This window comes from Duganella sp. GW821-FHT07G03, assembly GCF_059418605.1.
In genome coordinates this window covers 113,783-166,498 of the sequence record NZ_JBWKQE010000015.1, presented here as the reverse complement: position 1 = coordinate 166,498, position 52,716 = coordinate 113,783, and the positions used below count along the sequence as shown (strand labels likewise).

Annotated in this window: 49 protein-coding genes and 2 riboswitches (1 of these 51 running past the window's edge); of the genes, 24 read left to right on the top strand and 25 right to left on the bottom strand. The window is 63.8% G+C overall.

What is annotated here, in order from left to right; all coding sequences use genetic code 11:
- Positions 1 to 97: 97 nt before the first annotated feature.
- From frr to rpsB, 4 genes are all read right to left on the bottom strand, one after another.
- Complete coding sequence (gene frr, locus AC07OK_RS19585) at positions 98 to 658, bottom strand: ribosome recycling factor (protein WP_008449292.1); 561 nt, start codon at positions 656 to 658, stop codon at positions 98 to 100.
- Between the two features lie 42 nt (positions 659 to 700).
- A complete protein-coding gene (gene pyrH, locus AC07OK_RS19580) occupies positions 701 to 1,417 on the bottom strand; it encodes a UMP kinase (RefSeq protein ID WP_008449294.1) in 717 nt (238 codons plus the stop codon).
- 144 nt (positions 1,418 to 1,561) lie between these two features.
- A complete protein-coding gene (gene tsf / locus AC07OK_RS19575) occupies positions 1,562 to 2,473 on the bottom strand; it encodes a translation elongation factor Ts (RefSeq protein ID WP_116988647.1) in 912 nt (303 codons plus the stop codon).
- Positions 2,474 to 2,590: 117 nt separating this feature from the next.
- Positions 2,591 to 3,343, bottom strand: coding sequence for a 30S ribosomal protein S2 (gene rpsB, locus AC07OK_RS19570; protein ID WP_070271614.1), 753 nt, complete (start codon positions 3,341 to 3,343; stop codon positions 2,591 to 2,593).
- 381 nt (positions 3,344 to 3,724) lie between these two features.
- Here rpsB and AC07OK_RS19565 point away from each other — a divergent pair, with 381 nt between their 5' ends.
- The 8 genes from AC07OK_RS19565 (at position 3,725) to AC07OK_RS19530 (ending at position 15,033) form a co-directional block, all read left to right on the top strand.
- Positions 3,725 to 4,540 (top strand): MHFG family PEP-CTERM protein, encoded by an 816-nt coding sequence (locus AC07OK_RS19565; RefSeq protein ID WP_494691857.1) that lies wholly within the window; start codon positions 3,725 to 3,727, stop codon positions 4,538 to 4,540.
- Between the two features lie 179 nt (positions 4,541 to 4,719).
- Positions 4,720 to 5,559, top strand: coding sequence for a type I methionyl aminopeptidase (map, locus tag AC07OK_RS19560; RefSeq protein WP_494691856.1), 840 nt, complete (start codon positions 4,720 to 4,722; stop codon positions 5,557 to 5,559).
- 7 nt (positions 5,560 to 5,566) lie between these two features.
- Positions 5,567 to 8,149, top strand: a complete 2,583-nt coding sequence (locus AC07OK_RS19555; protein ID WP_494691855.1) for a [protein-PII] uridylyltransferase — start codon at positions 5,567 to 5,569, stop codon at positions 8,147 to 8,149.
- Positions 8,150 to 8,186: 37 nt separating this feature from the next.
- A complete protein-coding gene (locus AC07OK_RS19550; RefSeq protein WP_217940239.1) occupies positions 8,187 to 8,936 on the top strand; it encodes a pseudouridine synthase in 750 nt (249 codons plus the stop codon).
- Positions 8,937 to 9,162: 226 nt separating this feature from the next.
- A complete protein-coding gene (locus AC07OK_RS19545) occupies positions 9,163 to 9,834 on the top strand; it encodes a flagellar brake protein (protein ID WP_494691854.1) in 672 nt (223 codons plus the stop codon).
- 80 nt (positions 9,835 to 9,914) lie between these two features.
- Positions 9,915 to 13,325, top strand: a complete 3,411-nt coding sequence (locus AC07OK_RS19540; RefSeq protein WP_494691853.1) for a hybrid sensor histidine kinase/response regulator — start codon at positions 9,915 to 9,917, stop codon at positions 13,323 to 13,325.
- Positions 13,309 to 14,247, top strand: a complete 939-nt coding sequence (locus AC07OK_RS19535) for a response regulator (protein WP_494691852.1) — start codon at positions 13,309 to 13,311, stop codon at positions 14,245 to 14,247. The genes AC07OK_RS19540 and AC07OK_RS19535 overlap by 17 nt, the downstream gene beginning before the upstream one ends.
- A 96-nt stretch (positions 14,248 to 14,343) precedes the next feature.
- Positions 14,344 to 15,033, top strand: a complete 690-nt coding sequence (locus AC07OK_RS19530) for a PEP-CTERM sorting domain-containing protein (RefSeq protein ID WP_494691851.1) — start codon at positions 14,344 to 14,346, stop codon at positions 15,031 to 15,033.
- Here AC07OK_RS19530 and AC07OK_RS19525 read toward each other — a convergent pair.
- From AC07OK_RS19525 to AC07OK_RS19490, 8 genes are all read right to left on the bottom strand, one after another.
- Positions 15,003 to 15,599, bottom strand: a complete 597-nt coding sequence (locus AC07OK_RS19525) for a trimeric intracellular cation channel family protein (protein ID WP_494691850.1) — start codon at positions 15,597 to 15,599, stop codon at positions 15,003 to 15,005. The two genes, AC07OK_RS19530 and AC07OK_RS19525, sit on opposite strands and share 31 nt — an antisense overlap.
- An 86-nt stretch (positions 15,600 to 15,685) precedes the next feature.
- On the bottom strand, positions 15,686 to 16,528 hold the full coding sequence (locus AC07OK_RS19520; protein ID WP_494691849.1) for a hypothetical protein: 843 nt from the start codon (positions 16,526 to 16,528) through the stop codon (positions 15,686 to 15,688).
- 89 nt (positions 16,529 to 16,617) lie between these two features.
- The gene (gene urtE, locus AC07OK_RS19515; protein ID WP_494691848.1) at positions 16,618 to 17,316 is read right to left on the bottom strand and encodes an urea ABC transporter ATP-binding subunit UrtE; all 699 of its coding nucleotides are present in this window, start codon (positions 17,314 to 17,316) and stop codon (positions 16,618 to 16,620) included.
- A 5-nt stretch (positions 17,317 to 17,321) separates the two neighbouring features.
- Positions 17,322 to 18,131, bottom strand: a complete 810-nt coding sequence (gene urtD, locus AC07OK_RS19510; protein ID WP_494691847.1) for an urea ABC transporter ATP-binding protein UrtD — start codon at positions 18,129 to 18,131, stop codon at positions 17,322 to 17,324.
- Positions 18,128 to 19,210, bottom strand: coding sequence for an urea ABC transporter permease subunit UrtC (gene urtC, locus AC07OK_RS19505; RefSeq protein WP_494691846.1), 1,083 nt, complete (start codon positions 19,208 to 19,210; stop codon positions 18,128 to 18,130). Before urtC ends, urtD begins: the two co-directional genes overlap by 4 nt.
- On the bottom strand, positions 19,207 to 20,781 hold the full coding sequence (urtB, locus tag AC07OK_RS19500; protein WP_494691845.1) for an urea ABC transporter permease subunit UrtB: 1,575 nt from the start codon (positions 20,779 to 20,781) through the stop codon (positions 19,207 to 19,209). The genes urtC and urtB overlap by 4 nt, the downstream gene beginning before the upstream one ends.
- Positions 20,782 to 20,851: 70 nt before the next feature.
- Positions 20,852 to 22,051 carry an urea ABC transporter substrate-binding protein gene (gene urtA, locus AC07OK_RS19495; RefSeq protein ID WP_494691862.1) on the bottom strand — a complete coding sequence of 400 codons (1,200 nt, stop codon included), beginning with the start codon at positions 22,049 to 22,051 and terminating at the stop codon, positions 20,852 to 20,854.
- A gap of 79 nt (positions 22,052 to 22,130) precedes the next feature.
- Positions 22,131 to 23,243 carry a porin gene (locus tag AC07OK_RS19490; RefSeq protein WP_494691844.1) on the bottom strand — a complete coding sequence of 371 codons (1,113 nt, stop codon included), beginning with the start codon at positions 23,241 to 23,243 and terminating at the stop codon, positions 22,131 to 22,133.
- 145 nt (positions 23,244 to 23,388) lie between these two features.
- On the opposite strand from AC07OK_RS19490, the gene AC07OK_RS19485 reads away from it, so the two are divergent.
- Positions 23,389 to 23,616, top strand: coding sequence for a hypothetical protein (locus AC07OK_RS19485; RefSeq protein WP_116988633.1), 228 nt, complete (start codon positions 23,389 to 23,391; stop codon positions 23,614 to 23,616).
- Positions 23,617 to 23,640: 24 nt separating this feature from the next.
- On the opposite strand, the gene AC07OK_RS19480 is transcribed toward AC07OK_RS19485, so the two are convergent.
- Positions 23,641 to 24,666, bottom strand: coding sequence for a hypothetical protein (locus AC07OK_RS19480; RefSeq protein ID WP_494691843.1), 1,026 nt, complete (start codon positions 24,664 to 24,666; stop codon positions 23,641 to 23,643).
- Positions 24,667 to 24,779: 113 nt separating this feature from the next.
- Here AC07OK_RS19480 and AC07OK_RS19475 point away from each other — a divergent pair, with 113 nt between their 5' ends.
- Positions 24,780 to 25,202, top strand: a complete 423-nt coding sequence (locus AC07OK_RS19475) for a hypothetical protein (RefSeq protein WP_494691842.1) — start codon at positions 24,780 to 24,782, stop codon at positions 25,200 to 25,202.
- A 12-nt stretch (positions 25,203 to 25,214) separates the two neighbouring features.
- On the opposite strand, the gene AC07OK_RS19470 is transcribed toward AC07OK_RS19475, so the two are convergent.
- The 7 genes from AC07OK_RS19470 to AC07OK_RS19440 all read right to left on the bottom strand — a co-directional run bounded on the left by AC07OK_RS19470 (position 25,215) and on the right by AC07OK_RS19440 (position 35,390).
- The gene (locus tag AC07OK_RS19470) at positions 25,215 to 26,180 is read right to left on the bottom strand and encodes an ion channel (RefSeq protein ID WP_494691841.1); all 966 of its coding nucleotides are present in this window, start codon (positions 26,178 to 26,180) and stop codon (positions 25,215 to 25,217) included.
- 12 nt (positions 26,181 to 26,192) lie between these two features.
- Positions 26,193 to 26,729, bottom strand: coding sequence for a peptide deformylase (def, locus tag AC07OK_RS19465; protein WP_494691840.1), 537 nt, complete (start codon positions 26,727 to 26,729; stop codon positions 26,193 to 26,195).
- On the bottom strand, positions 26,726 to 27,625 hold the full coding sequence (gene galU, locus AC07OK_RS19460) for a UTP--glucose-1-phosphate uridylyltransferase GalU (protein WP_494691839.1): 900 nt from the start codon (positions 27,623 to 27,625) through the stop codon (positions 26,726 to 26,728). The genes def and galU overlap by 4 nt, the downstream gene beginning before the upstream one ends.
- Positions 27,626 to 27,640: 15 nt before the next feature.
- Positions 27,641 to 29,989 carry an NAD-dependent DNA ligase LigA gene (gene ligA / locus AC07OK_RS19455; protein ID WP_494691838.1) on the bottom strand — a complete coding sequence of 783 codons (2,349 nt, stop codon included), beginning with the start codon at positions 29,987 to 29,989 and terminating at the stop codon, positions 27,641 to 27,643.
- Positions 29,990 to 29,997: 8 nt separating this feature from the next.
- A complete protein-coding gene (locus tag AC07OK_RS19450; RefSeq protein WP_494691837.1) occupies positions 29,998 to 31,143 on the bottom strand; it encodes a cell division protein ZipA C-terminal FtsZ-binding domain-containing protein in 1,146 nt (381 codons plus the stop codon).
- Positions 31,140 to 34,667 (bottom strand): chromosome segregation protein SMC, encoded by a 3,528-nt coding sequence (gene smc, locus AC07OK_RS19445; protein WP_494691836.1) that lies wholly within the window; start codon positions 34,665 to 34,667, stop codon positions 31,140 to 31,142. Before smc ends, AC07OK_RS19450 begins: the two co-directional genes overlap by 4 nt.
- A gap of 93 nt (positions 34,668 to 34,760) precedes the next feature.
- A complete protein-coding gene (locus tag AC07OK_RS19440; protein WP_494691835.1) occupies positions 34,761 to 35,390 on the bottom strand; it encodes a phosphatase PAP2 family protein in 630 nt (209 codons plus the stop codon).
- A gap of 145 nt (positions 35,391 to 35,535) precedes the next feature.
- Here AC07OK_RS19440 and AC07OK_RS19435 point away from each other — a divergent pair, with 145 nt between their 5' ends.
- The 3 genes from AC07OK_RS19435 to AC07OK_RS19425 are packed head-to-tail and all read left to right on the top strand — an operon-like array spanning position 35,536 to position 37,094.
- The gene (locus AC07OK_RS19435; RefSeq protein ID WP_494691834.1) at positions 35,536 to 36,159 is read left to right on the top strand and encodes a glutathione S-transferase family protein; all 624 of its coding nucleotides are present in this window, start codon (positions 35,536 to 35,538) and stop codon (positions 36,157 to 36,159) included.
- A 22-nt stretch (positions 36,160 to 36,181) separates the two neighbouring features.
- Positions 36,182 to 36,838, top strand: coding sequence for a LysE family translocator (locus AC07OK_RS19430; RefSeq protein ID WP_494691833.1), 657 nt, complete (start codon positions 36,182 to 36,184; stop codon positions 36,836 to 36,838).
- Positions 36,839 to 36,869: 31 nt separating this feature from the next.
- Positions 36,870 to 37,094: an addiction module protein gene (locus AC07OK_RS19425; protein ID WP_494691832.1), complete on the top strand. Its 225-nt coding sequence runs from the start codon at positions 36,870 to 36,872 to the stop codon at positions 37,092 to 37,094.
- Between the two features lie 58 nt (positions 37,095 to 37,152).
- Here the strand turns inward: AC07OK_RS19425 and AC07OK_RS19420 are convergent, their stop codons facing one another.
- Positions 37,153 to 39,780, bottom strand: coding sequence for a DUF1631 family protein (locus AC07OK_RS19420; RefSeq protein ID WP_494691831.1), 2,628 nt, complete (start codon positions 39,778 to 39,780; stop codon positions 37,153 to 37,155).
- Between the two features lie 218 nt (positions 39,781 to 39,998).
- On the opposite strand from AC07OK_RS19420, the gene AC07OK_RS19415 reads away from it, so the two are divergent.
- A complete protein-coding gene (locus AC07OK_RS19415; RefSeq protein WP_494691830.1) occupies positions 39,999 to 41,744 on the top strand; it encodes a methyl-accepting chemotaxis protein in 1,746 nt (581 codons plus the stop codon).
- Positions 41,745 to 41,901: 157 nt separating this feature from the next.
- The gene (locus AC07OK_RS19410) at positions 41,902 to 42,105 is read left to right on the top strand and encodes a hypothetical protein (protein WP_494691829.1); all 204 of its coding nucleotides are present in this window, start codon (positions 41,902 to 41,904) and stop codon (positions 42,103 to 42,105) included.
- A 49-nt stretch (positions 42,106 to 42,154) separates the two neighbouring features.
- Here AC07OK_RS19410 and AC07OK_RS19405 read toward each other — a convergent pair whose 3' ends face one another.
- Positions 42,155 to 42,715: an ATP-dependent Clp protease proteolytic subunit gene (locus tag AC07OK_RS19405; RefSeq protein WP_494691828.1), complete on the bottom strand. Its 561-nt coding sequence runs from the start codon at positions 42,713 to 42,715 to the stop codon at positions 42,155 to 42,157.
- Between the two features lie 142 nt (positions 42,716 to 42,857).
- Positions 42,858 to 42,944: riboswitch (glycine riboswitch) on the top strand.
- Between the two features lie 41 nt (positions 42,945 to 42,985).
- A riboswitch (glycine riboswitch) is annotated at positions 42,986 to 43,103 on the top strand.
- 78 nt (positions 43,104 to 43,181) lie between these two features.
- On the opposite strand from AC07OK_RS19405, the gene gcvT reads away from it, so the two are divergent.
- From gcvT to AC07OK_RS19375, 6 genes are all read left to right on the top strand, one after another.
- On the top strand, positions 43,182 to 44,315 hold the full coding sequence (gene gcvT, locus AC07OK_RS19400) for a glycine cleavage system aminomethyltransferase GcvT (RefSeq protein WP_494691827.1): 1,134 nt from the start codon (positions 43,182 to 43,184) through the stop codon (positions 44,313 to 44,315).
- Positions 44,316 to 44,351: 36 nt separating this feature from the next.
- The gene (gene gcvH, locus AC07OK_RS19395; protein ID WP_494691826.1) at positions 44,352 to 44,732 is read left to right on the top strand and encodes a glycine cleavage system protein GcvH; all 381 of its coding nucleotides are present in this window, start codon (positions 44,352 to 44,354) and stop codon (positions 44,730 to 44,732) included.
- A 71-nt stretch (positions 44,733 to 44,803) separates the two neighbouring features.
- Positions 44,804 to 47,698, top strand: a complete 2,895-nt coding sequence (gene gcvP, locus AC07OK_RS19390; protein WP_494691825.1) for an aminomethyl-transferring glycine dehydrogenase — start codon at positions 44,804 to 44,806, stop codon at positions 47,696 to 47,698.
- Positions 47,699 to 47,887: 189 nt separating this feature from the next.
- A complete protein-coding gene (locus AC07OK_RS19385) occupies positions 47,888 to 48,172 on the top strand; it encodes an ArsR/SmtB family transcription factor (protein WP_494691861.1) in 285 nt (94 codons plus the stop codon).
- 11 nt (positions 48,173 to 48,183) lie between these two features.
- The gene (locus AC07OK_RS19380; RefSeq protein ID WP_494691824.1) at positions 48,184 to 48,441 is read left to right on the top strand and encodes a hypothetical protein; all 258 of its coding nucleotides are present in this window, start codon (positions 48,184 to 48,186) and stop codon (positions 48,439 to 48,441) included.
- Positions 48,442 to 48,500: 59 nt separating this feature from the next.
- Positions 48,501 to 48,902: a hypothetical protein gene (locus AC07OK_RS19375; protein WP_494691823.1), complete on the top strand. Its 402-nt coding sequence runs from the start codon at positions 48,501 to 48,503 to the stop codon at positions 48,900 to 48,902.
- A 29-nt stretch (positions 48,903 to 48,931) separates the two neighbouring features.
- Here the strand turns inward: AC07OK_RS19375 and AC07OK_RS19370 are convergent, their stop codons facing one another.
- From AC07OK_RS19370 to AC07OK_RS19360, 3 genes are read right to left on the bottom strand one after another with little or no spacing between them, the layout of a single operon-like run.
- Positions 48,932 to 49,417: a hypothetical protein gene (locus AC07OK_RS19370; protein ID WP_494691822.1), complete on the bottom strand. Its 486-nt coding sequence runs from the start codon at positions 49,415 to 49,417 to the stop codon at positions 48,932 to 48,934.
- Positions 49,414 to 51,042 carry a methyl-accepting chemotaxis protein gene (locus tag AC07OK_RS19365; RefSeq protein ID WP_494691821.1) on the bottom strand — a complete coding sequence of 543 codons (1,629 nt, stop codon included), beginning with the start codon at positions 51,040 to 51,042 and terminating at the stop codon, positions 49,414 to 49,416. Before AC07OK_RS19365 ends, AC07OK_RS19370 begins: the two co-directional genes overlap by 4 nt.
- A 9-nt stretch (positions 51,043 to 51,051) precedes the next feature.
- Entirely contained in the window at positions 51,052 to 51,489 is a 438-nt protein-coding gene (locus AC07OK_RS19360) for a cache domain-containing protein (RefSeq protein ID WP_494691820.1), read from the bottom strand.
- An 88-nt stretch (positions 51,490 to 51,577) separates the two neighbouring features.
- Here AC07OK_RS19360 and AC07OK_RS19355 point away from each other — a divergent pair, with 88 nt between their 5' ends.
- The 3 genes from AC07OK_RS19355 to AC07OK_RS19345 all read left to right on the top strand — a co-directional run.
- A complete protein-coding gene (locus AC07OK_RS19355; protein ID WP_494691819.1) occupies positions 51,578 to 51,907 on the top strand; it encodes a hypothetical protein in 330 nt (109 codons plus the stop codon).
- Between the two features lie 66 nt (positions 51,908 to 51,973).
- Positions 51,974 to 52,384 carry a cupin domain-containing protein gene (locus AC07OK_RS19350; protein ID WP_494691818.1) on the top strand — a complete coding sequence of 137 codons (411 nt, stop codon included), beginning with the start codon at positions 51,974 to 51,976 and terminating at the stop codon, positions 52,382 to 52,384.
- Between the two features lie 66 nt (positions 52,385 to 52,450).
- A protein-coding gene (locus AC07OK_RS19345) for a PA4824 family protein (protein ID WP_494691817.1) crosses the window boundary here: on the top strand, positions 52,451 to 52,716 show its start. It continues 439 nt past the right edge of the window; 266 of the gene's 705 nt are visible here — the first part of the coding sequence; its start codon is at positions 52,451 to 52,453; its stop codon lies beyond the right edge, outside the window.

Genomic DNA, 52,716 nt, shown 5'->3' with positions numbered 1-52,716 from the left:
CACGAGAGTGGAGTGGTCGGAGGCGGCGGGGGGGGAGAAGAAACAGGCCACGCGTGGCACAATGCCGGAACTGACCCCGCACCGGCGCCGGCGGGTTTTAAACCGTCAGAACTTCTTTTTCTTTTTCGGCGACCATCTTGTCGATGTCAACGATGAACTTGTCGGTCAGCTTCTGCACCTCGTCGGTGCCGCGGCGCTCGTCGTCTTCCGAGATCGCCTTGTCCTTGACCAGCTTTTTCATGCCTTCGTTGGCGTCGCGGCGGATGTTGCGGACGGCGATTTTCGCGTCTTCCGCTTCGCTCTTGACCAGCTTGACCATTTCCTTGCGGCGCTCTTCGGTCAGCGGCGGGGTCGGCACGCGGATCATGTCGCCCTGCGACGACGGGTTCAGGCCCAGGTCGGCGTCGCGGATGGCTTTCTCGATGGTGGCGGCCATCTTCTTCTCGAACGGCTGCACACCGATGGTGCGGGCGTCGATCAGGGTCACGTTGGCGACCTGGGTCAGCGCGGTCGGCGAACCGTAGTACTCGACCTGCACATGGTCCAGGATGCCGGTGTGGGCGCGGCCGGTACGAACCTTGGCCAGATCGGCGCGCAAGGTTTCCAGCGATTTGATCATGCGCTCTTGCGCACTTTTTTTAACGTCAGCTACGGACATTGCTGCTCTCCTGTGATCGGAATGTAATATAAACGTAATGCGTTAAACGTGAACCAGTGTACCCTCATCCTCGCCCATGATGACGCGCATCAGCGCGCCCGGCTTGGTGATGGAGAACACTTTGATCGGCAGTTTCTGGTCGCGGCACAGCGCGAAGGCGGTGGCATCCATGACCTGCAGATGCTTGGCGATGGCTTCGTCGAAAGTGATGGAGCTGTACAGCGTGGCGTTAGCATCCTTCTTCGGATCGGCGGTGTAGACACCGTCGACCTTGGTGGCCTTGAGCACGATCTCCGCGCTCATCTCCGAACCGCGCAGCGCGGCGGCGGTGTCGGTGGTGAAGAACGGGTTGCCGGTGCCGGCCGCAAACACCACGACCTTGCCTTCTTCCAGATACTGCAGGGCTTTCGGGCGCACATACGGCTCGACCACCTGCTCGATGCCGATCGCCGACATCACGCGGGCGGTGATGCCGACATGGCGCATCGCGTCGGCCAGGGCCAGCGCGTTCATGACGGTGGCCAACATGCCCATGTAGTCGGCGGTGGCGCGGTCCATCCCTTGCGCGCCGGGGGCGACGCCACGGAAGATGTTGCCGCCGCCGATGACGATCGCCAGTTCCACGCCCAGTTTCGCGACCTCTGCCACGTCGGCGACCATCCGTTCGATCGTGCCGCGGTTGATGCCGTAAGGATCATCGCCCATCAGGGCTTCGCCGGACAATTTGAGGAGGACGCGCTTGTAGGCTGGTTTTGACATGAGACGAGGCTCCTAAGTTGGGTTGATTCGGGTAAGGCTGCCGGCGCCCATGATACCTTGGTCGGCGCCGGGAACGACTGTGTGTTGCGGGCAAAACTTTGGTCGGGCTAAAAAAACGGGCCTCTCGGCCCGTTTTCTTTGGTATTACGCTCCCTGGGAAGCAGCCATCTGTGCGGCCACTTCTGCGGCGAAGTCGTCAACCTTCTTCTCGATGCCCTCGCCGACCACGTACATGGCAAAGGCTTTCACGGTGGTCGATTTTTCTTTCAGCATCTGCTCGATCGATTGCTTGTCGTTTTTCACGAAAGCCTGGTTCAGCAGCGATACTTCTTTCAGGTACTTCTGTACCGAACCTTCCAGGCGCTTGGCCAGGATTTCCGGCGATTGCGCTGGCTTGCCTTCGGCAACAGCTTTGGCTGCGTCTTCTTCAGCTTTCAGTTTTGCAACCGAACGCTCTTTTTCGATCAGTTCCGCTGGAACCTGCTCGGACGACAGCGACACTGGCTTCATGGCAGCGATGTGCATGGCCACGTCTTTACCAACTTGCTCGTCGGCGCCGTCGAAGTCGACGATCACGCCGATGCGCGCGCCGTGCAGGTAGGAAGCCAGCTTGCCGGTGGTTTCGAAACGCTGGAAGCGGCGGATCGACATGTTTTCGCCGATTTTACCGATCAGTGCTGCGCGCACTTCGTCCAGGGTCTTGCCGTCCAGCGGCAGTGCCAGCAGGGCAGCGACGTCGGCCGGGTTGTGCTCGACAACCAGGCGTGCGGCGTTGTTGGCCAGGGCCAGGAAGTCGTCGTTTTTCGCGACGAAGTCGGTTTCGGAGTTGACTTCAACCAGCGCGCCTACGCCGCCGGCGATGAAGGTTGCCACGACGCCTTCGGCGGTGATGCGTGCCGATGCTTTCGATGCCTTGCCGCCCAGCTTGACGCGCAGGATCTCTTCAGCACGACCCATGTCGCCTTCGGCTTCGGTCAGTGCTTTTTTGCATTCCATCATAGGCGCGTCAGTCTTCGCGCGCAGTTCGCCTACCATTGCTGCAGTAATAGCTGCCATGTGATTCTCCTGTATTCGGTGTTCGGGTGGGGTGGTGAGCGCTGCTCAAACCACTTACGTTAAAAAAAAGGGGGAGCTGTTGGCCACCCCTTTTTCCTTACAGCTTGTTACGAGCGATTAAGCCTGCTCGTTAACTTCGACGAATTCGTCGCCAGCTGCAGCTTTAACCATTTCAACTACTTCGTTACCGGCAGCAGCACGGCCTTCCAGGATGGCATCTGCCACGCCGCGGGCGTACAGAGTGATGGCTTTCGACGAGTCATCGTTGCCTGGAATGACGAACTGAACGCCTTCTGGCGAGTGGTTGGTATCGACCACGCCGATAACTGGGATGCCCAGTTTTGCGGCTTCGGTGATGGCGCCTTTATGGTAGCCAACGTCAACGACGAAGATTGCGTCAGGAACGCCGCCCATGTCCTTGATGCCGCCGATCGATTTTTGCAGCTTGATCATTTCGCGTTGGAACATCAGCGCTTCTTTTTTCGACAGCTTCTCAACCGAACCGTCTTCGATCGTCGCTTCCATGTCTTTCAGGCGCTTGATCGAGGTCTTGATGGTCTTGAAGTTGGTCAGCATGCCGCCCAACCAACGCTGGTCGACGAAAGGAACGCCTGCGCGTGCTGCTTCAGCAGCAATGATTTCGCGAGCTTGACGCTTGGTGCCGACCATCAGGATGGTGCCACGGTTCGAAGCGACCTGTTTCACGTGCTTCATCGCTTCTTGATACATACCCATCGTCTTTTCCAAGTTGATGATATGGATCTTGTTGCGGTGACCGAAGATGAAAGGAGCCATCTTTGGGTTCCAGAAACGGGTTTGGTGACCGAAGTGGACACCGGCTTCCAGCATTTCGCGCATAGTTACGGACATATTAAACTCCAGGGTTGGGTCTGGAATCCGATCAGTCACCATATAGGCACCCTTGTCGACCGGATTCGCGTTTATTAATGTGGATTTCCACGGGATTTTTACAACATTGCTCAAAACCGAATTCAAGCAACCCGAGATTCTACCCTGAAAACAGCCACTTAGGCAAGCACTGTACGCCTGCGCGCGCCCCTCGCCCAAGCTTGGCGCACTGCACCACTTTGCCTCACGGCAGCGCTTTTTCCGCACCGCCATGTCTTGTTACAAATAAAAAGGCAACTATTTTGAGCATAAGTAACTATTTTGTAATATCATGGCGAAAACTTTAATTCCATCTTGTTAATAGTTATTTCGCATCCACTACACTGTTGAAGGTTCGCCCCCATGTCCATCCTCTTTGCCGTGACACTAGCCGCAGTTTCCACTGTCCAGCCAAGTTGCTCCTGGGATCGCCCTGGCGTTAATCCTTACACCGGCAAGACTGCCGCCGCCATCGACCGCTACACCGACATCCCGGCCGACGTGCGCAGCACGCTCAAGCGCCGCATGGAAGAAGGCCAGTCCGACGACAAGGTCACCATCACCCGCGACGGCATCAGCGGTAAGAACCAGTACGATCCGGCCATCCGCGACATGCACTTTGGCGCCGCCTCGGTATGTGCGACCGTCACCCGCGCCAAGTGGAGCGAGAAGCGCCAGGAGCCGGGCGCGGTCTACTGCGTCGACCAGCACTGCATTCTGGTGCCCAAGATTTGCGGCAACGTCAGCCGCATCAACCGCGTGCCGGCCGCCGCCAAGGCGCCGGCCGCGGCGGCGCCGGTCGCCGCTAAATTAGGCGACCAGCTCGACGCCAAGGACCTGGGCCTGGCCAACGCCGAACAGCCCGAGCCTGAAGAACCGACCGCGGAGGAATTGGCTGAGCGCGATCTGCAACAGCGCCAGGCGGCCGACAAGGCAGCCAAACACGGCCGACAGGCGGGCGGCATGGACCTCCTCGACATCAACGACGACGACCTGCCCGACCTGCTGACGGACGGAGGCCTGCGCCCGTTTCCAGGGTATTTCCCCAACGACAACGATAGCACCTTGCCAATGGCTACCCCGGTGCCTGAAGCCGACACCTGGGCCATGCTGCTGGCCGGCCTGGGCGTGCTCGGCGTCATCGCGCGCCGCCGGCGCGCCACCTCCCGTCAAGGCTGAAGCGTCCGGCACGCCGTTCCGAGCGTGGCGCCCATGCGTCGCGCCAGGCACCATCCTTGCATTCCCGAGCGGGGCCGCCCCGCGTCGTTTATAATTTCGACATATTTGCACGCCGCGAGCTGATCCCATCCGCTCGCCGCCTGCGTTTTTACCGTTTACTTTGCTGATTGCGATCCATTATGTCTATTTCCATTAAATCCGCCGAAGATATCGCCGGCATGCGCGTGGCCGGCCGCCTGGGTTCCGAGGTGCTGGACTACATCACGCCCTTCGTCAAGCCAGGCGTGACCACCGGCGAACTGGATCGCCTCTGCCACGAATACATGGTCAACGTGCAGGGCACCATCCCGGCGCCGCTGAACTACTGCCCGCCGGGCTACACGCCCTACCCCAAGGCCATCTGCACCTCGGTCAACGACGTCATCTGCCACGGCATCCCGGGCGACAAGGTGCTCAAGAACGGCGACGTGGTCAACCTCGACATCACCGTCATCAAGGACGGCTACCACGGCGACAACAGCCGCATGTTCTTCATCGGCGAGCCCTCGATCCTGGCCAAGCGCCTGTCCGACATCACCTACGAGTGCATGTGGCTGGGCATCGCCAAGGTCAAGGCGGGCGCGCACCTGGGCGACATCGGCCACGTGATCCAGCAGCACGCGGAAAAAGCCGGCTACAGCGTGGTGCGCGAATTCTGCGGCCACGGCATCGGCAAGATCTTCCACGAAGAGCCGCAGGTGCTGCACTACGGCCGTCCCGGCACGCTGGACGAGCTGCAGGCCGGCATGATCTTCACCATCGAGCCGATGATCAACGCCGGCAAGCGCGAGATCCGCGAAATGGGCGACGGCTGGACCATCAAAACCAAGGACCGCAGCCTGTCGGCCCAGTGGGAACACACCATCCTGGTCACCGAGACCGGCTATGAGGTGCTGACGCTGTCGGCCGGCAGCCCGCCGCCGCCGGCTTTCATCACGGGCGCGGCGCCAGGCGCGTCAGCCAGCGCCGTAGCCGCCTAAGCCCCGCATGACGACGGCGGCGATGAAGAAGGAACTGCGCGAACAACTGAAGCGCCAGCTGAAGGCCGACCGCCAGGTCGTCATCGCCGGCTTCCAGGCCGACGGCATGCCCGAAAAGCTGCTGCGCAGCCTGCGCCAGAGCGTCGACGCGGTGCTGACCACGGCCTGGCATGCAGCCCGGCTGCCGGCCAACACCGCGCTGGTCGGCGTCGGCGGCTACGGCCGCGGCGAGCTGTTCCCCTATTCCGACGTCGACCTGCTGATCCTGCTGGAAAAAGCGCCGGACGCCGCCACCACCGGCAAGCTGGAAGAACTGGTGCAACTGCTGTGGGACCTGGGTCTGGAGATCGGCCACAGCATCCGCACGGTGGACGAATGCCTGAGCGAATCGGCGGCCGACATCACGGTGCAAACCAGCTTGCTGGAAGCGCGCCTGATCTGCGGCGACGAGCCGCTGTTCCAGCAGCTGCAGCAGCGCTACCAGGCGGCGATGGACCCGCGCGCCTTCTATCACGCCAAGGTGCTGGAGATGCGTCAGCGCCACGCCAAATACGAAGACACCGCCTTCAGCCTGGAGCCGAACTGCAAGGAAAGCCCGGGCGGCCTGCGCGACCTGCAGATGATCCTGTGGATGGTCAAGGCCGCCGGCCTGGCCAACTCCTGGCGCACCCTGGCCACCAGCGGCCTGATCACGCAGACCGAAGCCAAGCAGCTGATGGAGAAGGAACGCGCCTTCAAGGACATCCGCGTGCGCCTGCACCTGCACGCGGGCCGGCGCGAAGACCGGCTGGTGTTCGACGTCCAGACCGCGATCGCCGAATCGCTGGGCCTGCAGGCCACCGGCAGCGGCGTCAACATGCGCCGCGCCAGCGAATACCTGATGCAGCGCTACTACTGGGCCGCCAAGACCGTTACCCAACTGAACACCATCCTGCTGCAAAACATCGAGGAACGGCTGTTCCCGAAAGCCGGCGTGCCGGTGCGCATCAACGAGCGCTTCAACGACGTCAACGGCCTGATCGACATCAGCGAGGACGACACCTTCGCCACCACGCCGTCGGCGATGCTGGAGATCTTCGTGCTGATGACCGAGCGCCCTTCGCTGCAGGGCATGACCTCGCGCACCATGCGCGCGCTGTGGCACGAGCGCTTCAAGATCGACGCCGCCTTCCGCGCCGATCCGGTCAACCGTTCGCTATTCCTGCGCATCATGCAGGCGCCGGTGGGCATCATCCACGCGCTGCGCCGCATGAACGACCTGTCCATCCTGGGTCGCTACCTGCCCAACTTCCGCAAGATCGTCGGCCAGATGCAGCACGACCTGTTCCACGTCTACACGGTGGACCAGCACATCCTGATGGTGGTGCGCAATATGCGCCGCTTCACGATGGCCGAGCACGCGCACGAGTACCCGTTCTGCAGCCAGCTGATGGCCAACTTCCCGCAGCCGTGGCTGCTGTACCTGGGCGCGCTGTTCCACGACATCGCCAAGGGCCGCGGCGGCGACCACTCCAAGCTGGGCACGGTCGACGCCGAGCAGTTCTGCCTTGAACACGGCGTCAGCGCCGAGGACACCGAGCTGGTGGTGTTCCTGGTCGAGAACCACCTGACCATGTCGCAAGTCGCGCAGAAGCAGGACCTGTCGGACCCGGACGTGATCGCCGCCTTCGCCAAGGTGGCCAAGGACGAGCGCCACCTGACCGCGCTGTACCTGCTGACGGTGGCCGACATCCGCGGCACCAGCCCGAAAGTATGGAACGCCTGGAAGGCCAAGCTGCTGGAAGACCTGTACCGCATCACCTTGCGCGTGCTGGGCGGCGAGCCGCACAGCGCCGACCACGAACTGAAGCACCGCCAGCAGGAAGCGCTGGCCACCTTGCGCCTGTACGGCCTGCCGCCGGACGCGCACGAAGCGTTCTGGAAGCAGCTCGACGTCGCCTACTTCCTGCGCCACGACGCCTCCGACATCGCCTGGCAGACGCGCGCGCTGTACGACCGCTTCACCAGCGACAAGCCGGTGGTCAAGTGCCGGCTGGCGCCGATCGGCGAAGGTTTGCAGATCGCCGTCTACATCAAGGACCAGCCGGACCTGTTCGCGCGCATCTGCAGCTACTTCGACCGCAAGAACTTCAGCATCCTCGACGCCAAGATCCACACCACCCGCCACGGCTACGCGCTCGACACCTTCCTGGTGACCGAGCAGAGCTTCGCCAAGAGCTACCGCGACATCATCAGCCTGATCGAGCACGAGCTGTGCGCGCTGCTGACCAACCTGGAGCCGCTGCCGGCGCCGGGCAAGGGCCGGCTGTCGCGGCTGTCGCGCACCTTCCCGATCCAGCCGACGGTGGACCTGCGCCCGGACGAGCGCGGCCAGTACTACCTGCTGTCGGTGGCGGCCAACGACCGCACCGGCCTGCTGTACTCGATCGCCAACGTGCTCACCAAGTACAAGATCAACCTGCACACCGCCAAGGTGATGACCCTGGGCGAGCGCGTCGAGGACGTGTTCCTGATCGACGGCGCCACGCTGAACAACGCCCGCAGCCAGATCCAGCTTGAAACCGACCTGCTGGACGCGATCAAGGTATAAACTAGTTTCACCCTTTTTAGAAAAAGAAAAACGCATCATGTCCGAAGAATTATTACGCCTGTCCAAACGCATGTCCGAACTGGGCCTGTGCTCGCGCCGCGAGGCTGACGAGTGGATAGCGCGCGGCTGGGTACGGGTCGATGGCCAGGTCATCTCCGAACTCGGCACCAAGATTTATCCCAGCCAGCGCGTCACCGTCGAGCGCCAGGCCGCCGCCGAACAGTCCAAGCGCGTGACCGTGCTGATCAACAAGCCGATGGGCTACGTCAGCGGCCAGGCCGAGGACGGCTACCAGCCGGCCGTGGTGCTGATCAAGCCGGAAAACCGCTGGCCCGACGATCCGTCGCCGGAAATCTTCCACCCGACGCAACTGCGCTCGCTGGTGCCGGCCGGCCGCCTGGACATCGACTCGGTCGGCCTGCTGGTGCTGACCCAGGACGGCCGCGTGGCCAAGCACCTGATCGGCGAAACCACCGACGTCGACAAGGAATACCTGGTGCGCGTCGAGTACACCAAGCCCGGCAAGCTGCCCGACAGCGACCTGAAAAAACTCTGCCACGGCCTGTGGATGGACGGCAAGCCGCTGCTGCCGGCCAAGGTGCGCTGGCAGAACGAGGACCAGCTCAGCATCACGCTGCGCGAAGGCAAGAAGCGCCAGATCCGCCGCATGTGCGACATGGTCGGCCTCAAGGTTGTCGGTTTGAAACGAGTGCGCATCGGCAAGGTCAAGCTGGGCGACCTGCCGGTCGGCCAGTGGCGCTATTTGCGGCCCGAAGAGCAGTTCTGACCAGCCCGGCGTGGACCAGAATGCACAGTGAGCGAAATATTCTTGCCATTTAGCAAGCCAAGCGCGCGAATAAACTGTAAACTGTGCAGATCGACCTCGCATCGTAGAGTCATTATCAAAGAGATATGCCGTCGTGAACGATCCTATACCGAATGAATTTCGCCGCGGTCCTCCCAGCCTAAAAGATGCTGTGGAGCCCATTCCGGCGGGTTCCAAGCCGCACGAGATGACCGATGAACATGACATCGGCGATTCTCTCACCCTGCTCGCCGACAACGGCGATCCGATCTCCATTTATCCGGCCAGCACCACCAACGTGGTGATGGCGCGCATCAAATCGGTCGACCCTGAAAATCCGTTTTTTGTGCTGGAACTGAACGAGGGCGAGTTCCTGCCGCCCGGCGACGCCGTGTTCGTCGCCTGGCTGCGCGCGGCCAAGGTGCAGTTCAAGCTCACTTCGCCGGACTGGGCCTGCACGCCCGGCGAACCGACCATGATCCCGCTGGACTTCCCGACCAAGTGCCAGGTGCTGAACCGCCGCGCCTCGACCCGGCTGGAAACCCCGCTGGGCATCTACTACATGGCCTCGTTTGTCCTGAACGGCAAGCCCTACGAGCTGCAGCTGTACGACTTCTCGGCCGGCGGCGTCGGCATGCGGGCGCCACCGCGCGACTGCGTCGGCCTGTACGTCGGCCGCAAGCTGCAACGCGTGCGGCTGGAGCTGGGCCCGGATTCGGTGATGATCGCCGACCTCGACATCCGCCTGTCGCGCACCTTCCGCTCCTTCCTGCTGGGCGAGCAGGTGCAGATCGGCTGCCAGTTCGCCAACCTGTCGCCGTCGATGCAGGAAGAACTGGCGCGCCTGCTGGACAAGCTCAACCTCAGCAAGCAGCGCTAAACCAGGCGCGGCGACCTTGCCGGGCATGCAACTTGCTTAAAAAAGCAGCTTAGATAGCTGCTTTTTTTTATGGGCCCGGCATGACAAAAATAGAGACCGAACCGGCGCAACGCATCGTCAAGATCCGTCGCGACTACAACACCTGGGTGGCCAACGAAACCATCGAGGACTATGCGCTGCGCTACACGCCGCGCGCGTTCCGCAAATGGTCGGTGTTCCGCGTGTCGAACACGGCTTTCGGCGCGATCTCGTTCCTGGTGCTGGAGGCGATCGGCGGCACCATCACCGTCAACTACGGCTTCATCAACGCGCTGTGGGCCATCATGGCGGTCGGCCTGATCATCTTCATGACCGGGCTGCCGATCAGCTACTACGCCGCCAAGTACGGCGTCGACATGGACCTGCTGACGCGCGGCGCCGGCTTCGGCTACATCGGCTCGACCATCTCGTCCTTCGTCTACGCCTCGTTCACCTTCATCCTGTTCGCGCTGGAAGCGGCCATCATGGCCTACGCGCTGGAGCTGTACTTCCACTTGCCGCTCTACCTGGGCTACATGGTCAGCGCCCTGGTGGTGATCCCGCTGGTGACGCACGGCGTCACGCTGATCAGCCGCATCCAGATGCTGACGCAGCCGGTGTGGCTGGTGCTGATGGCCCTGCCCTTCATCGCCATCCTGCAAAAAAAGCCGGAGCTGCTGCCGCAGCTGCTGCACTACGCCGGCCGCACCGGCGAGAACGGCCACTTCAACGTGCTGATGTTCGGCGCCGCCACGGCGGTCGGCGTGGCCTTGATCACGCAGATCGGCGAGCAGGTCGACTTCCTGCGCTTCATGCCGCAGAAGACCGCCGCCAACGGCTTCCGCTGGCACCTGGGCGTGCTGGTCGCGGGGCCGGGCTGGATCCTGCTCGGCATCGCCAAGATGCTGGGCGGCGCGCTGCTGGCCTTCCTGGCCATCAGCAGCGCGGTGCCGCTGGCGCAGGCGGTCAACCCGACGCAGATGTACCTGGCCGGCTTCGGCCTGGTGTTCGACCATCCGTCGGTGGCGCTGCTGGCGACCGCGCTGCTGGTGGTGATCTCGCAGGTCAAGATCAACATGACCAACGCCTATGCCGGCTCGCTGGCCTGGTCCAACTTCTTCGCGCGGCTCACGCACAGCCATCCGGGGCGCGTGGTGTGGGCCGTGTTCAACGCGCTGATCGCCGTGCTGCTGATGGAGCTCGACGTGTTCCAGGCGCTGGACCAGGTGCTCGGCCTGTACTCCAACGTCGCCATCTCGTGGATCACGGCGGTGGTGGCCGACCTGGTGGTCAACAAGCCGCTGGGCCTGAGCCCGAAAGGCATCGAGTTCCGGCGCGCCTATTTGTACGACATCAATCCGGTCGGCGTCGGCGCCATGCTGCTGGCGTCGGCCCTGTCGGTGGCGGCCTTCATGGGATTGTTCGGCCACCAGGCGCAGGCCTTCTCCGCCTTCATCGCGCTGCTGACGGCGTTCGTGGCGTCGCCGCTGATCGCCGTCGCCACCAGGGGCAAGTACTACATCGCCCGCAAGCCCTCGCCTGTGCACAGCAAGACCTGTGTGATCTGCGAAAAGGAATACGAGTCCGAGGACATGGCGCACTGCCCGGCCTACCAGGGCTCGATCTGCTCCCTGTGCTGCTGCCTGGACGCGCGCTGCAACGACGTCTGCAAGCCGCACGCCAAAGTGTCGTCGCAATGGCAGGCCGCGATGCAGGCGCTGCTGCCCAAATCGCTGTGGCGCTACCTGAGCAGCGGACTGGGACACTACCTGCTGCTGATGATCGTCACGGTGCTGTTCCTGGCCGCCTTGCTGGGGCTGATCTACTACCACGAACAGTCGGTGCTGGCGGCCGGCGACGCCGCCCTGCTGCCGCAGCTGCAGCTGGTGTTCTTCAAGATCTTCGCGGCGCTGCTGCTCACCAGCGGCATCGTCGCCTGGTGGCTGGTGCTGACCAGCGAAAGCCGCCGCGTAGCGCAGGAAGAATCGAACCGCCAGACCGGCTTGCTGACGCGCGAGATCGAACTGCACAGCCAGACCGACGCCCAGCTCCAGCAAGCCAAGAAGACCGCCGACCTGGCCAACCAGGCCAAGAGCCGCTACATCGCCGGCATCAGCCACGAGATCCGGACGCCGTTGAATTCCATCCTCGGCTACGCGCAGCTGCTGGACAACGACCCGTCGATACCGGAGCACCGCCAGCAGGCGATCCGCGTGATCCGCAGCAGCGGCGAACATCTGCTGTCGCTGATCGAGGGGACGCTGGACATCGCCCGCATCGAAGGCGGCAAATTCAACTTCGACATGAAGGAGCTGAACTTCCCCGACTTCATCGGCCAGATCGTGCGCATGTTTGAACTGCAGGCGGCCAACAAGGGACTGGCCTTCCGCTACGAGCTGACCGGCGCGCTGCCGCGCATCGTGCGCGCCGACCGCAAGCGGCTGGGGCAGATCCTCATCAACATCCTCGGCAACGCGGTCAAGTTCACCAGCAACGGCGGCATCGTGCTGCGCCTGCAGTACGCGCGCGAGATGGCCTCGTTCGAGATCGAGGACAGCGGCCCCGGCATCCTGCAGGAAGAGATCGACCACATCTTCGAACCGTTCTCGCGCGGCAGCGCCAGCGCGCACGCCAACGCCAGCGGCACCGGCCTGGGGCTCCCGATCTCCAAGATGCTGACGCAGCTGATGGGCGGCGAACTGAATATCCGCAGCACGCCGCAGCAAGGCAGCGTATTCCACATCCGGCTATTCCTGCCCAGCGTGCACGCCTCGGCCCGCGAGCTGAAGGAACTGGAGCAGCCGGCGGCGCAGCGCACCGGCTATCGCGGCACGCGGCGCCGCATCCTGGTGGTCGACAACGAACGGGTCGACCGCGAGATGCTGCTCAACATCCTGACGCCGCTGGGCTTTGACGTGGCGCTGGCCGAATCCGGCCTTGAGTGCCTGGACCTGCACGCCTCTTTCAAGCCGGACCTGATCCTGATGGACCTGGCCATGCCGGCCATGGACGGCTGGGAAGCCAGCTACATCCTGCGCCGCCGGCAGCTGTCGCAGGTGCCGATCGCCATCGTCTCCGCCAACGCCTTCGACAAGGGCATGGAAAACGCGGCCGGCATCACGGCGGCGGACTTCATCGTCAAGCCGGTCAACGTGGCCGAGCTGCTGGACTGGATAGGCCAGCGCCTGGCGCTGGAATGGATCACGCAGCCGGCTATCAGCATCGAGGTGACGGCGGCGGCGCCGGAACTGGCACAGCTGGTGCTGCCGCCCGCCGCGCAACTGAAGGCGCTCAATGAGCTGGTCCGCATCGGCTACGTACGCGGCATCCAGAACAAGCTCGATGAAATCAGCGCGCTCGACCCACGCTACCTGCACTTCACGCAAACCATGCGCAACTTCGCCGCCCGCTTCCAGCTGGACGCGATGGCCGACTTCCTCCGAAAGAACCAGACCAATGAACTTCAACACTGACCGCAACATCGTGCTGGTGGTGGACGACGTCCCGGAAAACCTGGCCGTGCTGCACGACGCCCTGGACGAATCGGGCTACACCGTGCTGGTGGCGAACAACGGCGCGACGGCCTTGCAGCGCGCCGCCGAGGCGCAGCCGGACATCATCCTGCTGGACGCCGTCATGCCCGGCATGGACGGTTTCGAAACCTGCCGCCATTTGAAAGCCAGCCTGGCCACGCGCCATATCCCGGTCGTGTTCATGACCGGCCTGACGGAAGCGGAGCACGTGGTGGCGGCCTTCGCCGCCGGCGGCAACGACTACGTCACCAAGCCGCTGCGCACCAGCGAGGTGCTGGCGCGGATCACCTCCCACATGCAGACCGCGCGCCTGATGGACCAGGCCCGCAGCGCACTGGACGCCTTCGGCAACGCGGTGATCGCGATGACGCCGCGCGACGGCAAGATCGTCTGGCAAACGCCGCTGGCGCGCACGCTGATGCAGGGCTATGCGGTCGATACCGAATTGACGGCGTGGCTGGCGGCGACGCAGCTGGCGCACAGCCAGGGCCAGTCGCATCCGCCGTTGACGCTGCAGCGGGCCAGCCGCCGCCTGATCTTCTCGGCGGCGGAGTTCAGCGAAAACGAGCAGTGGATGATCGTGCTGCGCGAGGAATCGGACAGCGCGCAGATCGAGAAGCTGATGGCCTCCTTCAAACTGACGCAGCGCGAATCGGAGGTGCTGAACTGGGTCATCAAGGGCAAGACCAACCGCGACATCGGCGACATCCTCGGCACCAGCCCGCGCACCGTGAACAAGCACCTGGAACACGTGTTCGTCAAGCTGGGCGTGGAAACCCGCACCTCCGCCGCCGCGGTCGCGATGGGAAAATTGCATCACAACGCGGCGGATGGCGCGCCGGCGGCATCAAGATCCGCATAGTGCCATTTTTATAAGTATTAATATTATTTCCATAGTATTGATGATAGGATGCAATGAGAAAACCCCTTCATCCCGGACGTCAACCACGAGAACCCCATGAATATCGCAAAAAAAATATTGCTGTCCAGCCTGATGGCGGGCGCCGCGTCGCTGAGCCACGCAGCCGTTGTTGACTTTAATGATTTGCCAACGGGGGTAGCAGGAAGCTTCAAAAGCCGCGGCTTTGATTTCAAGCTGTCGGGCCCTTCCGCGGCGACGGCCTCGAAGCCAGCATGCCAGCCAAGCTGCCCCAGCAACGGCACGACGTTCGTAATGGCGCCATGGGGCAGCTTTGGTCAAGGCTCGCCAGTCGCCAGCCTGACGATGGCCAAGCACGGCGGCGGCGCCTTCGCCCTGAGCGGCTTCGAAGGCACGGCTCCCTTCAATTTTAACGAGTATCATGACCCTGGGGCGATTCCAACCCAAATCAACGTGGTTGGTCAACTGCTCGGCGGGGGTACCGTTGCCCAGTCGTTTGCCATCGACAAGTCGGTGCTGCACGGCCCTTTGCCGTTGGCGAGCTATACCTTCAACGGCAGCTTCACCAATCTGGCATCCGTTACATTCACCAGCAGCGGTAGCAGAGAGGCGAGATGGAACGGTTTCGCCATTGACAATATCAATGTCTCAGCCGTGCCTGAACCGGAGTCGTATGCCATGTTCATGGCCGGCCTCGGCCTGCTTGGCTTCATGACCCGTCGCCGCCGCGGCACGACTCAGAACGACGGAAGCCGCAAGCCCAGTTGAATCGCCAGCAGGCGCACCACCACGATAGACACCAGGCCGGCGCCGAACGCCCAGCGCGGCGGCATGCCGCCCTTTTTCAGCAGGATGTACAGCAGGATGCCGGCGATGGCGGCGGTCGCATAGATATCCTGGCGCAGTATCAGCGGCACCTTGGCGGCCAGGATGTCGCGCACCAGGCCTCCGCCGACGCCGGTCAGTGTGCCCATCAGGATGACGATCAGCGCGCGGCAGCCCTGCGCCTCCGCCACCTTGGCGCCGGACATGGCAAACAGCGCCAACCCCAGCGCGTCGGCGATCAGCAAGGCGTCGGTCGGCACCGGCAGCACCTGCACCCAGACGATGGTGAAGATGGCCGAGGCGACGATCACCAGCAGCGGCTTGGGATCTTCGATCCAGAACACCGGATGGCGGTTCAGCAGCAGGTCGCGCACCGTGCCGCCGCCGATGGCGGTCATCGCGGCCAGCACCATGATCCCCAGCAGATCCAGATGGGAAGCCATCGCCGCCAGCGTGCCGCTGGCGGCAAATACGGCCACGCCGATCAGATCGAGGATATAAAAAAGCAAACGCAACTCCACGGCAAACCTGACAAATAAAAAAGGACCGTTACTTTATCAGCAATCGGCGGTGCGGCCAAATTATGCGGGAATGCTCAGCGCCGTTTTTCCAAGGCGCGCGCCAGCAGCTGCTTGCCCTCGGCGGTCGCGAGCCTGACCTGATCCGGCGACAGTCCCTGCGACATCTTCTGCATAAATTCATCCGGCAGCGGGTTGGGAGAGGCCTTGGTAGCGCCGCCAAGCAGTGCTTCGTAGTGATCGTGCACGGCGGTCGCATAGCGCAACGCCGCCAACGGATGCTGTTTCTGCAGCCCGCTGTCCTCGTTGTACTCGCCCAGCAGGGTAATCATGCTGGGGATGCGGCCCTGCTGCGCCTGCGCCTCCAGATAGCCCAGCGCCTCCGCCCTCCAGGCCAGCACCAGCGGATCGTCGGGGCGGGACTCCAGCGAGGACGGATCGCCGAACGGGCCGGTTTGCAGGAACGCCAGGTCCGCGCTGTCGATGCCGGCCTTGGCCGCCAGCGCCAGATGTTCCAGCCGGGTGGTTCTCATCCGTTCGGTCATGTCCGCACAGAGCAGCTTTTCCGCGGACTTCTCCACTGCGTTCGCGGGCCGCATGAAGTCTCCGTCCGCCACGGCCAAGTCGCCGGTGCGTTGGAAGTCGATACAGGTCTGCACCAACCAGTACGCATCCAGGGCGTCAGCCGGCCTGCCAGTAGCGGCCAGCCGGTCCACCTGCTGCGCCAGCGTATAGCGCGGGTCGGATTTGGGCAGCAGGGTCGAAGACTGGCCTCGACGAGCATCTGCCAGTGCCGCGCGGTTGGATATCTGCTGCCTGGCCGCTTCGGGTTCGCCGGCCGGACGGCTCGACGACCAATACAAGCCCACCAACACGAGCGGCACCAACACAATGACATAAAGCGGTAGTTGCGGTCTCATGATGGCTACAAAGTGGCAATAAAGACAATGTAGCATAGATCCCAACGCGCGAAATGCGCGCTTTGTCACGCAATGCGTCCAACGCCGCCTTATACCGCCAGATGGCGCTTGACGTCAGGCGCGTTCATCGCCGCCTGCGCACCCGAGGCGACCACCTCGCCGCGCGACAGCACGATGAACTGGTCCGCCAGCTCGTGGGCGAAATCGAAGTACTGCTCGCACAGCAGGATCGCCATGTCGCCGCGCTGGCGCAGCAGCCGGATCACGTTGCCGATGTCCTTGATGATGGACGGCTGGATCCCCTCGGTCGGCTCATCGAGGATGATCAGTTTGGGCTCGGCCAGCAGCGCGCGTGCAATCGCCAGCTGCTGTTGCTGGCCGCCGGACAGGTCGCCGCCGCGCCGGTGCAGCATGTCCTTCAGCACCGGGAACAGCTCATACACCTCGCCCTTGATGGTGGACGCCTTCTTGCCGCTGCACGTGGCGAGGCCCATCAGCAGGTTTTCCTCCACCGTCAGCCGCGCAAAGATCTCCCGGCCCTGCGGCACGTAGGCGATGCCCGCGCGCGCGCGCTGGTGCGGCGCCATGCGCGTGATGTCGCGCCCTTCCAGCCGCACCGAGCCGGCCGATACCGGCAGCACGCCCATCAGGCATTTGAGCAGCGTGGTCTTGCCGACGCCGTTGCGGCCCAACAGCGCCATGCACTTGCCCCGTTCCAGTTCCAGCGACACGCCGCGCAGCGTATGCGAGGAACCGTAGTACTGGTTGATTTTTTCCACTTGCAGCATATGCGTCAGCGCCCCAGATAAACTTCAATCACCCGCTCGTCGGACTGCACTTGCGACATCGTGCCCTGCGCCAGCACCGAGCCTTCATGCAGCACCGTCACCATACCCTGCTGCGCAATCTCGGTGACGAACGCCATGTCGTGCTCCACCACCATGATCGAATGCTTGCCGCGCAATTCGTTGAGCAGCTCCGCCGTGCGCGCCGTCTCGGCGTCGGACATGCCGGCCACCGGTTCGTCCAGCAGGATCAGCTGCGGCTCCTGCATCAACAGCATGCCGATCTCCAGCCACTGCTTCTGCCCGTGCGACAGCAATCCCGCCAAGCGCTGCTCGCTGCCGTTCAGCCGTATCAGCTTGAGGATCTCGTCGATCTTGCCGCGCTGTTCGGACGACAGCCGCGCGAACAAGGTAGGCCGCACGCGCTTGTCGGTCTTCATCGCCAGTTCGAGATTTTCAAATACCGTGTGCTGCTCGAAGATGGTCGGCCGCTGGAACTTGCGGCCGATGCCGGCGTGGGCGATCTGGTATTCCGTCATGCGGCTCAGGTCCATGGTCTGGCCGAAGAAAGCGGTGCCGGAAGTCGGCCGCGTCTTGCCGGTGATGACGTCCATCATCGTGGTCTTGCCCGCGCCATTGGGGCCGATGATGCACCGCAGCTCGCCGACAGAAATATCCAGGCTCAGTTTATTCAACGCGCGGAAGCCGTCGAACGACACCGTGATCTCTTCCAGGTACAGGATGGCGCCATGTGTGGTGTCCAGTCCAGGCTCCGCCACGCGGCCCGACGAGATGTTCATATGTTCGTTGGCGCTCATGCCTGCTCCTTGCGCCAGCGCGCCGCCAGTCCTGCTATGCCCTGCGGCAGGTAGCGCGTCACCAGGATGAAGATCAGTCCCAGCGCGAACAGCCATAGATTCGGGAAGGCGCCGGTGAACCAGCTCTTCAAACCGTTGACCGAGAACGCGCCGATGATAGGCCCCAGCAGCGTGCCGCGGCCGCCCACCGCCGCCCAGATCACCATCTCGATCGAGTTCGCCGGCGACATCTCGGATGGGTTGATGATGCCGACCTGCGGCACATACAGCGCGCCCGCAATTCCGCACAACACCGCCGACAAGGTCCACACGAACAGCTTGAACCACAGCGGGTTGTAACCGATGAACATCAACCGCGATTCCGAATCACGCACCGCTTGCAGCACGCGCCCCAGCTTGGACTTGACAATCCAGCGGCACAGCAGCAGCGAGCCGGCCAGCATCGCCAGCGTGACCAGGTACAGCGTGGCCTTGGTGGCGGGCGCGCTGATCGAGTAGCCCAGTATCCGCTTGAAGTCCGTGAAGCCGTTGTTGCCGCCAAAGCCGGTGTTATTACGGAAAAACAGCAGCATGAAGGCATAGGTCATGGCCTGGGTGATGATCGAGAAGTACACGCCCTTGATGCGCGAGCGGAAAGCGAAGTAGCCGAACACGAACGCCAGCACGCCCGGCACCAGCACCACCAACGCCAGGCAGTACCAGAAGCTGTCGGTGGCGGACCAGAACCACGGATAGGTTTTCCAGTCGAGGAAGACCATGAAGTCCGGCAGGTCGCTCTGGTACACGCCCTCCCTGCCGATGGCGCGCATCAGGTACATGCCGTGCGCGTAGGCGCCCAGCGCAAAGAACACGCCATGGCCCAGCGACAGGATGCCGGCATAACCCCACACCATGTCGAGCGCCAGCGCCGCCAACGCGTAGCACATGAATTTTCCGACCAGGCTGACCATGTAGCTGGGCACATGCAGCGGATGGCCGTCCGCAAAGGCCAGGTTCAGCAAGGGAAGCGCGGCCAGCACCAAGCAGCAGGCGGCGATGCCGCTCCACGCCCGGCGCGAAAAGAGAGAAGGTTGATTCATTCCGCGCTCCTGCCTTTCATGGCGAACAGGCCCTGTGGCCGCTTCTGGATGAACATGATGATGAAGACCAGGATGGCGATCTTGGCCAGCACCGCGCCAGCCACCGGCTCCAGGAATTTGTTCGCCTCGCCCAGTCCCAGCGCGGCGATGATGGTGCCCGCCAGTTGGCCGACGCCGCCCAGCACCACCACCATGAAGGAATCGACGATGTAGCTCTGGCCCAGGTCCGGCCCGACGTTACCCAGCTGCGACAAGGCCACGCCGCCCAGCCCCGCGATGCCGGAACCGAGGCCGAAGGTCATCATGTCGATCTTGGCGGTGGAGACGCCGACGCAGCCGGCCATGCGGCGGTTCTGCATCACGGCGCGGACGAACAGGCCAAGCCGGGTCCTGTTCAGTATCAGCCAGACGCCGGCCACCACGAACAACGCGAAGGCGATGATGACGATGCGGTTATAGGCCAGCACCAGCGAGCCTAGCACCGTCACGCCGCCGGACATCCACGACGGATTCGCCACCTCGACGTTCTGCGCGCCGAAGATGGTGCGCACCGCCTGCATCAGTATCAGGCTGATGCCCCAAGTGGCCAGCAGCGTTTCCAGCGGACGGCCGTAGAGCCAGCGGATCACCGTGCGCTCCAGCGCGATGCCGACGGCCGCCGTCACCAGGAAGGCTGCCGGCAGCGCGGCGATCAGGTAGCAGTCCACCGCCGATGGGAAGTAGTTGCGGAAGCCAAGCTGGCACAGGTAGGTGGTGTAGGCGCCTATCATCAGCAATTCGCCATGGGCCATGTTGATGATGCCCATCAGGCCGAAGGTGATGGCCAGGCCCAGGGCCGTCAGCAGCAACACGCTCGCCAGCGAGATGCCGTAGAAGACGTTGCCGATAAATTCGGTGCGCGCCAGGCGGCTGTCCAGCGCCTGCAAGGTGTGGGCGGCGGCCACGCGCACCGCCTGGTCGGGTTCTTTATCGCTCACCATCGCTTGCAGCAGCGGGCGCAGGTTGGCGTTGCTGCTGCCGGCAAGCGCTTCGACAGCGGCCTTGCGCTTCGCCGCATCAGGCGATTGCAGGTTGGCGGTGGCGGCGACCAGTTGCAGCATGGGGCGTATCTCGGCGTCCTGCTCATTCGCCAGCGCTTTTTCGACCAACGGGGCTTGCGCCAGTGTGACGCTTTTTTGCAGCTCGGTGGCTGCTGCCAGCCGCTGCGCGCGGTCCGGGGAGAACAGTTTGAGGGCGGACAGCGCGTCGTCGACGGCGCCGCGCAGGCGGTTGTTGACCATCACGCCGTCCAGGCCTTCGGGCAGCGGGCCGGTTGCGCCGGTGGCCGGGTTGTAGGCTTTGTCGTCGGTGACGATGTAGATGCGGCCGTCCGGCGTGGCGTATAGCGCGTCGCTCTTGAGGGCCGTCAGCAGACGGGTGGCGTCGTCGTTGGCCAGCGCGCCGATCTTGACGATGGCGTCGACGCGGGCGTCGGGATCGTCGCCGGCCAGGGGCGCCAGCAAGCTGCTGTCGATGGCGGCTTGCGCCGCGCAGGACAACAGCAGGCAGGCCAGAAGCAGGAGTTTTTTCAAGGTGGTGTCCTCAGGTGATACTGGTTTGCTGCCGCGCCCCGTCACACCGACCGGGGCGCACCTTCACGGCTTACAGCTTCTGCTTACCCTCGTTACCCGGAATGTATGGGCTCCATGGATTCGCGCGCACCGGGCCAGGCGTCTTCCACACCACGCTGAACTGGCCGTCCGGTCGGATTTCGCCGATGAACACCGGCTTGTGCAGGTGGTGGTTGGTCGGATCCATCGTCAACGTAAATCCAGACGGCGCCTTGAAACTCTGCCCCGCCATCGCCGCGATCACCTTGTCGGTGTCGGTCGACTTGGCCTTCTCCACCGCCTGCGCCCACATATGGATGCCGACGTAGGTCGCCTCCATTGGATCGTTGGTCACGACGGTATTCGCGTTCGGCAGCTTCTTGGCGGCGGCATAGGCCTTCCATTTCTTGATGAACTCCGTATTCACCGGATTCTTCACCGACTCGAAGTAGTTCCACGCCGCCAGGTGGCCCAACAAGGGCTTGGTGTCCACGCCGCGCAATTCCTCCTCGCCCACCGAGAACGCCACCACCGGCACATCGGTCGCCTTCAAGCCAGCGTTGCCCAGCTCTTTGTAGAACGGCACATTGGAATCGCCGTTGATGGTGGAGATCACCGCCGTCTTGCCGCCGGCCGAGAACTTCTTGATGTTGGCGACGATGGTCTGGTAGTCCGAATGACCGAACGGGGTGTACACCTCGTCGATCTCGCTATCCTTCACGCCCTTGCTCTTCAGGTAGGCGCGCAGGATCTTGTTGGTGGTGCGCGGATAGACGTAGTCGGTCCCCAGCAGCACGAAGCGCTTGGCGCCACCGCCCTCCTTGCTCATCAGGTATTCCACCGCAGGTATCGCCTGCTGGTTGGGCGCGGCGCCGGTGTAGAACACGTTCTTCTCCAGCTCCTCGCCCTCGTACTGCACCGGGTAGAACAGCAGGCTATTCAACTCCTTGAACACCGGCAGCACCGACTTGCGCGACACCGACGTCCAGCAGCCAAACACCACGGACACCTTGTCCTGCGCGATCAGGCCGCGCGCCTTCTCGGCGAACAGCGGCCAATTGGAGGCCGGATCGACCACCACCGCCTCCAGCTTCTTGCCCAACACGCCGCCCTTGGCGTTGATTTCGTCGATGGTCATCAACGCCACGTCTTTCAGCGACGTTTCGGAAATCGCCATCGTGCCAGACAGCGAATGCAGGATGCCGACCTTGATCGTGTCGGCGGCGTAGGCTTGTGCGCCGGCGGCCAGCATGGCGGTGGCGGCGGCGATGCGGCTCAGGGATGCGATGAACAGACGACGATTTTGCATGAGATAGCTCCGTGTGGTTGAATTAGAATTGCAGCTGCAAGGTGAGCGAGAACTTGTCCGTATCGGCGGCCTTGGTCATCTTGGTCTTCGAGTACACGGCGCTGAGCTGCGCGTTGTAGCCGTCGATGATGTAGTTCACGCCCGCGTCGTACTGTTTGGTGTCGATGTCGGTATCGGCGGCGAACTTTTGCCAGCGCACGAAGGGCTGGAACTTGCCCCAACCAGCCTTCTCCTCGAAGATCCAGGAAGCTCCGGCCGAATAAGCCTTGCCCTGCTCGGACTTGATGATGTCGTCGGTGTTGTAGTCGTACCAGGCCGCCTCCAGCGCGAAGGCGCCCGAGCCCTTGACCCGCTTCTCCATCAGGAAGTCGACGTTGTAGGAGCTGTACTTGCCGCTCTTGGCGACGGTCAGGATGCCGTCCTTCTGGTAGCGCCCCGCCACGCCGATCGACAGGATGTCGGCGCCACCGAGGTAGTTGCCGGTGCCGTAGTAGCCCGGTTCCGCGTCCCAGAAATCGTATTGCAGGCGGCCGGCGTACATCATCGAGTCGTCGGCCTTGACGCCCGCCGCCTTGGCCTGCGATTGCGTCATCGAGCCGATGCCGAAGGTATGGCCTTCGAACACGCCGAACGAGTAACCCAGCTTGCCCTCGGCCACATCGCCCCAGACCACCACGCCGTCGTCGCGGCCGCGGAAGATGCCGCCGTTGTAGCCGTAGCGCGAGGCCACGCCGGCCCAGTAGCCGCCGCCCAGCGAGTAGTACGGTCCGGCCATGTTGGCGCGGTCGCTCGGCGACAGCAGGCGGCCGGCCCAGATGTTCAACTCGGGCGAGATGGCGAACTGCCCGGCGGCGTCCAGGATGCGGATCTTGTCGCCGTCCCACTCGGTGTTCAGCATGCCCTTGATGTTCTTGTTGAGCGAGGCGCCCAGGAACAGCCGCGCCGAATCCAGATTGAAGTCGCTGGAACGGTCGGTGCCGTTCGGCGCGCCGTCCTTGACGCTGGTGTAGCTCTCGCGCATGCCGAAGCCAACGCTGACCGACTTGTCCTCGCCAAAATTGACCGTGGCGCCGGCATAAGCATTGCCTGCCACCGCAACTGCCGCGGCCAGCAGCATTCCCCGTTTCAAACCCATCTTGTTCCCCTTTTCGGTTTTGGATGCTGCAAGATTAGCCAGCAGACAAGCCGTGAGGAATACGTCGAATGACGTAGTGGTATGGGAGGGACAAGAGGCCTTGAATTAATGGCACAATAGCGGCTTACTTTTTTGGAGCACCATCATGACCATTTTTGCCGCCTCGGTTTTCGACGCTACAGTCATCTACGAAGGCAATGAACTGTTCAAGGGCCAAGGCGCCGCGCGCGGCTGGGCCGAGAAGCTGGCGAAGGAGCTGGAGTGCGAGATCGGCGTCGAGAAGCTTGGCACCGGCTGGGTACTGACCGGCACCGTCGACGGCGAGGCCTGCAAATGGAGCATCGTCGGCCAGCGCCTCAAGCGCATGGACTGAAGCATGCGCTAATGCACAACAGCCTCAACGGCCAGCGACCGGCGGTGACGCCTCGGCGCGCAGGATAATCACGGCGGTGGCGATATCCTCATGGCGATTGCGCGCCGGCGAATTGACCGTCATGTAAACCTTCACCGCCGCCAGCGAAGCGTGGTCGCCGAAAAACGCACCCTCTGCATCGTAGCGCTCCGGGAAGTTCTCGTTATTCAGCGGACAGGCCGGCGATTCATTCTTCCCGCGGTTCGGGCGCTTTTCGCACCGGGTGTAACTGTCGCCGTTGACGGCGGCGGCGATCAGATGGTCGGTGGGCTGATCCAGCATCACAGGAAAACTGAAGCGGCGCGCAACCCCGTCCACCTTCATCTCGAAACTGAGCACGCCCTTGTAGGCAGGCAGGTTTTCCAGTTTGAGTTTTGCGTCCGATATTCTTCCGGGCGGGATAAAGCCATCGCCACCCAAACCGCCACGGAACGTCGCGTCGGTACCGCCGATCTGACGGTACTCCATGCTGCGGTGTATGAATAGCAGATTGTCATAGGCCGATTGCGGAATCGGCTTGTTGGCCGCCATCGCCTGGGCCTGAGCCACTATCGCCAGCATGCGCGCCTGCCGTTCCGCCGGGCCAGGCATAGGCCCGCGGCTGGCCTCCACAGTCAGGCGCACCTTCGACTCCTGGCCGACAAACAAGTGCATATTGTCGCGCCGGCCCCACCACAACTCGCCAACCGGGCCACTGCTGCCGGACTGCTCCCATGCGGCGGGGTCGTAGGTATCTTTGGGCGTCGGATCTTCGCGGCCCAGATCGGGATTGCGAAGGCCTGTCAGCTTACCGTCCTTGCTGAACGCCGCCATCTTGTACGAGCCACCGTAATTGATGGCGCCGACGCCGGCATTGGACGCGTATTGCGAACAGGCGTTCTGGCTAGCGCCAGGGGGCAGCCATGGCTTGACCGTCGGCAGGCAGCGCTCCAGCGTTTCCGGGCCGGCGACGGCGGGCAGCGTCACCCACAGCGCGGCGAACAGCGGCAGCATCGAGTACATATTTTTCATGTGGCGTCAGTTCGAATTAAAAAAATATTATATATACAATAATAATTTGGCGCCGCACAACGTGGGGTTCGGAGTAGAATTTAGCTTCGTACATGCCGCCGAGCCGCTCCATCATGCCTCAAGCACTGCCCTTCCTGATTCGAAAAGAATGCCCGCCCGGCGCCTGCGAATGCGGGCGCGACGAGCTGCTGGAACAGTGGGACAGCACGCCTGACGACACCGACATCCGCATCCTGCGCCTGACGCGTGAGCAGGAAAAGGCGCTGATCGAAAAGATCGAGAACATCGCCAGCTTCGAGGAGCTGGGCCGCATCGAGCAGCGCATGCTGGAGCATCTGGGCATCCGCCTGACCATCACCCCCAGCGCGAACGGCGTGCGCACCGTGATGGGCCTCCAGATACGCCTGGCGGAGCAACCGGGCCTGTGCCGCAAAACCCGCGAGAACGTGCCGGCCGCCGTGCGCCGCTGCTTCAACAAACATCCCGATATCGTCTACGCGCTGCTGAACGCGCGCGACCTGCTGGGCGCCGAATAGCGCCCGTCCGCATCAACCGGGATGCGCCAGCGCGGCGCCAGGCATGTTGCCGCCTTCCGTGCCGTCCGGGTAGATATCGTGGAATTTGCTGTAGTCCAGTATCCGCACATTGCCATTCTGCTTGTCCGACATGATGTCGGCGAAGTGGTGGTTGAAGTAGATGTGCTCCGCCGCGTAGGTCTGGCGCGCGTGGACGAAATCGTTGAGCGTGTCGTCGGTGCCGGAAACGGCCACCGACAGCGTGGCGCCTTCGTTGTGCAGGTCTTCCTGCGACTTGCCCCAGAACGGACTCGATTCGTCGATCTTGTGTAGTATCGTCCACGTCAGCGCGAACACCCCGGAGCGCTCACGCTCCAGCTGCAAATCGTAGAAGCGCGTGAAGATCTGCCCTTCCAGCGTCGTTTCGCGGCGAATCAGCGTGGCCCGCACCGAGGCTTCCAATATCAGGTTGCCCCGCTCATTGCCGGTCCTGAGCATCAGCGTCGGCACGCCGTTGAACGGCGTGACCACGGCGACGTCGGAAAACATGATGCGCGAGGTTGGTCGCGAGAAGCGCGCGAACAGCAGGCCCGTCACCGTCGCCACTTCCACCATGCCGAGCAGGATCTCGGTCGAGGCGACCACGTGGCCGTAAGTCGAACCGGGATTCATGTAGCCGTAGCCAACGGTGGCCAGCGTTTCAATCGAAAAGAAGAAGGTATCGAGGAAGGAATCCGGCCGCGCATTGGCGACCGAACCCGGCACCAGGAAGAACGCCAGTGCGAACGCCAGATTGGTGAACATGTAGATCGCGCCGACCAGCAGGAAGAAGCGCGGCCAGCTCAGGGTCAGCATCCAGTGATAGATGTCGCCCCAGTACCTGCGCCCGAGGCCTATCCGCTTGATCTGCGAAGTCCCCATCTGGAACACGCCGCGCTCATTGCCCACCCTTGGACGGGTGACCTTTTGCGCATGCTTGCGCACCGGACCTTCACTCATCGCCTGGCCGCCTCAATCGTCGTCGTTGGGATCGAGGTCGGGGAACATCACCTCGGTAAAGCCGAACTTGGAGAAGTCCTTGATGCGCATCGGGTACAGCACGCCGAGCAGATGATCCACTTCATGCTGCACCACGCGCGCGTGGAAGCCGTCGACATCGCGCAGGATAGGCTGCTGGAACTGGTCCACGCCTTCGTAGCGCAGGCTGGTGTAGCGCGGCACGCTGCCGCGCAGGCCAGGCACGGACAGGCAGCCTTCGAAGCCCTCTTCCATCTCGTCCGACAGCGGCGTGAGGACGGGATTGATCAATACCGTTTCCGGCACTTGCGGCGCATCGGGATAGCGCGCGTTCTGCTTGAAGCCGAAGATCACCAGCTGCAGGTTGACGCCGATCTGCGGCGCCGCCAGGCCCGCGCCATTGGCGGCGTGCATGGTGTCGAACATGTCGGCGATCAGCTCGCGCATGGCCGGGGTATCGAACTCGGTCACCGGCTCGGCCACGCGCAGCAGGCGCGGATCGCCCATCTTCAGGATTTCGCGCACCGTCATTTGCTGCCTCCGTTGATTTCGCACTGCATATCGCGCAGGAACTGGCAGAATTCGGCGCCGGTTTCCGGATGCTTGAGGCCCATCGCCGTCATCGCCTTGAGGTAGCCCAGCTTGGAGCCGCAGTCGTAGCGCTGGCCGTCGTAGCGGTAGGCCAGCACGCGTTCATCCTTCATCAGCGCGGCGATGCCGTCGGTCAGCTGGATCTCGCCGCCGGTGCCGGTGCCGAGGTTTTCCAGGTACTGGAAAATCCGGCCCGACAGCACGTAGCGGCCCACCACCGCCAGCGTGGACGGCGCCACATCCGGCGACGGTTTCTCGACAATGCCGTGCACCAGTTCCAGCTTTGGCTGGTAGGCCGAGGCGCTGACGATGCCGTATTGGCGCGTGGCTTCACGCGCCACTTCCTGCACCGCCAGGATGCTGCAGCGCTCATAGGCGTGCAGCTCGGTCATCTGCGCCAGCACCGGCTTGATGCCGTCGGCGGTGTCCATGAAGTCGTCCGCCAGCAGCACGGCGAACGGTTCGTCGCCGATCACCGGACGGGCGCACAGCACCGCATGGCCCAGGCCCAGCGGCTCGGACTGGCGGATGTAGATGCAGTTCACGTGCTTCGGAATGACGTTCTGCACCAGTTGCAGCAAGGCCTGCTTGTTGGCAGCTTCCAGTTCAGCTTCCAGTTCGTAGGCCTTGTCGAAGTGGTCCTCGATGGCGCGCTTGTTACGGCCGGTGATGAACACCATTTCCGTGATGCCGGCGGCGACCGCCTCTTCCACCGCGTACTGGATCAGCGGCTTGTCGACGATGGGCAGCATTTCCTTCGGTTGCGCCTTGGTCGCGGGAAGGAAACGGCTGCCTAGGCCGGCCACCGGGAATACTGCTTTTCTGATTTTGGACATGGTCTCTATCTTGCTTTATCTGGCTTCCAGCAGCGCCAGCAGGCCCGCCTCGTCCAGTATGGTCACTTCAAGTTCCTGGGCCTTGGCCAGCTTGCTGCCGGCATCGGCGCCTGCCACCAGATAATGCGTCTTCTTGGATACCGAACCGGATACCTTGCCGCCTTGCGCTTCGATCATGGCGGCAGCCTGGTCGCGGCTCAGGTTGGGCAGAGTGCCCGTCAAGACAAAGGTCTTGCCGGTCAGCGGGCCTTCGGCGGCCTGCTCCGGCAGTTGCGCCAGCAGGTCCTCGCGCAGCTTGTGCAGTGCCAGCAGCTGTTCGCGATGGCCAGGTTCCGCCATCCACGCTTCCAGCGCTTCGACCACGCCAGCCGGCAGGCCAAATACGGTGAACACCGGCAGGTGCGCCAGTACTTCCAGCGTTACTTCCTGTTCGACCAGCTGCTTACTGCGTGGCTCCGTCAATTTGGGGATGCCCAGCGCGGCCATCAGCTTGACGGTGTCGAGCTTCTCGCGCAGCTTGGCGCTCGGCGGGTGCTCGCCGGTCGGCGCGACGCCGGCGGCCATCAAGGCGTCGATGGCTTCCTGGTTCTTCGGCTCGGCGAAGAAGTCGGCGATCGACTCGGCGACGATGCCGCCGATATCGGGCAGCACGCGCAGCAGCGCGGCTGGCACGCGGCGCACCAGGTCGAAACGGCCCAGCCATTCGGCCAGCGTCTTGGCGGTCGATTCGCCGACGTGGCGGATACCGAGCGCGAACAGCATGCGCTCCAGCGGCGGGTTCTTGCTGGCGGCGATGGCTTCCAGCAGGTTGTCCGCCCACTTGGTGGCGATCTTGCCCTGGGCGACAGTCTCCGGCGTAGTGCCTTCGCGCTCGTCGGCCAGGCGCTTCATTTCCAGCAGGTCTTCCAGGGTCAACGCGTAAAGGTCTGCCACGCGCTGCACCTGGCCGTGTTCGACCAGGTTGTCGATGTAGCGGTCGCCCAGGCCTTCGATGTCCATCATGCGGCGGCCGGCGAAGTGGCGGATCGCCTCCTTGCGCTGGGCCGAGCAAAACAAACCACCGGAGCAGCGGGCAATCGCCTCGCCTTCTTCACGCACCACGTGCGAACCGCAGACCGGGCAGGTCTTCGGCAGCACATAGGCTTCCGGTTCCGGAGACGGGCGGCGTTCCAGCACCACGGACAGTACTTCGGGAATCACGTCGCCGGCGCGGCGCACGATCACCGTGTCGCCGATGCGCACGTCCTTGCGGCGTACTTCGTCTTCGTTGTGCAGCGTGGCGTTGGTGACATTGACGCCACCGACAAACACGGACGCCAGCCGCGCCACCGGCGTGATGGCGCCGGTGCGGCCGACCTGCACTTCAATCGCCAGCACAGTGGTCAGCGCTTCTTCCGCAGGGAACTTGTGCGCCAGTGCGAAACGCGGCGCGCGCGAGACGAAGCCCAGCGTGCGCTGGTCTTGCAGCAGGTTGGCTTTGTAGACCACGCCGTCGATTTCGTATGGCATGGTCGGACGTGCTTCGCCGATCTGTTTGTAGTAGGCCATCAGGCCGTCGTAGCCGCGCACCACGGCGGCCTCCTTCGCCACCGGCAGGCCCATGGTCCGATACCAGTCCAGCAGCGCGGAGTGCGACAGCGGCATCTCGGCGCCTTCCAGCGCACCGACGCCGTAAGCGAAGAAGCTCAGCTTGCGCGATGCGGTGATGCGCGAATCGAGCTGGCGCAGGCTGCCCGCCGCCGCATTGCGCGGATTGACGAACTCCTTCAGGCCGGCGTCGCGCTGGCGTGCGTTCATGGCTTCGAAATCGCTCTTGAACATCAACACTTCGCCGCGCACATCGAGAATGGCTGGCGGCGTCGGGGTGTTCAGGCGCAGCGGGATTGAGCGGATGGTGCGGATATTGGTGGTGACGTCCTCGCCGGTGTAGCCGTCGCCGCGCGTGGCCGCTTGCACCAGCAGGCCGTCGACGTAGCGCAGGTTGATGGCCAGGCCGTCATATTTGACTTCGGCCGCGTATTCGACGGCGGCCGCCGCGTCCAGCCCTTCACGCACGCGGCGGTCGAAGTTCTCGATATCCTCGTCGGTGAAGCCGTTATTCAGCGACAGCATTGGCACCGTATGGGTGACCTGGTCGAACTGCGGCAGCGGCGCCGCGCCCACGCGCTTGGTCGGCGAATCGGGCAGCGCGAATTGCGGGTGTGCTTCTTCCAGCTTTTGCAGCTCGATGAACAGCTTGTCGTACTCCGCGTCCGGGATGGTGGGCGCGTCTTCCACGTGATAGGCGTGCAGGTGCTTGTTGAGCTCCGCGCTCAACGACGCAATTCGCTCAATTACGCGCGCTTTGAAATCCACTTCGGTCATGCTACTTCCTAGCTAAACAAACGCAACGCGCGGGTCGAACCGGCCGGAATATCGGCGTCGTTCATCTCGGCGTAGAAATCCTGTACCTGGCCGGCGATCTCCGCCAGCGCGGCGTCCGACAACGGCTGGTTGTAGTCGTCGACGATGGTCGCGTCCAGGCGGCCCACCAGCGATTTGGCGCACGCCACCATCGCACCGAAGCCGTCGCGGGCTGGCGCCACGCATGGCACGTCCAGCAGCAGCGTCAGGCGCGGCGTGGTTTCCTCGGCCAGCGTGACGTTGGTCGACAGCGAGAACAGATGACCGCCCTCGCCGTCCGGCATCACGTAGCGGCCGTCGGGACGCACGTCGAAGCCCTGCTTTTCCAGTGCGCCCAGCAAGGTGGAGATAGCCCACGGCGCGCCGTTGGTTTGCAGGTTGACGCCCAGCTGCGCGTCATGACCGGCGACGAAGCGGTGCAGGTTGCGTGCTTCGGCCATCACTTCGATCATATCCGGGATTTCCGGCTCGGCGCCGATTTCGTCGGCCATCGCGCGCAGGCGCGTGACCAGTTCCGAGTATTCCAGTTCGTTCAGCGCGGTGCTGCGGCTGGCCAGCTGCACGCCGCCTTGCAGCTTGGTGTAGACGCCGCCGTGGACGATGGGCTCCCAATCGCCGCTGACGGCCAGGCCGATGTAGTACACCGGCTTGTTGCCGACCATGCGCAGTGTTTGCAGCACCGGCAGCAGCTTGTCGCCGCGCGCAGGGCCTTCCAGCGCCAGCGGCAGCAGGCAATCGATCAGCGGGTCGACCAGCGCGGTGGCTTGTTCGGCCGCCGGCGTCACGGCGTTGACGCGCGGCGCGGCCGTCGGCGCCGTGGCGTCGGCCGGATCGGTCTCGAATTCGGCAACCACCGCACCCAATGCGGCAGCGGCGGCCGAGGCCTCTCCACCAGCCAGGCCGGGAGCGGCGCTGTCGAGCGAGAAGCTAGGCTCATGGCGCGCAGCGGACGACGGCGGAGCATCGCCGGTGCGCATCAGCACATCGTCATGATCGGTCGAGAAGGCACGTTCGACGCTCTTCTTGGCCTTGTATTCCTGGATTTTGTTGTACGTGAAAACACCGGCGACGAATACGCCGGCGATTCCGATCAAACTCATTTGTAGGTCTGTCATGCTGCTTGTGCCTCGGAAGCGAAGTTTGCGGCGGATTCCATATCCACCGCCACGATGCGCGATACGCCCTGCTCTTGCATCGTCACACCGATCAGTTGATTGGCCATCTCCATCGCAATCTTGTTGTGCGAGATGAAGAGGAATTGGGTGTGGTCAGACATGCGTTTGACCATCCGGCAGAATCGTTCGGTATTGGCGTCGTCCAGCGGTGCATCGACCTCGTCGAGCAGGCAGAACGGCGCGGGGTTAAGTCGGAACATCGAGAACACCAGCGCCGTTGCGGTCAGCGCTTTTTCACCGCCGGACAACAGGTGGATGGTGGCGTTCTTTTTACCCGGCGGCTGGGCCATGACCTGCACGCCGGAATCGAGGATTTCATCGCCGGTCATGATCAGCTTCGCCTGGCCGCCACCGAACAGGATCGGGAACAGTTCGGAGAAGTGGCCGTTGACGCGGTCGAAGGTGTCTTGCAGCAGTTCGCGCGTCTCTTTGTCGATGCGCGCGATCGCGTCTTCCAGCGTGTTGATCGCCTCGTTCAAGTCGGCGTTCTGCGCGTCGAGGAAGTTCTTGCGTTCGGAGGCCGTCGCCAGCTCGTCCAGCGCGGCCAGGTTGACCGCACCCAGCATCGAGATCGCATTGGTCAGGCGGGTCACCTCACCTTGCAGGTAGGAGGCCTTCATCTCGGGATGCAGCTTCTCGGCCAGCGCCGCTTCGTCGGCCTGCACTTCGGCCAGCTGCGCGGCGAACTGCTCCTGGTTCAGGCGCGCGGCCTGTTCCTTCAGCTGCATTTCCATGATCTTGTCGCGCTGCGGCTGCAAGGCACGTTCGGTCGACATACGGCCTTCCTCGAACATGCGCAGCTGCTGCGTGATCTGATCGAGTTCGTGGCGGGCGTCGGACAACGCTTTTTCCTGGCCGGTGCGGCGATCCAGCAGGTCCTGCAGGCCCTCGTTGGCCTGACCGGATTCGAGGCTGGCCAGTTCGGCCTGTCCCGCTTCCAGGCTTTGCGTGACCTGCGCCACCTGCGCGGTCGCGGTGGCGATCGAGCGGCGGAATTCTTCGATCTTGCTGCGCTGGGACTTCTCCGCGAATTGCGCTTCCTGCGCGGCGCGTTCCAGCTCGCGCAAGGCTTCGCGGGCGTCGGACAGGCGCTGCTCTTTTTCGAGGAATAGTGTCTGGCCTTCCTCGTGGTCGCCCTGCAGGTTGCCGAGCTCCATGTCGAGCTGCTCGAACTTCTCCTCGGACTCCATCTTGACCTGGGTTTGTTCTTCTTCCTGCGCGCCGATTTCGGCCAGGTCGGTTTCGATCTGGTTGCTGCGCTGGTTGAAGCGCGCCTCGATCTCCGACAGCTTGACCACGTCCAGCTGCAAGGTGTGCACCGACTGCTGCAGGCTTTGCAGCTTGGCGCGGTACTCGGTCAGGCGGCGCGTCAATTCGGAGACGGCGGCATCGGCGCGCACCGAACGGGCGCGCGCTTCGTCGGCCAGCATCTGCTGCGCGCGCAGCTGCTTGGTGATGTTGTCGATTTCCTGCTGGCGGCCCAGCATGCCGTCCTGCTCCGAGTCGGCGGCGTAGAAACGCACGCTGCCCTGCGTGACGGCGTGGCCCTGGCGCGTGATGAAGCAGGCGCCGGCCGGCAGCTTGGCGCGGTCGGCGAAGGCTTCGGCCGTGTCCTCGGCGATGTAGACGTTGTGCAGCCAGTCCTGCAGCAGGCCGCGCAGGCCCGGATCGTTCAGCTTGAGCAGATTGAGGAACGGCTTCAGGCCCGCCACTTCCACCGGCGCAGGCGGCACCGCGTGCGACGGCGCGAACAGCGCCAGCTTGGCCGGCGGCGCGTCGTTGAAGAAGGCCTTGGCCCATTCGATGTTCGACATCTGCAAAGCCGAGGTGCGCTCGCGCAGCACGGATTCCAGCGCGGTCTCCCAGCCGGATTCGATATTCAGTTTTTGCCACAGGCGCGGCAGCGTATCAAGTTCGTGCTTTTGCAGCCACGGCGTGACCTTGCCCTGGGTCTGCACGCGCTCCTGCATCTGGCGCAGCGCGTTCAGGCGCGCTTCCAGCTGCGCGTTGGCGGCGGTTTCGGTGTTGACCTGGTGCTGCGCGGCCTGGCGTTCCTCGTCCAGCTTGGGCTGTTGTTCCAGCGCCTCGTCCAGCAGGTAGCCTTGCTCTTCCAGCGCCTGCTGCTTTTCTTCCAGCTGCATGCGCAGGTTGCTCAGGTGCGCGCTGTCGGGCAGATTGAGGCCGCTCTTTTCCTGCTGCAGGCGCTCGCGCCGCACGGCCAGGCCGTTGAGGATGTTGTTGGCGTTGCGCTGGTGTGCCGACTCCAGCTCCAGCTGCTGCTGCGCCTGCATGATGCGGGCGCGCGATTCGGTGCTTTTGGTCTGCGCCTCGCGCCACACCTGCTCCAGCATCGGCAGCGACTCGGCCTTTTGCTCGGCCATCATCTGCGACTGTTCGACCCTGGCCGACAGTTCTTCCAGCGTGAACTCGCCCTCCTCGATCTGGCCGCCGTATTCGGTGGCCTGCTGCTGCCACTGGTCGCGTTGCGCGGTCAGCGCGGCCAGCTGCGCCTGCAGGCGGCTGCGCGACTCGATGACGAACTTGATCTGCGCTTCCAGGCTGCCGATTTCGGCGTTGGTCTGGTACAGGCTGCCCTGCGCCGTGTGCAGGCGGTCGCCGGCGGCGAAGTGGCCCTGGCGCATCTGCTCCAGCGACAGCTCGACATTGCGCAGCTTGGCGGTCTGTTCTTCCAGGTCGTTCTGCGCCTGCTCCATCTCGCGGAAGTACTTCTTCTGCTCGTTTTCGGCTTCGACCTTGCGCAGCAGCCACAGCAGCTTTTGCTTTTCTTCCTGGTCCGATTGCAGCTGGTGGAACTTGGTGGCGACGGCGGCCTGGCCTTCCAGCTTCTCCAGGTTCGAGTTCAGCTCGCGCAGGATGTCGTCCACCCGCAGCAGGTTCTCGCGGGTGTCGTGCAGGCGGTTTTCGGTTTCGCGGCGGCGCTCCTTGTACTTCGAGACGCCGGCCGCTTCTTCCAAGAACACGCGCAGTTCTTCCGGGCGCGATTCGATGATGCGGCTGATCATGCCCTGGCCGATGATGGCGTAGGCGCGCGGGCCGAGGCCGGTGCCGAGGAAGATGTCCTGGATGTCGCGCCGGCGCACCGGTTGGCCGTTGATGTAGTAGGTCGAGGTGCCGTCGCGCGTCAGCGTGCGCTTGACGGCGATCTCGGCATACTGGCCCCACTGGCCCGAGGCCTTGCCGTCGTTGTTGTCGAACACCAGCTCGACCGAGGCGCGCCCGGCCGGCTTGCGGTGGGTCGAGCCGTTGAAAATGACGTCCTGCATGGACTCGCCGCGCAGCTCGGAAGCCTTGGACTCGCCCAGCACCCAGCGCACGGCGTCGATGATGTTCGACTTGCCGCAACCGTTGGGACCCACCACGCCAACCAACTGACCCGGCACCTGGAAATTGGTGGGATCAACGAAAGACTTAAATCCCGACAATTTGATGGAAGATAGACGCACGTTGTTATCTGGTGTATGGGCTGGAAAAGTTCACAATAATACCATTTTGCGCTTCAAATCTGGCCGAAAACGCGTCATGGGCCGGGCATGCGTCTATCGTAGCGGGGTTTTGGGTTCGCGCCAAATGGCGCGGGTATAAGGTTGGTCGTGGCCGGACAGCCAGAGCGCCGCCTGGGTGATCCACATTTCGGCCGGCACCGGCTCCACGCGCGGCGCAATCAGCACGATGGGGATACACAGCACCACCAGCAGCCGGCTCAGCGCCATGTGGTGCTCGGTGCTGGCGTACCAGATGAACACCGCCGCCACGGCCAGGCCGAGCAGGCAACCGGTCACCGACTCGGACACCGAATGGGCCTGCACATAGACGCGCGAGATGGAAATGAGCACGGCCAGCAGCACCCCAAGCAAGGTGCCCATGACGCGCCATTGCAGCGGCGACGAGCGGAAGGCCAGATAGAAAGCGACCGGGAACACGGCGGCGGCGCGCATCGCATGGCCGCTGAAGCCCGCGAACTCGACCGATTCCACGCCAATGCCCCAGCCGACGAAGGCCATCTTGGTGGCCACCACCAGCGCCATGCCGATGCCGAACAGCACGCACCACGCGGCCGTCAGCCGCCACGACTTGCCCGCCACCAGCCAGACGGCGATCGCGATTCCTATTGGCCCGGTTACCGCCAGACTCCCCGTCAAACTCAAACCGTGCCACCACATCATCATCTAAAAGCGCCCTATCGTTGTTTTTGCACCGCGTCATTAAAACACATGCGGGCGCATTCTAGCGAAAATTGCCGTGCAACAATAGATCTAGAGCAAAATCGGGTGGTGGCCGACGCGCTCCGGCGGGGCGTGGCATACTGTTGCCATGCTCACCATACTCGGCAAACCTTCCTCCATCAACGTCCGCAAGGTCTTGTGGACGTGCGCGGAAATCGGCCTCGATTACCGCCTGGAGGAATACGGCAGCGGCTTCCAGCCGACCAGCAGGCCGGAATTCCTGCGCATGAATCCCAACGGCATGGTGCCGGTCATCATCGACGACGGCCAGAGCCTGTGGGAATCGAACACCATCTGCCGCTATCTCGCGGGCAAGCATGGCCGCACCGATCTGCTGCCGGCCGAGCCGATGGCGCGCGCCCAGGTGGAAAAATGGATGGACTGGCAGGCCACCGAACTGAACAACGCTTGGCGCTATGCCTTCATGGCGATGATACGGCAGAGTCCCGCGCATGGCGACGCGGCGGCGCTGGTGGCCAGCATGGCGGAATGGAACCGGCTGATGGGCATGCTGGACGCGCACCTGGCGGCGGCCGGGCCGTTCGTCTGCGGCGAGGTGCTGACGCTGGCCGATATCGTGCTCGGCCTGTCGGCCAACCGCTGGCGTTCGATGCCGATGGTGCGGCCCGAGCTGGCGGCCGTCGATGCCTGGTTTGCCCGCCTGAACGAGCGCGACGGCTTCCGCACCCACGGCTGCAACGGCCTCCCCTGACACTTACTTTTGGAGTTTAGCAATGACTGTATCGACCTGGCTGTTGTTCTTATCGGTTTCCCTGGCGGCGGCGTTCAGCCCCGGACCGGGCGTGCTGATGGCGATTTCGACCGCGACCACGATGGGCGCGCGGCGCGCGCTCTACAGCTCAGCCGGCAATGCGCTGGGTGTGTTCATCGTGGCGACCACGGCGGTGGCGGGTCTGGGCTTGTTGTTGAAGACTTCGGCGCTGGCGTTCGGCGCGCTGAAGGTGGCCGGCGCGGCCTACCTGATCTACCTGGGCATCAAGGCCTGGCGCCACGCCAGCCTGGTCACTGAGACGGCGGAGACTGCCGCCACGGTGGCTGCCGAGCCGAACGCGGCCGAAGCCAGCCGCCTCAGCACCTTCCGCGCCGGCCTGCTGGTGGCGGTCAGCAATCCGAAGGCCATTCTGTTCTTCACCGCCGTGTTCCCGCAGTTCATGCCGCCGGATCACGTGGACCCGGTGCGCTTCCTGCTGCTGACGTCAACCTTCACCATCTGCACGCTGCTGTCGCACTTCTTCTACGTGGCGTGCGCATCGTGGCTGAAGCGCAGCGTCAAGCAGAGCATCGCCCGCACCCGCCTGGCCAAGCGCGCCACCGGCGTGATCTTCGTCGGCATGGGCGGCGCCCTGCTGACGTTGACGAACTCGAAGTAAACCGGCAATAAACGGCGGTACAATTCGTTTCATGAATGCCGCCCTCAAAACTTTGCTAGTCGAAGCGCTCAAACTCGATCCGAGCGAGCGCATGGACTTTGTACGGCTGCTACTTGCCAGCCTGAACGAAGACGCCGAGATCGACAAGGCCTGGGCGATTGAGATACAACACCGCATTGCCGATATAGAGAACGGCATTGAGCAAGTCATTCCGATCGCCGATGCCCTGGTTCAAGTCCGCAAAAATCTGGAATGAAACTGGTTGTCGTCCCATCCGCTCTCGCGGAATTGCAGGACGCTGCCGACCACTGACCTTACCCGAACGCCGAGGCTGGCGGGTCGATGGAGGCGTCGTTGTCGGCGCTTCGGGCCAGCGCTTGTGAGAGCGCGACGGCGACCACGCCTTCGCTACGCACCACTTGCACGGTCTGTTCGAGGAAGCGCTTGGCCAGCTGCTCGCCGGACATCGAGAATGCCTCCTGCCGCGCCGCCGTCGAGAAAATGTACAGCGTGCGCAAAGGACTGATCCACGCCAGCTTGACCTTGCGGCTGCCGCCGTCCTCCTGCTCGAACTCCAGCCACATGCCGCGCGTCAGGCTGTCGACTTCGATGGCGGCGTCTTCCTCTTCAGGATCAGGCTGCTGCTGGGCACGTGCTTCGGCGTCCGCCTTGGCGGCCGCGTCGGCTTTGGCTTGCAGCTCCAGGCGCCGCTCGGCCGCCTGCTGCGCCACCTGCATTGAAATTTCCAACTGGCGCTCCGGCGACATCTCCAGCGGTGCGCGCACGATGGAGGCGTGGCACTCGGCCAGCTCGGCAAAGAATTGCAGGCGATCCGCATCCTGCCACTTGATGATGTCCAGCCATTTGTTCAACGTGGTCAGCAGCACCGGCAGCTTGGCGATCAGCTGCCTGCGCTCGTCGGCGTTGAGCTTGGGACGCACGCTCCAGATCAGGTCGTCCATGGTCTTGGTGGCGTTGTTGACGGCACCAGGCTTGTCGTCCTCGATGCTGTAGGCGATGGTCAGCACCGACACCCAGCGCTGTTCCAGGAAGGCCTCCACCACGGCGATCACTTCGCCGGTGCCGATGCGCAGCGCCACGGCGTTCTTGGCCAGCTTGGTCGACTCGGCCATCCGCTCCTGCTTCAGCGCGGCGGCGATGGGTTCGGCGATGGCGGTGGCGGCGGCGCGCTCTTCGGCCTGGATCGATGCCTCCAGTTCATTGACCGCCTCGGTGAACACCGACAGTTCATGATCGTAATCGCGGCCGACGCGGTCGACGCTGCGCTGCATCGCCTGGAACAGCGGGTCTTCCGGTCCCTTGCGCTGCTCCCAGCCCATGCGCGACAGCAGGTCGATCAGGCGGCGCGCCGGATGGGCTTCCTGGAAGAAGAAATTCTTGTCAACCAGCGCGGCTTTCAGCACTGGGATTTGCAGGAAGCGGATCAGGTCGCGGATTTCCAGCGAGATGTTCTGGTCCTGGAAAACGGTATCGAATATCGCCGACAGCAAGTCGATGGTGCTCTCGTCGGTGCGCGACAGGCTGCCCTGCGGCATGCTGGCTTTGATGTTCGGCAGGTAGAAAACGTTGCCGCCCGCCGCGGGTGCGGCATCGACCGCCGCCTTGCCGGACGGCGCCGCTCCGGTGGCGTAACCAGCCACCGCACCCAGCGTGCCGATGGATTCATACGGAACGGCCTTTTGCAGCTGCGCCAGATATGCCAGCAGCGGCTGCTTGGCGCCGATCTGCGACAGGCGCTGCGCGTCTTCGTTGCTGATGGAGTCAGGCAGCAAGCCTTGCGCGGCGCCTTGCACCCAGACGCCGCCGGCGGGAGCGAATCCGCCCGCGGCGACAGCCGGCGCGCCGGCAAATCCGGTCGCAAAACCGGGAGCCATCAGCACGCCGCCCTGAACGCCCTGGGCAACCGCCATGACGCCGTGTGCAGCGCTTGGCGCCGCGCCGTGCCCACCCATGAGGCCGCCAGCTGCAGCCGCCTTGGCACCGGGCTGGCCTGCGCCAGCATCGCCCTGCGCGGCGGCATTCGGCACCCAGGCAGCGCCCGAGTTCAACGCCGACATCGGCAGATCGGGAATGCTCAGGTCTACGCCATGCATCAGGCCATCGGCGATGTTGTCGACGATCGCCCCCGCGGCGGAACCCTCCACATCGCTGGAGGCAAAGAACTGCCGCAACTGCTGCGCCAGCGCCGCCTGGTTGCCGCGCACGCGCGACGGTGCCGCGGCCTTGGGTTTGTCCGCCTTGCGTCCCTTGTGGCCGTCCACCGAGCCGGGCAGTACGCCCTTGCTCTGCAAGGCCAGGTTCAAGGCATCGAGCATCGGACCCAGCTCGATGAACATGCCCGGCTTGATCAGCGGCTGCAACAGCGGCGCGGCAGCGGCCTCGGTATCGAATTCGGTCCAGGCCTGCTGCAAGGCGACCAGGAACACGTCGGGCCGGAATGGATTCTGGCTGACGCGCAGGATATCGCGATCCAGCAGGAAGGCCAGGCGCACGTTCAGCGTTTGCAACTGGTCCGAATACAGGCTCTCGAACGGTTTGCTGACGCCGCTGAGCGCGACCTTGTTGTCCATCTCCTCGAACGGCACCAGCGACAGCGGCTGCTCGGCTTCGCGTACTTTGCCCTTGAGCGCCGGCGACAGCTCGGCGATCTCGCGCCGCAGCGCCTTCTCCAGCGTGGCGGACGCCAGGTGCAGGAAGGCGAAGTTGCGGTTGCGTAGCTGGTTGCCGGCGCGGATGCGCTGCTGCATGGTGCGCGGATCGCCGCCGGTGGCGTCGATCAAGGCGCCGGCCAGGCGGGTGGCCAGGTCCAGGTACTGGTCGCTGGCGTGCTTGGTGGCGATGCCGATCAACTCTTCCAACAAGGCATGCCGCGGCGAGACCGTCTTTTTCGGCAATGCGGGCGTTGTGGAAGTTGCAACCATGGTGTGACCTGCTTTTGATAGGGGAGTCCGTTTACGCCATTCTTACACATTCTTTCCACATGGCAATACCGGAAAGGAAAGACTGTGCAATATTTCGCGTATTTTTCTGTTTTCCCACAACTTTTATAGCATGAAACCCAGTATTGACGGGGCGCAAAGGACAAGATTGAAGTTTCCCTAACATAACAATTCCCTTCCGTCGCCAGCGAGATACTGCCTTGAAATTCCTGCATAACCTGGAAATCTCCAGCAAGCTGCTGGCCGCCTTCGCCGTGCTGCTCGGCCTGACTACCCTGCTGGGCCTGAGCACCCTGGCCCGCATGGGCCATATCGACGACGCCTCCGCCGAATTGTCCGGCAAATGGCTGCCACAGACTATAGCAGTGCTGTCCCTGCGCAACGATTTGCAGGAGGTGCGCAAGCTGGAATATGTGGTCGCCGGCGACAAGGACAGCATCGCCGACGCCGACCGCAAGCTGGCCGTGGCGCACGCCGCCCTGCGCGACCATGCCGGCCTGCTGGCGCGCCTGCTGGCGGCAACGCCGCAACGGCCGCAAGGCGCGGAGCTGCTGCGCCTGGCGACCGCCTACGCCGCCGAACATGATCGCTTGATCGCCCAGCTCGCCGAGGGCAAGAAGGACCAGGCAACAGCCCTGCTCAAGGGCCGTTCGCAACAAACGCTGGATGCCGTGGACGGCCAGCTCGACAAGCTGCTGGCGGCGCAAACGGCCGGCAGCCAGCAGGCGGCGCGCGCGGCCGACGAACTGTACGATGGCGCCCGTCTGATCACCTTGAGCACGCTAGGCATGGCGGTCTTCGGCGGCGCCTTGCTGGCGCTGTGGCTGGCCCGCTCGATCTCGGCGCCGCTGCAGCGGGCGATGCAGGCGGCGCAACGCATCGCCGGCGGCGACCTCAGCACCCGCATCGGCGTCACCGCCAACAGCCAGACCGGCAAGCTGCTGCAAGCGATGCAGCATATGAACGACAGCCTGCTGGCCATCATCGGCCAGGTGCAGCAAGGCGCCCGCGCCATCGACGGCGCCGCGCGCGAGATCGCCGAGGGCAATTTGAACCTGTCGACCCGCACCGAACAACAGGCCGCCTCGCTGGAGGAAACCGCGTCGTCGATGGAGCAGCTGACGGCCACCGTCAAGCAAAACGCCGAGCATGCGATGCAGGCCAACAAGCTGGCGCTGTCGGCGTCGGCGGTGGCGCTGCGCGGCGGCGCCGACGTCGAGCAGGTGGTCGGCACGATGGCGTCCATCAACGACAGCTCGCGCAAGATCGCCGAGATTATCGGCGTCATCGATGGCATCGCCTTCCAGACCAATATCCTGGCCTTGAACGCCGCGGTGGAGGCGGCCCGCGCCGGCGAACAGGGGCGCGGCTTCGCGGTGGTGGCGTCGGAAGTGCGCAACCTGGCCCAGCGCAGCGCGGCGGCCGCCAAGGAGATCAAGGAATTGATCGACGATTCGGTCGACAAGGTGGCGCGCGGCACCCAATTGGCCGACCAGGCGCGCAACACGATGGACGAGGTGGTCGGCAGCGTCAAGCGCGTGACCGGACTGATCGGCGAAATCGCCGACGCCAGCGCCGAGCAAACCGCCGGTCTCGAGCAGGTCAACCAGGCAGTGGCGGAGATGGACCAGGCCACCCAGCAGAACGCCGCCCTGGTCGAGCAGGCGACCTCGGCAACAGCCGCGATGCAAGCCGAGACGGGCAAGCTGAGCGAGGCGATCGGCGTGTTTTCCGCCCCGGGCGAGCCGGCCGCGCCTCCTGCCCTTGCCGCCGGGCTGGCCGCGCCGGCAAGCCGGATGTCGCAAGCCGGCGGACGCCGCCCGCCGTCGCCGCCTCGGCCGGCGCGGGACCTGGCGCCCGCAGCGGCGCGCCGCAAAGCCGCGCCCGCCGCGCGTCCGCCGCTGAGCGGCCACAACAGCAAGGAAGTGGAATGGGAGGAATTTTAAGACGCCGGCAAGGCGTACTCCTACACGCCACCAAGAGAAATTCCGATAGCGATCACCGGATCTCGCCCGCATCATTGCGATACCAAAAACGCGCCGGAATGCAAGCGCCGACGCGGTTCTGGCGAGCACGTTCTTTCATTTTCGCAAAGGAATCGACATGAACTCGAATCAAAAAGGTGGCAGTAGCAAGCAGGGCTCGGATCAGGGCAGCAGCAAGCAGTCGGGCGGCCAGGGTTCGTCCGGCGGATCGCGCGGCAGCAGCAGCGGCGGCACCCAGGGCGGCACCCATGAGCAGCACGTGGAAGCCGGCCGTCAAAGCCACAAGAACGACGGCAAGCAGCCCGGCAATAAAGACCGCTAAGTAGGCCGGCGCGGTCCTTGCGGCGCCGTCTGCGGGCGCCGCAACCGCCTCAAATATTCGTCACGCGCTGCCCGCGCGGTGGCACGAAGTCCTTCACCGCATTGACCATCCCCACTTTCAAGCCTTCGGCCGCCGTCAGGTGCAGGTCGGAATACTCGTGGATGCGCCAGTGCTCGTCGGCGAATTCCACGTGGTCGCGCAGGATCTGCTCGGTGCGCGCGTCGTCGGCCTGCAAGCCTTCGACGATGATGCGCAGCGCGTCCGGCCGGGCGCCGTGCGGCGCGCTGGCGTGCGACTTGTGCACCATGAAGCGCGCCGTGTCGCTGGCGTAGCGCTCGCCGCCGGCCAGGAACAGGATCACCGCGATCGAGGCCACCGCGCCGGCGTTGTAGGTGATGATCTTGATCGGCAGCTTGCTCAGGTAGTTGTACAGGCAAATGCCGTCGCTGACGTAGCCGCCGTTGGACTGGATCAGGATGTGGGCGGTGCTGATGCGGTCTTCGGTCATGTCGGCGACGGCGTCAAAGACGCGGCGCACCATGTCGCTGTTGACATCGCCGGACAGGGTGAACCACGCGTGGCCCTCGTAAGTAGTGGAATCTTGGCTCATGGCTGGGCTCTCGAATAAGTGTGATTTATTCTAGCAAATAGTTGTCTTTCGGGTCTTATTATTGCATTTCATTCGTGCGGCGCCCGCGCCCGCCTGAAACAGGCTGCAGATTGACAACAAGGTACTTCTGACATATATTCCCGAGTCTTGATCGGGAGAGGGCAAACCAGCTTTGCCGCCGAAGGGGCACTACCCAAAAACTCTCAGGCAAAAGGACCGATCAAGGGACCAGCGCGGCTGTCGGATGGAGAAATTCGACGGGATGCCAACTGGACCAACTCTGGAGAGCGGCCGCGGCGCAAGCTGGCGGCCCACCGAAGGGGCGCACGGGAACCAGGAGCCAGGCTCCTCCCGTAATCTCTCAGGTACCAAGGACAGAGGGGTCTGCGATCATTGTGGAATCAGCTTGTGTTGAGCGTTTCCTTGTATGTTCTGTTAACCCCTATTCGAATTGGACCGAGGAATTATGTCGCTCAAAGCCACCCCACTCAATAATGCCCACCGCGCAGCCGGCGCCAAGATGGTCGATTTCGGCGGCTGGGACATGCCGGTCAACTACGGCTCCCAGATCGAAGAACACAATGCGGTGCGCACCGACGTCGGCATGTTCGACGTCGCCCACATGTGCGTGGTCGACATCAAGGGCGACAATGTGCGCGGCTTCCTGCGCGGCCTGCTGGCCAACAACGTCGACAAACTGCAGGTATCGGGCAAGGCGCTGTACTCGTGCATGCTGAACCCACAGGGCTTCGTGATCGACGACCTGATCGTCTACTTCATCAACGAGAGCTGGTTCCGCCTGGTGGTCAACGCCGGCACCGCTGAAAAAGACGTGGCCTGGATGCAGCAGCACAACGCGGCCACCAAGGCCGGCCTGACCATCACCCAGCGCCGCGATGGCGCCACCGCAGCTGGCTCCCCTATGGCCTTGATCGCCGTGCAAGGCCCGAACGCCCGCGCCAAGGTGTGGCAAGTCATCCCGGAATCGAAGGAAGGCACGGCCGACATGAAGCCGTTCAACGTCGCCTTCGCCCACAGCGCCACCTTCGGCGAGGCGATGATCGCCCGCACCGGCTACACCGGCGAAGACGGCTTTGAAATCGGCGTCGCCGCCGAGCAGGCCGAGCACCTGTGGAACGCGCTGGTCGCCGCGGGCGTCAAGCCGGCCGGCCTGGGCGCGCGCGACACGCTGCGCCTGGAAGCCGGCATGAACCTGTACGGCCAGGACATGGACGAAACCGTCAACCCGCTGGACGCCGGCCTGGCCTGGACCATCGACCTGGTCGCCGAGCGCGACTTCATCGGCAAGGCAGCGCTGCAAACGATGGGCCAGAACGCCCAGTTCGTCGGCCTGATCCTGCGTGAAAAAGGCGGCGTGCTGCGCGCCCACCAGAAGGTGGTCGTAGCCGGCACCGACGCGGTCGGCGAGATCACCAGCGGCACCTTCAGCCCGTCGATGCAACAGGCGATCGCCCTGGCGCGCGTGCCCAACGGCGTGGCCGTCGGCGACACCGTGCACGTCGAGATCCGCGACAAGAAACTGGCCGCGTCGGTGGTCAAGCTGCCGTTCGTGCGCAACGGTAAAATCCTGGCTGTTTAATTTTCGAACCACCCTATCACCCTTCTGGAGCCTTACATGAACATTCCTGCCGACCTGAAGTACACCGAATCCCACGAATGGGTACGCGCTGAAGCTGACGGCACCGTCACCGTCGGCATCACCGAGTTCGCACAGGATGCGCTGGGCGATATCGTCTTCGTTGAACTGCCAAAAGTCGGCACGACCTACGGCGCCGGCGACGACGCCGCCGTGGTGGAATCGGTCAAAGCGGCCAGCGACATCTACGCGCCGATCGCCGGCGAAGTCGTGGCCGTCAACGACGACGTGGTCAACACGCCTGAGTCGATCAACGCCGATGCCTACAGCGCCTGGCTGTTCAAGATCAAGCCGGCCGACGCCGCCGCGATCAACGGCCTGCTGGACGCCGCCGCCTACGGCAAGACCACCGACGCGTAATACGCCCCGTCCTTCCCGCGCACGCGGGAAGGACGCATCGCACCATTCCTCATACTGCCCTCGCCCATATCATGACCCGCACCAGCCTGACCCAACTCGAAGCCCGCGATGCGTTCATCGCCCGCCACATCGGCCCTGACGCCGCCGAACAGGAAGCCATGCTGTCGGTACTCGGCTACGCCTCGCGCGCAGCCCTGATCGACGCCCTGGTCCCCTCCAACATCCGCAACAAAGGCGCACTGCCGCTGGGCGCGTATTCGCAGCCGATGCCGGAACAGGAAGCGCTGTCCAAGCTGAAAAAAATCGCCTCGAAGAACAAGGTGCTCAAGTCGCTGATCGGCCAGGGCTACTACAACACCGTCACGCCTGGCGTGGTGCTGCGTAACATCTTCGAAAACCCGGCCTGGTACACCGCCTACACCCCGTACCAGCCGGAGATTTCGCAAGGCCGCCTGGAAGCGATCCTGAACTTCCAGCAGACCATCACCGACCTGACCGGCATGGGCATCGCCAACGCCTCGATGCTGGACGAAGGCACGGCCGCCGCTGAAGCGATGACGCTGATCCAGCGCGTGGGCAAATCGAAATCGACGGTGTTCTACGTGGCCGACGACGTGCTGCCGCAAACCCGCGAAGTGATCGAGACCCGCGCCAAGCCGCTGGGCATCGAAGTGAAGACCTTCCACCCGGCCGAACTGTCGGCAGTGGGCGAGTGCTTCGGCGTGCTGCTGCAATACCCGGGCGTGAACGGCGTGGTGCGCGATTACAAGGCCGGCGTTGAAGCCATCAAGGCCAAGGGCGCGATGGTGGTCGTCGCCGCCGACCTGCTGGCGCTGACCATGTTGACGCCTCCGGGCGAATGGGGCGCGGACGTGGTGGTTGGTAACAGCCAGCGCTTCGGCGTACCGCTGGGCTTCGGCGGCCCGCACGCAGGCTACCTGTCGACCCGCGATGAATTCAAGCGCAGCATGTCCGGCCGCCTGGTCGGCGTCACCATCGACGCCCAAGGCAACAAGGCCTACCGCCTGGCGCTGCAAACCCGCGAGCAGCACATCCGCCGCGAAAAAGCCACGTCGAACATCTGCACCGCGCAGGTGCTGCTGGCCGTGATGGCGTCGATGTACGCCGTCTACCACGGCCCGAAAGGCCTGCTGCAGATCGCCCAGCGCGTGCACCGCTACACCGGCGTGCTGGCCGCCAACCTGAAGACGCTGGGCTACACCGTCATCAACGACAGCTTCTTCGACACGCTGACCGTGGCCGTCAAGAGCGCCGAACAGCTGCATGCATCGGCCCACTCGCACGGCGTCAACCTGCGCGTGATCGACGCCACCCACGTCGGCGTATCGCTGGACGAGACCACCAGCCGCGAAGACATCGCGCTGTTGTGGACCGTGTTCGCGCATCCGGTCGGCGGCCCTGCCCATGGCCCGGACTTCGATGGCGTGGAAGCTGCCGTTGCAGAAGCCTTCCCGGCATCGCTGTCGCGCACCAGCGCCTACCTGAGCCACCCGGTGTTCAACCGCTACCACTCCGAAACCGAAATGCTGCGCTACCTGCGCAGCCTGGCGGACAAGGACCTGGCGCTGGACCGCACCATGATCCCACTGGGTTCGTGCACCATGAAGCTGAACGCGACGTCCGAGATGATCCCGGTCACCTGGCCGGAGTTCTCCAACATCCACCCGTTCGCACCGGACGCGCAAACCGTCGGCTACCGCGAAATGATCTCGCAGCTGGAAGAGATGTTGTGCGCGCTGACCGGCTACGCCGCCGTCTCGCTGCAGCCTAACGCCGGTTCGCAGGGCGAGTACGCCGGCCTGCTGGTGATCCAGGCTTACCACCAGTCGCGTGGCGAAGGCCATCGCAACATCTGCCTGATTCCATCGTCGGCGCACGGCACCAACCCGGCATCGGCCAACATGGTCGGCATGCAGGTGGTGGTCACCGCCTGCGACGCCAGCGGCAACGTCGACCTGGCCGATCTGAAAGCGAAAGCCGAACAGCACTCGAAGAACCTGGCCTGCGTGATGGTGACCTACCCATCGACCCACGGCGTGTTCGAAGAAGGCATCCAGGAACTGTGCGAAATCGTCCATGGCCACGGCGGCCAGGTCTACATCGACGGCGCCAACATGAACGCGCTGGTTGGCGTAGCGGCTCCGGGTTCGTTCGGCGGCGACGTCTCGCACCTGAACCTGCACAAGACCTTCTGCATTCCTCACGGTGGTGGCGGTCCTGGCGTCGGTCCTATCGGCGTCGGCGCGCACCTGGCGAAGTTCCTGCCTAACCAGCGTTCGAACGGCTACATCCGCGACAACGCCGGCATCGGTGCGGTCAGCGCCGCGCCATACGGTTCGGCCAGCATCCTGCCGATTTCGTGGATGTACATCGCGATGATGGGCGCGGAAGGCCTGACCGCCGCGACCGAAACCGCGATCCTGAACGCCAACTACATCGCGCGCCGTTTGTCGCCGCACTTCCCTGTGCTGTACTCGGGCCACGACGGCCTGGTGGCGCACGAGTGCATCATCGACCTGCGTCCGCTGCAGGATGCCACCGGCATCAGCAACGAAGACGTGGCCAAGCGCCTGATGGACTTCGGCTTCCACGCGCCGACCATGAGCTTCCCGGTACCGGGCACGCTGATGATCGAGCCGACCGAGAGCGAATCGAAGGTCGAGATGGACCGCTTCATCGATGCGATGATCGCCATCCGCGGCGAGATCGCCAAGGTTGAAAGCGGCGAGTTCGACAAGCTGGACAACCCGCTCAAGTTCGCGCCGCACACCGCCGAGGTGCTGACCGCCGACCAGTGGGAGCGCAAGTACAGCCGCGAAGTGGCGGCCTACCCTGTGCCGTCGCTGCGCAAGCAGAAGTACTGGCCGCCGGTCGGCCGCGCCGACAACGTCTACGGCGACCGTAACCTGTTCTGCGGCTGCGCGCCGATGAGCGACTACGAGTAATTGACGGGTCATTGACGAGACACGCGGTTCGCCGCGCCATCTGCGAAACGCAGGCGAACCCAACGGTTCGGCCTGCGTTTTTTTATGCCCGATAAGTTTTTATCGCATGTGATTGACTCCATTTCACATGTCAGATATTCTTTACACATGAAATCGAAAACGCCTCCTAACGGAGATCAATTGCTGAGCATGCTCGCGGCGCTGTCCAACCCGCACCGCCTGCGCATCATTGCCATGCTGAAGTCCAGCGGACGCAATTATGTGAGCCAGCTGGCGCGCGAGCTGGGTATCAGCCGCCCCTTACTGCATCTGCATTTGCAGAAGCTGGAGGATGCCGGCCTGGTCGCCAGCGTGATGGAACTGTCGGCGGACGGCAAGGCGCTGAACTATTTTGACGTAACCAACTTCGACTTCCAACTGACTCCGGCGGCGATCGCCGAAGCGGCCAAGTCGCTGTCCACCAACCCTGAATAATCGAGACAATTATGGACGAAAATGTATATCTGTTGACGATCGGCCTGCCGCTGCTGGCGATCGTGGTGGTTGCGGCGATGCGCCACTTTTCGGCCATCCAGCAGGCCAGGCTGCGCTTTTCCCATGAAGAAGCGTATCGTGTGATCGCCGAAAAGGCCGTCGCGGCGCACACCGAGGCCGCTGCCTCGCTGGCGTCCATGGATGCCACCTTGTCCGAGTTGAAATCGCGCGTTACGGCAATCGAGAAGATCCTGAAAGAAGTCGAGTAATCCCCTGCCAACACCACCTGGAGCCTCCAATGAACGAAGTTTCACTAGTACGTCTGTATATGCTGAGAGCTGTATATCTGATTATCGCCGTGGGACTGGGCATGCTGGTGTGGCCAGGCGTGATCCATCACGACAAGCCGTGGAGTTTGTGGCCGGGCGTGGTCAACTGCATGCTGGCGGCGTTCGGGGCGCTGTGCGCGCTGGGCGTGCGCTATCCCCTGCAGATGCTGCCGGTGCTGCTGTGGGAGCTGACGTGGAAAACCATCTGGATGCTGGTGGTCGCCCTGCCCGCATGGCGCTCGGGCACGATGGATGAAGGCACGATGGAAGTCCTGATGCAATGCACGGTGGTGGTGATCATCCCGATCGCCATGCCATGGGGTTACGTCATCAAGAAATACCTGCGACAGTCCGGCGACCGCTGGTCCAGCACGCAGCCCGGCATCCGTCAAGGAGCCTAAGCCTTCCGCGCGCCCCATCCTGCGGCGTCCTATTTGTGCGCAATAAACATTTGGGCTTCCGTCGCATCGTGGCTCACCAGCTTATCGCCAAACCACATGTGGTAGCCGGTCGGCGTGCGCTCGTAGTGCAAGACACTCGGTGGGAGAATGAGCTGGCAAGGCAAGCGCTCATCGAGTTCCGATAAGCTGGCAGGATAACGTCCGAGCGAAGCACGATATCTTGCCAACGCCACCCGCGCCTCCTCCCCACGTTCGTAGCATTCGTTTTGAGCATATATTCCCTCGACGGCGCCACCGATCCATACCCCGATAGAAACGAACAAAATCGCGAACGGCGCGAGCAAAGCACTCCATTTCCGCCAGCCCCACAGCATGAACGGCAGAATAACCGCCGCAGGCAGTCCCGCAAGCAAGCCATTGATGGAAACCAATTCGGTATTGTGTTCGCCGAGCCAGTAGCTCACTAGCAAAGTGACCATCACGAGCAGCGTGATGAACGTCCAGCGGCGACTCAATTGCGCACCGACGCCAGGCGCAGGCGCACCACGCGGGGCGAGCCGTCGGGCAGTTTGGGGGGCGGCTCCATGCCCTCGTCCAGTTTGAACATCGCCACCGCCTCCGATAGATTGACCGCCTGCCGCTGCAAGCTCGATGCCGCGCTGGCGGCTTGCTCCACCAGCGCCAGCTTCTGCTGCGTCACCTGGTCCATCTCGACGATGGCCTGATGCATGCCCTGCAAGCCCTGCGCCTGCACCGCGCTGGCGGTGCTGACCTGGTCGATGATATCCCCCACCTGCTGCACCGACGCCACGATCTCCGCCATGCTGCTGCCGGCTTCCTCCACCGAGCGGCTGCCGCCCTCGATCTCCGCCACCGACTCGGCGATCAAGGCCTTGATCTCCTGCGCCGCCGTGGCCGAACGCTGCGCCAGCGTGCGCACCTCGCCCGCCACCTGCGCGAAACCCTCGCCATGCTCACCCGCGCGCGCCGCCTCCACCGCCGCGTTCAAGGCCAGCAGATTGGTCTGGAAGGCGATGCCGTCGATCACGCCGACGATCTCCACCACCTTGCGCGAGCTGCCGCGGATCGCCGCCATCGTCACCACCAGCCGCTGCACCACGCTGCCGCCGCGCACCGCGAAGTTGGTGGCGCAGCGCGCCAGCTGATTGGCCAGTTGCGCGTTGTTGGCGGTCTGGGTCACGGTGGCGCTCAGCTCCTGCATCGAGCTGCTGGCTTCCTCCAGCGTGCTGGCCTGCGCCTCGGTGCGCTGGGTCAGGTCGACATTGCCCTGCGCGATCTCGCGCGAGGCTGTGTCGATCGACTGCGCCGACGCCAGGATGGTCTTGAGCGTGGTGTTCAAGTTGCGGATGCTGGTGTCCAGCGCGCGCGAGGTCTCGGCGATTTCGTCCTTGCCGTAGACCCGGTTCTTCACCGTCAGATTGCCCTCGGCCAGGTCGATGGCGGCCGCGCCGATTTCGCTCACTTCCTTCAACATCGCCCGCCGCACTGCCATCGTCACCAGCAGCGACAGCGTGATCGACAGCACCACCACCGCCGGCATCACGGTCGACAGCGTCCTGAATTCGGCCTCGGCGTCGTTGTAGGCGCGCGCGCTGAGCGCCTGCTCCAGCCGCGACAACTCCTCCAGCCGCCGCGCCACCACGTCGAACGCCCGCTCGGCCTTGGACATGGCGTTGGTCGCCATCGATTGATCGGCCATGCTCAACTCGATGACGTCGCCGATCGCCTTCACATACAGCGTATGCGCCGCCTGCGATTGGGCGACGAAGCGGCGCTCGGCCGGATCGCCCTGGGTCGCCATCTCCAGCTGCGCGAACTGGCGGTCCAGCGCGGCGTGGCGGGCGTGGATGTCGCGCACCAGCGCATCGATGCGCGCCGGCGAGAAGCTGGCGTTGATCCAGGTGAGCAGCTGGTAGATCTCGGTATGCGCGCGGTTGGCGCCCGCCACCAGGTCGGCGGCCGCCTTGAGCCGCACGGCACGTTGCTGCACCAGGTCGTCCAGCCGGTGGTTTTGCCGCACCAAGCCGACGAAGGCGCCGGCCGACAGCGCGATCAGCAGGATCAGCACCACCCCAGGCGCCAGCAGCAGCTTGGGCCCTATCCGCAGTTTGCTGAGCATGTCCACGGCTTAGTGCTTGTAGATGCCGGCTTCCAGCGAGACGTCACCGACCCGCAGCACATAGGTGCTCTTGGCCTCCACCTTGCCCGTCTGCGGATTGCGGAACTTGTAGTCGACCCAGCCGGAGCCCTTGCCCCTGGCCAGCGCCAGCATCTCCTGGCGGAACGGCTTGCCGTCGGCGTCCGGCACGTCCAGCAGGTTCTTGCCGATCAGCGCCGTGGTCGGATGGGCGACGGTGATGCCCTCCAGGTCGCGCATGGCCAGGTACAGGGTACCCTGGTTGAATTCCGGGTCCTTGTGGTTGATGCGGACGATCATCTCGGCCTTGCCGTGCGCGCGCATGAACTGCGCACCCTTCTCGGCCAGCGCGACCGCATCTTTCTCATTGGGGGCGGCGTGCACGCACACAGAACTCAACAACATGGCAATACCGAATAAAGCGCGCATGATTCACTCCGGCAGGTAAGATGTTGTAATCTACGCCGCATGCAACGGCGCAATCTTGCGCTTAGTCAAGGCCAACCACAGGACGTTCATGAAAGCATCGATCAAGGCAGCGCTCATCTCGGCGTTGGTGTTTCCCGGACTGGGCCACCTGTTCCTGCGCCGCGGCATGCGCGGCCTGCTGTTCATCGTGCCGGCGCTGCTGGCGGCCGGCTACCTGCTGCGCACCACGCTGGCCTTGGCCGCTACCCTGGTCGACGACATCAACAGCGGCACGCTGCCGCTGGACCCGCTGCTGATCGTCGAGCGCGTGCACAGCTCCGGCATCGACAACCCGGCCACCAACCTGGCGGCGCTGGTCTGCATCGTCTGCTGGATCGGCTCGGTGCTCGACGCGCTGTGGCTGGGACGCCACCGCTAGCGGCGCGCAAGGGGGTACAATCGGCCGGCGCCCTCCCGCGCCGCCACTGACCTGAAAGGATGCGCCATGCCCCCTGTCTCGTTCGCCCGCCACGCCCTGCCCGCCATCGCCGCCCTGCTGCTTGCCGTGGGCAGCGGCGCCGCCCAAGCTCAAGCCTCCGCCATCCACCGCACCGTGGTCAAGAAAGCCGACGTCTCGGTGCCCGGCCGCGAGGCGGTCGTCGCCCGGGTCGAACTGGACGCCGGCGCCACCGCCGGCCGCCACTCGCATCCCGGCGACGAGATCAGCTACGTGCTGGAAGGCGAAGGTGAGTTGCGCATCGACGGCGAAGACCCGCGCCGGGTCAAGGCCGGCGAAGCCTTCGTGATCCCGGCCGGCACCATCCACGACGCCATCAACGTCGGCAACGGTCCGCTCAAGCTGGTCGGCGTGTACGTGGTCGAGAAAGGCAAGCCGCTGGCCACGCCGGCCAAATAGTGTCATCACGATTTCATCTGCGGGCGTTAGAGTGGCAATCTACGCCTTCGTTGAAACTGAGTTCCGATGACCTTTGCGCCACTCCAGGCCTGTGCCGCCGCTTGCGTGCTCGCCAGCCTGCTGGCTTGCCCCGCCGCCCACGCCGGCCGTCCGATGACGGTCGACGACGCCGCCATCGCCGCCCCCGGAACATGCCAGCTGGAGACTTACGTTCTGCGCGCCGAGCACCTGGCCGAATACTGGGCCACGCCAGCCTGCAACGTCGGCGGCGCCTGGGAACTGGCGGTCGGCGGCGCCTGGGCCGACGATAGCTCCGGCCCGCGCAGCCAGAC

Bases quoted from the DNA above. Each gene is read 5' to 3' on its own strand.
- frr (WP_008449292.1), bottom strand. From the start codon at position 658: ATGTCCGTAGCTGACGTTAAAAAAAGTGCGCAAGAGCGCATGATCAAA.
- pyrH (WP_008449294.1), bottom strand. From the start codon at position 1,417: ATGTCAAAACCAGCCTACAAGCGCGTCCTCCTCAAATTGTCCGGCGAA.
- tsf (WP_116988647.1), bottom strand. From the start codon at position 2,473: ATGGCAGCTATTACTGCAGCAATGGTAGGCGAACTGCGCGCGAAGACT.
- rpsB (WP_070271614.1), bottom strand. From the start codon at position 3,343: ATGTCCGTAACTATGCGCGAAATGCTGGAAGCCGGTGTCCACTTCGGT.
- AC07OK_RS19565 (WP_494691857.1), top strand. From the start codon at position 3,725: ATGTCCATCCTCTTTGCCGTGACACTAGCCGCAGTTTCCACTGTCCAG.
- map (WP_494691856.1), top strand. From the start codon at position 4,720: ATGTCTATTTCCATTAAATCCGCCGAAGATATCGCCGGCATGCGCGTG.
- AC07OK_RS19555 (WP_494691855.1), top strand. From the start codon at position 5,567: ATGACGACGGCGGCGATGAAGAAGGAACTGCGCGAACAACTGAAGCGC.
- AC07OK_RS19550 (WP_217940239.1), top strand. From the start codon at position 8,187: ATGTCCGAAGAATTATTACGCCTGTCCAAACGCATGTCCGAACTGGGC.
- AC07OK_RS19545 (WP_494691854.1), top strand. From the start codon at position 9,163: ATGACCGATGAACATGACATCGGCGATTCTCTCACCCTGCTCGCCGAC.
- AC07OK_RS19540 (WP_494691853.1), top strand. From the start codon at position 9,915: ATGACAAAAATAGAGACCGAACCGGCGCAACGCATCGTCAAGATCCGT.
- AC07OK_RS19535 (WP_494691852.1), top strand. From the start codon at position 13,309: ATGAACTTCAACACTGACCGCAACATCGTGCTGGTGGTGGACGACGTC.
- AC07OK_RS19530 (WP_494691851.1), top strand. From the start codon at position 14,344: ATGAATATCGCAAAAAAAATATTGCTGTCCAGCCTGATGGCGGGCGCC.
- AC07OK_RS19520 (WP_494691849.1), bottom strand. From the start codon at position 16,528: ATGAGACCGCAACTACCGCTTTATGTCATTGTGTTGGTGCCGCTCGTG.
- urtE (WP_494691848.1), bottom strand. From the start codon at position 17,316: ATGCTGCAAGTGGAAAAAATCAACCAGTACTACGGTTCCTCGCATACG.
- urtD (WP_494691847.1), bottom strand. From the start codon at position 18,131: ATGAGCGCCAACGAACATATGAACATCTCGTCGGGCCGCGTGGCGGAG.
- urtC (WP_494691846.1), bottom strand. From the start codon at position 19,210: ATGAATCAACCTTCTCTCTTTTCGCGCCGGGCGTGGAGCGGCATCGCC.
- urtA (WP_494691862.1), bottom strand. From the start codon at position 22,051: ATGCTGGCCGCCGGCGCACAAGCCTACGCCGCCGACACGATCAAGGTC.
- AC07OK_RS19490 (WP_494691844.1), bottom strand. From the start codon at position 23,243: ATGGGTTTGAAACGGGGAATGCTGCTGGCCGCGGCAGTTGCGGTGGCA.
- AC07OK_RS19485 (WP_116988633.1), top strand. From the start codon at position 23,389: ATGACCATTTTTGCCGCCTCGGTTTTCGACGCTACAGTCATCTACGAA.
- AC07OK_RS19480 (WP_494691843.1), bottom strand. From the start codon at position 24,666: ATGAAAAATATGTACTCGATGCTGCCGCTGTTCGCCGCGCTGTGGGTG.
- AC07OK_RS19475 (WP_494691842.1), top strand. From the start codon at position 24,780: ATGCCTCAAGCACTGCCCTTCCTGATTCGAAAAGAATGCCCGCCCGGC.
- AC07OK_RS19470 (WP_494691841.1), bottom strand. From the start codon at position 26,180: ATGAGTGAAGGTCCGGTGCGCAAGCATGCGCAAAAGGTCACCCGTCCA.
- def (WP_494691840.1), bottom strand. From the start codon at position 26,729: ATGACGGTGCGCGAAATCCTGAAGATGGGCGATCCGCGCCTGCTGCGC.
- galU (WP_494691839.1), bottom strand. From the start codon at position 27,625: ATGTCCAAAATCAGAAAAGCAGTATTCCCGGTGGCCGGCCTAGGCAGC.
- ligA (WP_494691838.1), bottom strand. From the start codon at position 29,989: ATGACCGAAGTGGATTTCAAAGCGCGCGTAATTGAGCGAATTGCGTCG.
- AC07OK_RS19450 (WP_494691837.1), bottom strand. From the start codon at position 31,143: ATGACAGACCTACAAATGAGTTTGATCGGAATCGCCGGCGTATTCGTC.
- AC07OK_RS19440 (WP_494691835.1), bottom strand. From the start codon at position 35,390: ATGATGATGTGGTGGCACGGTTTGAGTTTGACGGGGAGTCTGGCGGTA.
- AC07OK_RS19435 (WP_494691834.1), top strand. From the start codon at position 35,536: ATGCTCACCATACTCGGCAAACCTTCCTCCATCAACGTCCGCAAGGTC.
- AC07OK_RS19430 (WP_494691833.1), top strand. From the start codon at position 36,182: ATGACTGTATCGACCTGGCTGTTGTTCTTATCGGTTTCCCTGGCGGCG.
- AC07OK_RS19425 (WP_494691832.1), top strand. From the start codon at position 36,870: ATGAATGCCGCCCTCAAAACTTTGCTAGTCGAAGCGCTCAAACTCGAT.
- AC07OK_RS19420 (WP_494691831.1), bottom strand. From the start codon at position 39,780: ATGGTTGCAACTTCCACAACGCCCGCATTGCCGAAAAAGACGGTCTCG.
- AC07OK_RS19410 (WP_494691829.1), top strand. From the start codon at position 41,902: ATGAACTCGAATCAAAAAGGTGGCAGTAGCAAGCAGGGCTCGGATCAG.
- AC07OK_RS19405 (WP_494691828.1), bottom strand. From the start codon at position 42,715: ATGAGCCAAGATTCCACTACTTACGAGGGCCACGCGTGGTTCACCCTG.
- gcvT (WP_494691827.1), top strand. From the start codon at position 43,182: ATGTCGCTCAAAGCCACCCCACTCAATAATGCCCACCGCGCAGCCGGC.
- gcvH (WP_494691826.1), top strand. From the start codon at position 44,352: ATGAACATTCCTGCCGACCTGAAGTACACCGAATCCCACGAATGGGTA.
- gcvP (WP_494691825.1), top strand. From the start codon at position 44,804: ATGACCCGCACCAGCCTGACCCAACTCGAAGCCCGCGATGCGTTCATC.
- AC07OK_RS19385 (WP_494691861.1), top strand. From the start codon at position 47,888: ATGCTCGCGGCGCTGTCCAACCCGCACCGCCTGCGCATCATTGCCATG.
- AC07OK_RS19380 (WP_494691824.1), top strand. From the start codon at position 48,184: ATGGACGAAAATGTATATCTGTTGACGATCGGCCTGCCGCTGCTGGCG.
- AC07OK_RS19375 (WP_494691823.1), top strand. From the start codon at position 48,501: ATGCTGAGAGCTGTATATCTGATTATCGCCGTGGGACTGGGCATGCTG.
- AC07OK_RS19365 (WP_494691821.1), bottom strand. From the start codon at position 51,042: ATGCTCAGCAAACTGCGGATAGGGCCCAAGCTGCTGCTGGCGCCTGGG.
- AC07OK_RS19360 (WP_494691820.1), bottom strand. From the start codon at position 51,489: ATGCGCGCTTTATTCGGTATTGCCATGTTGTTGAGTTCTGTGTGCGTG.
- AC07OK_RS19355 (WP_494691819.1), top strand. From the start codon at position 51,578: ATGAAAGCATCGATCAAGGCAGCGCTCATCTCGGCGTTGGTGTTTCCC.
- AC07OK_RS19350 (WP_494691818.1), top strand. From the start codon at position 51,974: ATGCCCCCTGTCTCGTTCGCCCGCCACGCCCTGCCCGCCATCGCCGCC.